The following is a 52,442-nucleotide window of genomic DNA, read 5'->3' as shown; positions in this document are numbered from 1 at the left end:
GGATACTCCCCCAGACCCCCAAAACCCTAAAAGAAAACCCTCGGGGTTCTAGGGGTGAAACCCCTAGCCCGCCCCATTTCTCTATGTGTTCTCTGTGCCTCTGTGGTGAAAAATTCTATTCCTATTCCTAAATCCGAACTTTTTAGGGAGCTTCACCTTCGCAAGTTCTATTATCTGTTACTCAACTTTGAACCATCTCCTTATTTTGATTACTGGCGTCAGCGATGAGGGTAGAGGGTGCAGGGGCATCTAGGAAAGGAATAGGACTTTTAATAGCGGATAGTTATAGCGCAGAGCGTATAGGAAAGAAATAGGGCTTTACCACGGAGACACGGAGAAACACGGAGTTACACAGAGAGCGCCCCTGCGCAGAGCGCGCAGCGGACGCACAGCTGTCGCCATTGTCGTTAACCGTACTCCTTCTCTTTGTTTTTACTATAGCAAGCGCAAAGATACAGCTTTACTCTTACGACAACGCGAGAGGGAGCACTGCCGTGTCCGGGTGAAAGGATAGCGTATAGGAATAGCGTATCTTCATTGTTCAATGTTCAATGAACAACAAGTTTTTTATTCGCTTCTATAAAGGCTTTTATTTCTTCGGTTTTTGGGTGGTCCAATGTTATGCCGTTGACAAGAGCTCGTAATTCTTCAAGCTTTGCTGCTATTTCAGGGTTTATACGTAGCGCCATATTTTCTAGGCTATTGATTTCTGGGGAGAGATCCATCCCGAATAAATTTCTGATGCCCATTTTCCAAAGGTTGTCTCTCATCATATCGGCAGTCATAGCTCCCGAAGCGATGCTCACTGCCCGTGATTCCACTGTTTTTCGATCTTCACATTTTTTATCGAATGCTAATGCTTCTCTTATTATACCGGCGATTTTTTCTTCTGTATCTGTTGTCTTAGTAAAATGTTCCGGCATCTTCGGGAAACTTAATCGTCCAGTCCCAGATTCTGCCAATACTGTTTCTGCATCACGGTCTTTATAATGGATGATGACACGCTGCCCGCTGTCTACCATATGCTGTAATGTCATTCTTTCATATGTTGTGGCATCGTATGTTGCTATCATGCTAGTGCCATCTTCGTACTTTAGCCGTTCTTCGATATATCTTAAGAGGGGCTCTATATCACTATCCTTTAAAAGACTGTTGTATCCTCTATCGTCGGGGTTATATATCTGATCTTGATCGGGCCGTATTGCAATCCTTACGATCTCTCCGGGGTTTTCTTTGAGGAAGCGCTTGAAGTCTTCCAAGGCCTCATCAAGCTTACAAGATATCGTACAAGAATGTCCTAGGTAGTAATCGTCCGGGCTTTTTCAAGGACACGCAGATCAAAAAGTCTTACGCCTTGTACCAATTGCCCATAGATACTTCGTTGTTGTGTTATCGTCGACTGTCGCGCCGTCTTGTTAAGCCACGACATATGTTTCGTCATAAAGTCCATTAATTTATATTTGGGTCCTCGCGATGTATGATATCCCATATATTGATAAGACCCGCTGTCGTGTGTTCCTGGCAGGCAGAAGTCATCGATATGGAGTTCCTTGGCTTCATCACTAAGGTCTTGCATCCATGTTTTGTTGGAGATGTCAATGATTTTTTCGTTGAATTTCTTAAGTTTGTTTACATTAGCGTCGTCGAAGATTTTATTTACGACATCGAGAATTTTCGTCTTTCCGGGTTGAGTAAGCACTGAGACTTCCGCTATCATCTGCGTCTCGCATGACTTTAAAGCATCTGCAACTTTACAGAAATTTATCGTTTCGCGGCTAAAAATCAAACGCATCCTCTCACAAGCCGTTAAATCAACAGTTCGAAAATGGTGTTGTCCATTATTTCCTGGCTTCACAGCGATATATTTTTTGCTATTGTTTGCAACTTCCCATAAAACTGATGCTATTCCACTAGACTGTACTGGTTCCATAATGTCTGTCTCCTATTGTTATTAAAATATTTTTTTCATTGCGTGTCTAACATGCGATATTCGCAACAAAAATGTACAGTAAAACCCGTGGTTGCCGTCCAGAATATTTTCATTGCTTTATACCCTTAAAGTGCTGTATTATTTTGGCATTCAAACACTTATACGGGGATATTACGATGAAAAAAATTATTTCGATATTAGCTTTTATGTTAATTTTAACATCCTTTTCTTATGGGCAATCAGCCGTCGAGCCTGAATATATCGCGACTTACAAAAAATTATTCGAGGTATTAGGTGCTAAAGATGTCTATAAGGAAATAATAGCACAAACAGTCACAACTTTTAAGCAACGATATCCTGATATAGAACGTTCTCTTTGGGACGACTTTGAAAAAGAATTCTTAGAGGCGTCTTTGGACGACTTGATTTCAATGTTCGCCCCTGTATACAGTAAATATCTCACGCAGGAAGATTTGGAGGAGACGATAGCCTTCTACCAAACTCCGTCAGGGAAAAAGCTTGTCGAGAGCACTCCTATGATGGTTAAAGAGTGCATGGGAATAGGAAGAGAATGGGGGATGAATCTTGGCCAAGGAATCGCCCAGGACTGGATAGATGAACAACGTGAGCTTCAGGTTTCTTCGGAGAAAGAATTATGAGGCTAACAACAACACCTCGACCCGCTACACTCCCTCCCATTGAGCTCCAGCCCATGGCTACGGCATCAGCGGCAACAGCCTTGGCAGAAGGAGCAACGAATTCCTCTACAGTAGCTATTGCTGACGTAGCGACATATGCCTTACAGCAACAGGTGCGTCCCTCTCGTCGGCAGCGGTACTATGAATGGCGTCGACGCGTTGAAGACAAAGCTCAGGACCTTTGGTACAAGTCTCGTATCGATTCTTTATGTAACAGCATTTCCGGCTTTATCAACTGTCATGCTCAAGGACAAAAGGATCGAGATATTGAGCGCTTTATGAGGGGTGTCGCCAATCTTCCTGAACGACAGCGCGTCCGTCCATTAGAGTCTTTTGCCGAAGCTATTACTACTATACAAGAGGTTTCTGGCTATGATTTTGAAAGCGGCGAAGCAAAAGGTTCTTTGCAACAAAAAGTTATAGAAAAATTCTTCGCTATTATCAGCACATGGCCCGACGAACAAAGAGCCTTGCCATTACTAAATATAGCACAATCATCCCAGCACCTCGACAATCCCTCTTATCTATTTAATATTTTGGAATTATTCCAACAAAGCGACGGCAATTTGCTATGTGAAACGGACTCTCATGAATGCATCATGGCAATCATTCACGCCATACCTAAAAAGATCTCCGAAAAATCAACGCGACAAAAAGACCATATACTAAAATTCCTAGAAGTCATTAGAGAGACAGATCATGATGACACGTTGCTGACTCTTCTTTGCGATGAAGGTGTTGCAAAAATAGAAGACCCTCCTAACAAACTTGAAGCTATAAATTTGCTGCTCCCCGAGATAGAAAAAATCGCCGACGAGCAGCGCAAAGAGGCGATGTATGGCAAGGTTGTCGATATATTTATCGACATCACAGTTTCTTATCCAGACTTCATCGCGAGCCGTACACCGTGGACAAGAATAAATATATTGACAGCAGTGAGTAGTCTGTTATCTACAGCGCAAAAACTTCCGCCGTCGCTACAAGGCGGCCTTTTCGATGTTATTCCTAATATTATTATGATACTAAAAAACCCGATATCTCTATCCCAGGCCATTCAAGTCTTTATCGAGACAACACACCGCGAAGAACAGGCCATAGAGCTTATGAGGCCCATTCCTGCTGATATAAATAGCGCAGAATCTAATCGGCTCTATGAAATCAGAGACTATGTGAAGACGATAAAGCTATTATCTGAAGGATTTAGAGCGCCGTTATATGAACAGGCACAACAACTTTTTCTCAAAGAAATAGCAAAGATTTCAGGTTATCAAGAATCATGGAAGCGCGTTAGTGAGTTGTCTTCAACGATGGAGTTTCTCGTCGAATTACCAACGGACTATAGGGGGTCGATTCTCAAGGGCATCCCAGACATTATCATCGCAACAGAACCTACTTGGGACATCTCTTCTACTCTAGAACGGCTCGCCGCCCATTTTGATCCCCTCGAAGAAGCTGAAAGGCTTCCTATGCTACAAACATTGTGTAATAATTTCACGAAACTACTAACGCCGCCTCCTCCTCCATCAAGGGAATCACACTATCTTTCTATGGGAACAGACTATCGAAAAAAACAAATTCAAGACTATCAGAAAAAAATAACGTCTATAATCCTAGACTACACCGCAAAAGTTGCTGACGACGCGCAGAAAATAGAATTGTTCAGCACTGTTCTTAACGCTATTCCTACGATACGCGACATCCATACACAGCTTGCGACGATGACGCTTCTCGTTCCGCACATCGCTGATACTGATGCCCTGTGTGAACGTGCTGCCGCAATCATGACCGATACCGCACCTACTATCATGACGATGGAAAGCTTTTACGACATCTATACAGCGATGATAGCGTTTTTTGTTGCTGTTAATACTTTCCCTGAAGCTGTCAGGGGGCCATTATTATTTAAAATGACCACCGATATCTCAGACTTTCAGTCAAAAGACTTAGAGAGCATGTCCAGCTTGCGGGGAGCGTTCTTTTGTGCTATCGACAGCGAAGAAGCCAAAGATATCCATGATGATATCGTACTACATCTCGGTGAAACTTGTTCCTCCATATATCAAAACCCACGACTTTACCTCGATGTCATAGGTTGGTTTCTCTCAGAATGTCCTGAAGAGCTATACCCTAAACAAATACCACTCATGCTGAAACCTTTCCCCGGAAAAATACAGGGCATTGCCGATATCGAAGAGAAAGTCCGGTCTATCACGAGCTTTGTTAACGTGATTTCATTCTTGCCAAAAACTGTTCCGGATCCTCTTCATAAATCTATTTTCGATGTGATCAGTAAAACCAGCACCCCTATTCCTCCTTATGTTATAGAGCTCTTACAATCTCTCACCACGCTACATAATCAGGAACAAAGACAATTAATAAGCAAGTTGCCCAAGAAACTATGAGGTATATTTTTGCAAGCACATAAGAAAAAATATTCCGCCGTTTTTATTGGAGCCGGCGCTGCTGGGATCTTTGCTGCAAACCGTTATGCTGCGCTGTCTTCTGGTGGTAGCATCCTTGTTCTAGAGCGGTCACAGGATCCTCTTTCCAAGCTTAAGATTTCCGGTGGTGGGCGCTGCAACGTCACGAATTCATGCTTCGACATCCGCGAGCTAGCGAAAAACTATCCTAGAGGTCATCGTGAGCTTATCGGCCCTTTTTCTGTCTTCCAGCCTAGTGATATGATAGAATGGCTTAGAAGCCGCGGTGTAGAGCTTAAAACTGAGGAAGGCGGCAGGGTGTTCCCTGTAACAGACAGCTCCCAGACGATTATCGACTGTCTCCTCGATGAAGCTAATGACCTTGGCGTTTCTATTAATTACAACTCTAGCGTTAAAGAGATAAAGCACGAAAAAGATGGCGGCTTTTTTATTCGTTTACAGGACGGTGAAGTTTTATGTGCTGAGGCTATAATGCTCGCTACTGGAAGTGGTGGTGACGGATATCGTTTAGCTGCGTCGTTAGGTCATCGTGTTATTACTCCTATACCTTCGCTGTTCACCTTCAACATCCCTAAATTCTCTCTACGCGACCTTTCTGGCGTCTCCGTCGAAGACGTTGTTATATCTCTGCCTAAGCTCAAGATCAAGCAGCGCGGGCCGCTTTTGATTACACATTGGGGATTTAGTGGTCCTGCGGCATTGAAACTTTCGGCATGGGGAGCTCGCGATTTACATGATATGTCTTATCTTACGACTTGTGTTATCGACTGGATTCCCGAGGTATCAGAAAAAAAGCTAAGGATTCTTCTCGAAGAAAAATCTGTGTGCTGCCCCAAGAAATCTTTGTCAAACTCCCCTATTGTCAACAGCATCCCTAAGAAGCTTTGGGAGACCTTGTTGTCACTATCTGGTGTTGATATCGCGTTACGATGGAATGATGTCTCTAAGAAGGCTAAAGAGCGCATCCTTCAGCGTCTGAAATACGACAGCCATAGAATTTCTGGGAAGACCGTTTTCAAACAAGAATTCGTTACGTGCGGCGGTGTCGATCTTTCCGAGGTTAATTTTAAAAGCATGGAAAGCAAGAAAGTTCCTGGCCTTTTTTTCGGTGGCGAGATTTTAGATATCGACGGGATTACCGGAGGCTTTAATTTCCAGGCGGCATGGACTACTGGTTATATTGCTGGCTCGGCGATGTCTTCTGCCGGCGATAGCCTATAACCCATGATTGCCACCGTCGACATTTCACAAATGCACATACATCTTTACCTTTAATGTCTTTGCTGATAGTTTTGTAGCAATAACTGACCTTACGCAAAGGGCGATCTGCTAGCTAGAAATGCAATAAAAATACTAAGGGGTATTGTGATGAAAAAGATAATGATGATGACTGTTGTTATGTTAGGGTTTTTAAGTTGCGGGCTTTTTGCTGACATCGCAATATCTTCAGTTGACGAGCTTCTTGTTGCTTTCGGTGAGAAGGAAGGCATAGTAAACTATCTCCCTGTTTCCGATGACTATCGTGAGAGGCAGCAGGTCGTCGAGAACACCAGAAACATCGCGTATCAAAATCTCTCTCAATATTTCCCTGACGCTCTTCCTGTTATAAACGCTCCTGACGCTCCGAAGAAGCCATGGTTTTGGAAGAACAAAACCTCCGACGACAACGTCCCTGCTCATGTCCATGCTGGCATTAAAGCGCTACAGATTGGCCGTGCTATCATAGAGCATAATTACCCTGACTTCAACATCACCGCCGAAGGTGGCCGCATGCTCCACAAGGTAAATAATTTAGAACTCCGCTTTGAGACTGACAGGAAGGTATCCCGTGAAGAAGGGCAACAGATTCTTGGTGGCGTTCTTATGACGTGGATGCGTGAAATCGTCAAAAACGAAGAGCTTCTCGGGCATTTCAGTTCTCCGATATCGCTCAACAGTTTTTCTTTGACGTTCGTTTTCGGCGACTATGAGACAAAGGTTTCCGAGGCTGACATCATCAAAGATGAGAATCATAACATTGGCATGCTCTTCAACCTTGGGCAGTATGCTGTGCAGTGTGTACTTCGTTCTGAGCAAGACACCGATGTAGTGCTCACTCCGCAGTGGCTTGACACCATGACGATAAACCCTGAAGCTCTATAGAAAGCGTTATAGCATGTATTATTCTGGTGACCGCATCTACGAGGATCTTGATATCCTTGGTATATCGCCTACTTCTGTAGAGCCAATCATCCATGACGATGCTATAAGTTCTACGGTATTCCGCGTGCACTCTTCTCATGGCAAGTCATATATCATGAAATATTTCTTCAGCGGTGACAGGCTTAGAAGGGAAGCGTTCTATCTTTCTCATCTACGTGGCATCATCCCTGTCCCTGACATTATCGACACTGTTGCTTCCGGCGAAGATTTCGGTGGAGCTCTTCTTATTGAAGATGTTTCTGGAGTTCTTCTGAAGTCGTCTACGCTCTCCGATTCATGTGCTTCTAAGATAGGAGAGACTTTGGCTCTTCTTCATGATGTTTCTGTCGACCGATATGGAGACCTTTCTAATGATGAAGACGTCACTGCTTCACCTCGCGAGGAGATGCAGATATATTTCGAACGTTCTTTCGCAGAATGCTCTTCTATCACCGATGCGTCGTTGTTGGGGCTGTGTAAGAAATTCGTTTTAGAACATATACATATTCTCGATGATGCAGAAGGCCCTTGCATCGTCCATCGTGACTATCGTCCTGGTAATATCATCGTCGACGGCGATGACGTCAAGGCTGTCATCGACTTCGAGAATGCCAGGGGATCTTTCGCCGAAGAAGATTTTGCACAGATGGAAAGGCTTGCGTGGCATCATTATCCAACGACGCGCAATGCTTTTTTGCAGGGATATAAAACGGTACGGCCACTGCCGGCACACCTCGACGATATTACGCCTTTACTTCTCGTCCTCAAAGCTCTGGGGGCTATAGGCTTCACTTATGAGAGAAAGACGTGGGAGGGCAAACACCGCCATATTTACGAAGATAATGTTGACTTTTTGAAAGAGCTTTTCAGGCATCGACTTCTTTAACTCCTTCTATTTTTGTTTTTGCTTTTTCAATTTCTACGGCGTGCTTCATAGCAATTTGAAAGACAAGCCTTTCGCACTCTTCAGTTTTGTCTATCACCTCACGCTCACGCAGTGATAATTCATATTCCGATATGTGTCTTTTTAAATTCTTTGGCGCTGGAAATGTATCATATGGTTTTGGAAACCCATCCTTAGTAAGCGCCGCCGGTTTAAATTCATCGCGATGTTTTTGTATATTTTTTCGAAAAAGTTGTATTGCCAGTCCTGTAATCGCCTTGAAATGCGGATCTGTAGAAATTTTAACAGGGTCTTTAAAGCGATATGAATGCTTATCATAGTGTTCCAATGCATCATCGCATATTTCTGTCGCTACCTCAGCCATAGCATCACACCTGAGCTTACAATAATTTATGGGCTGAGCAGGTGTTGACACTGTATTTCGGCTCCTTAAACTGTATAGTTTAATTCTAACTTAATATAAAATGTTTGTTGTTATTAACATCTTTTCATGCTATTATTTATTCTTTTTACAGCACAATTACATTGGAGTAACATTATGGACATTAGTTCTTTATCACCAGCGCTTTCTAAAACTCGAAGTCGTTGGCTTACAATATTTGTAATAGCATCTTTTTTCGGGATTATCAATCTTATTTTTGACATATACAAAACATTCCCCTCCTACATTTCTAATAGAGGAACGCTTGCAGTTATTATAGCGTCTTATATTATTTTTGCATCATTTACTTTTGCAACATATCACTGTGCCTACAAGAAACATGGAACGCGCTTTCTTACTTTTCTCATTATAACTCCGATTGTCGGGTTATTTGTTTTGCTTATGTTTAATCTTAATGTAAAAACCTCTGTTTTAGCTTTAGTATTCCAAAAAATCATCAATACTAATTCCAAGCTAGAATATCTTTTTGCGGTACTGTCATTAACAACATCTTGGACATTATATATCTTCCATTTCAAGCTTCGTAAAGTCAACAAGAAGATAAAAAAAATATTGTCGCCTAAAGATTCTGACGAAGCAGTAATTGTTGTCGAGTAGAATAATTTCATAATATGAATGTTTTTCATGCTATACAGCTCGACTGGATACGTTCTCTGCAGGTGTTACGCTGTCCTTTTTTTGACATGTTTTTTCGTATGCTTGATGGTGCTGACCGTTTTATGTTCAGTATCGCTATTGTCTCTTTTGCGTGGTATGTTTGCAGCAGGCGCCTTGGGATCACCTTTTTTTATCTTTTGTTTACGAGTTTCCTTGTCAACACAATAGCAAAAATATCATTCGGCTTGCCGAGGCCTTTTCATATTGACTCTTCTCTCGACGTGTTACATTCGCCGATATATTCTAAAAGTCTTGGCTTCCCTAGCGGCGCTGCACAGACAGCTGTCATTCTGGCATCTTTGATCTTTCTTACTAGTAAAAATCTTTATCTTCGGATAGCTAGTATCCTTTTCGGCGTTTTCTTGTGCCTTTCAAAGGTATATTTGGGGCTGCATTTTCCGAGCGACATCGTCGGAGGTCTTGTTATTGGTGGGGTTATTGTCGTCGTCGGGAATACTGTTTCATCATATATCGAAGCACGATGGTTTACGATGCCTTTATGGAGAAGGGTTCTGATTACCTCTCTTTTTCCTGTACTGTTCGCTATGACGTTGTTATTCCCAGCGACAAGCAAGTTTTTCCATTATTTTGGTCTTACAGCAGGTGTTGGTATAGGGATATTACTCAGCACACGATGGGACATCGCCAGCGTGCCGCCAAGGTCTTTGATTGTCAGGTTTCTTCATGCAGGAATTGTTGTAGCTGTGTTTTTGGCGTTATCTGTTTTCTTGTCGGGGTTTCCTTATATAGCTTTCACTTCGGTCTTTTTAGGTTTATGGCTTAGTCTTTTTGGAGGACAGGTTTTCCTACCACGGAGCTTTAGATAGCGGATAGTTATAGCGGATAGCGGATAGAAAAAGAATAAGACTTTACCACAGAGATCACAGAGGAGGAATCGCAGAGTTTTCACAGAGAGCGCCCACTGCGCAGAGCGCGCAGCGGACGCACAGCTATCGCCATTATCGTTGATTGCACTTCTTTTCTTTTTTTCTATAGCAAGCGTGAATATATAATCTTTCTCTTATGATAACGGCGAGGGAGGCACTGCCGTGTCCAGGCATATTCATAGGTCATCGTTCAAATAGTTTACCAGAAATCGCAAGAAGTTATTGCCTTTTTCTCTCATGCCATCGTCGCGATGGGATGAGACGGCGGAGGCAAAGCGAAAGGGGTCGGCGATATATCGCCGACCCCTTTCGCTTTGTCGTGGGTTTGCAAAGGGCGCCTATATTAGCGTATAGGAATAGCGTAGAGCGTATAGAAGACCCAGACGATGAGAGTGTGGCGACATGGCAAACAGGTGTCCAGAGGAAACTTCGTTTCCTTTGGCGGGGTTGTTAGGGGCAGAGCCCCTGACATTTAAAGTCGGCGATGGTGATAGCAGCCATGGCTTCGATGATGACGGGTGTGCGCAGTGCGAAGCATGTATCGTGTCGGCCTTGGTGTGTTATTGTTGTGGGCTTTCCGGTGTTTAGGTTTACGGTATTTTGTTTTTGTGATATTGTTGCTGTTGGGCGGACGGCGACGCGGAAGATTATGTCGTTACCGTTTGTTATTCCGCCGTTAATGCCTCCGGAGTGGTTTGTTGAAGTTTTACCTGCGGTGTTGATGATGGTATCGTTGTATTCGCTTCCTGGCATTGTTGTGGCGCTGAAGCCGGCTCCGAATTCTATGCCTTTAATTCCTGGTATTGCGAAGATAGCGTGTGAGATGAGTGATTCTATGGAGTCGAAGAATGGCTCTCCCAGTCCTGGTGGTATGTTTTTTATTTGACATTGTATTATTGCGCCGATGGAGTCGTTGGTAGCGATGGCGTTATCGACGGCTTTTTCTATATCGGGGGTTATTATGGTGGCTTTTATTGTTATGTCGCCGAGGATTTTCTTTGCTATCGTTCCTGCTGCTACTATTGGCGCTGTGAGGCGCCCTGAGGAGTGTCCTCCTCCGCGGTAGTCGTTATATCCTTGATATTTCTGGAGTGCTGTCAGGTCTGCGTGGCCTGGACGTGGCGTGTCTTTTATTTCTTCGTATGGTGTTGCGTCGGTGTCGTTATTATCGAATGTTATACAGAGTGGCGTTCCTGTTGTTTTGCCGTTGAAGACGCCGCTGAGTATTGTTGGGATATCGTTTTCGTGTCGTGTTGTTGTTCCTCGGGCGCCGCTTTTTCTTCTTGCAAGGTCTGCGAGCATATCTTCTGTTGTTATTGGTATCCCTGGTGGGCATCCATCTATTACTGCGCCGATTTTTGGTCCGTGCGACTCTCCGAAGATTGTGACGGCGAACATTTTTCCGAATCTATTCACTTATGGCCTCCAAGTGCTGAAAGAAGTTCGGGTATGACTTTGCTACGCTCTTCCATCCTTCTATAAAAACATCGCCTTGTGCTCGTAATGCTGCTATTGCTAGGGCCATTGCTATTCTATGGTCGTTGTTGGCGTCGGCGAAACCTCCTGTCAATGCTTTCCCTGTTATTATCATAGAGTTGTCTTCACAGGAGATATATGCTCCTAACCGCGAGAGTTCTGTTGCTAGTGCCTGTACGCGATCGCTTTCTTTGTAGCGCAGGCGTTCTATCCCTGTTATCTCTGTCTGTCCTTGGCAGTAGCATGCCAATGCTACTAGTGGCGGCAGTAGGTCTGGGTGGTTTGTTACGTCGAACTCAAAAGCTTTGAGGTCGCGTTTTTCTACGGCGATGCCGTCATCGCGAAGGTCGACGTATGCTCCTGCGTCTTTTAGTACGGAGAGGATTTCTTTGTCGGCCTGTTCTGATAGTATATCGACACCTGACACGAATGTTTTCCCTCTTATAGCTCCTGCTACGAGCATTGGTGCTGCTGCCGACCAGTCGCCTTCGATATTGTATGTGCAGGGTTTATATTTTTGTTTTCCTTTGATTTTGAAGTTCTCGTATGTATCGTCGTGTGTTATTTTTATTCCGTACTTTTTCAGTAGGGCTATCGTCATAGCGATATATGGTATACTTGTGGGGTTTTTCACCGTTATCGTCGAGTTTTTATCTACGAGGGGCAGTGTCATGAGCAGCCCTGTAACGACTTGTGACGTCATGCTACCATCTACTGTTATATCTCCACCTTTTAGCGGACCTTCCACGTGTATTTTCGTAGAATTTTTATCTATCTCGCATTGTGCTCCTGCCATTTTCAGTGGTTCTACCACCATATCTATTGGTCTATATGACAATGATCCGCTGCCTGTTATCATGAATTTCCTGTCGTGCAGCGCTGCCAATGCTGGTGCTATCCTCATACACAGCCCGGACTCCATGCAGTACAATACGCTTTCCGAGGGCTTCCCTCCGCCTTCTATTATTATCTTATCGCCTTTTTCTTTTGCCTTAGCGCCGAGGGCTTCTATAATTTTTAAAGCGGCTTTTGTGTCGTCGCATTTTGCAGGGTTTTGTATCGTAGAGGTTCCTTTTGCCAGCGATGCTGCTATTAGGGCGCGTATTGTCATACTTTTTGATGGCGGAGCTTTCACACTACCATCGATGTATGAGGGACGTATTAATTTCGTCGAATGCATGAGCTGCTACCTGTTGTGGTGTTTTGTTATCTGTCATTATGACAATATCTGCCGTCGTTGTATAGTATTTATTTCTTGCGACTAAGATATTTCCCGCTGTTTTTTCGTTATATAGTGGACGTGATGTGTCGTTTTTTATTCTTTCCTTTATCGTCTCTTGTGATGCCGACAGGAATATCGTTATGCAATGTTTTTTGAGGAGTTCGCTGTTATTTTCGTCTAGTATGATGCCCCCTCCACATGATATTATATGGGGTTGTTTCTGCGAGCATACTTTTTCAAGCTGGAGCTTTTCCTTTTCGCGGAAGCTTTTTTCGCCTTCTTCGGAGAAGATCTTTGCTATTGTCTTTGCTGTTTCTTTTTCTATTATGTCGTCGACATCGATGGCGATGATTTTCATCATTTTGGCGAGTTCTTGTGCTATCGTCGTTTTGCCAGCGCCCATGAATCCTATTATGGCGACGTGTTTTTTATTGTCTTTTTTTGAGAGGGCTTTTTCCATTGCTTGTCGTGGTGCTTTTCCGTCGAGGAACAGCTCGCATGTCGGTATTGCCTGGTTTATAAGCCATTGTATGCCGTCTATCGTCGTGCATCCTTGCTGACGTGCTATTGTTGCTAACGGCGATGTTTTGTAGTTGGCGTCGAAGACTACGAGGTCTTTATGTAACGCTGACGGTGGTATTGGGTTGTGTTGTGCTGTTATACACGATATTAGGATGTCGGCGTTGCGTAGCTCTTCGGCGATATTTTCTAAAGGCGCCGTCCTGCATCCGAATTTCTGTGCTATTTTTTGTGCTTTATAGGGTGTCCTGTTGATGACGACGGTATCTTCTGCTGTAGTCGTCATGGCATATGCCGCTGCTGCTGCTGCTCCTCCGCCGCCGAGGACTACGGCTTTTTTCGGGGATATTTTGTGGGATTTTAGCGTCTCTGTAACGCCTTTTATGTCGGTGTTATATCCTATGAGTTTTTTATCTTTGACGACGACGGTATTTACTGCACCGACGTATTGTGCTGTGTCGTCGAGCTCGTCGAGGTATGGGATGATGGCTTCTTTGAAAGGCGATGTCACGTTAAAGCCTGCGATGTCGTGCCGTTTTACCAGGGCGATAATATCTATAACGTCGTCTGCTGTTATTCGTGTGTATGTGGCGTTGTGATTGTTTTCTTTGAAGGCGGCGTCGAATATCGTGGGGCTTATGCTATGGAAGACGGGGTTTCCTACTACGGCGAAGCATTTCGTCATATATCTTTGTAGGGTTTTGATGTCGGGCTGTCCTGGTGCTGTCTCTTTGCCTGGTGCTAGGGCTGCGTATGTGAAGAGACTGCCGCGTCGTAGAGCTTCGGCACGTGACGACAAAGCCTGTTCTCCCATAGCTACGGAGATGATTTTTTTGTCGTCTTTCATGAGACTTAGAAGTATTTCGCTGTCGTCGCGAGAAGAAATGTTACACGCTATCTTCGCGATATCGGCGCCGCACTCAAAACACTGTGATACGATATCTTCTAGCGTTTTTTGTGTTGGCGTCTTTTCTTCGTCGTGGAAAGATATTATTACTGTGGTGCCATATTTTTTTGCCGCTGCGATGATATCGTTACGGTATTGCTCTTCGGCGTCGACTTCTATGTCGACGAATTTTGCTCCGTGACGTATCGCTGTGATGAGAAGCTCTTTCCTTGTATCGTCGTCATATTTCTCTGGGCGGCATGTTGCTATCAGTGGTATCGGTGCTGCGAAAATATCAGCGACGTCTTCAACGGTGACATCCATCATGTCGAGACGTATCTCGGCGAAATCTACGTCTGGAGGCACTGACTTTTCTGCTATACTAACGCATATCTTCGGAAGCATATAACTATCACCCCTAATGTGCTATGAAGGCGATGTTACGCGCTATCGGTTTTTTACCACAAAGACACAGAAGGCAGCGTAGAAGAATTTCGGAATAGGATTTTCTACCACAGAGGCACGGAGAACACAGAGAAGAAAAAAAACAATTGCTGTGGGATTCTCCCCCAGACCCCCTTTTTTCAGTGACCAGTGACCAGTGAATAGTGTGATAACTGATAACTAATAACTGAACATTGAATATGCCCCTAGCCCGCCCTATATTCTCTCTGTGTTCTCTATGGCTCTGTGGTGAAAATTTCCTACTCCGACTCATAACAAAGGTTTCCTCGTAAGATAAGTGTGTAGGCGTCGTACATCTTTGGCTATTTTGGAGAACTGTTGTGGTGTAAGAGCTTGTTTGCCATCGCATAGTGCCTCGGCGGGATTGTTATGGACTTCTACGATGATGCCATCGGCTCCTGCCGCTGCTGCTGCCAGTGCCATAGGGAGTATTAGTTCTGGCCTTCCTGTTGCGTGTGAAGGATCGACGATGACGGGAAGATGTGTAAGAGTTTTTACTGCTGCTACAGCGCCGAGGTCTAGGGTGTTGCGAGTATATGTTTCGAAGGTACGTATTCCCCTCTCGCAAAGGATGACGTTGGGGTTGCCTTCGGCGAGGATATATTCTGCGCTACACAGCCATTCTTCTATTGTGGCATTAGCTCCACGTTTTAGTAGTATAGGCTTCCTCGTCTTACCGACTTCTTTTAATAGAGCGAAGTTTTGCATGTTACGCGAGCCGATCTGTATGACGTCGATGTCTTCGGCAATAGCAACGTCTCTGGTGTCTAGGATCTCTACGACAATGGGCAGCCCTGTTGTTTTTCTAGCTTTTTTTAAGATCTGCAGTCCCTCATTTCCCAGCCCCTGAAAATCATACGGCGACGTTCTGGGTTTGAAGATGCCACCGCGGAGCATGTCAGCACCGCCGTCTTTAACGGCTTCTGCTATATCAAGCATCATAGTCTCGCTTTCTACCGCGCAAGGACCCGCTATCACAGCAAAGCCTCCACCAATAACTACATCGCCGATGCGTATCGTCGTCGGAACCTTATCGCCAAGTGCTACATGTTTACAATCTTCTATCGTCATAATTAATTTTGCTCGCTAAACAAACTTAGTTGCTTCGTTTCATCAACGGTTTCTAAAAAATTCTCATCAGAAATCACGCTGCGTCCTAGTTCTTTTTCCGTTTCTTTTCTTGCATTACCAGCCACGCTGCCACCGCGCTTGGCGACTTTTTTATTTTCTGGCATACCTCTTGGTTCTTCTTTATGCGAGATTTCCGTCGTAACTTTCTCGCCGAGCATTGTGAAGATAAGCTCGAAATCCGTCATATTGTCTCTCAGGTTAGCTTTTGACTTGGCAGGGATGTTTTTGTGTTTTTTATACTCGCAAGGAGTCATTCCAAAGGTCGCCTTAGAAATCTCTGCTGTAAGAATTGCAAAATCTTGTTGATGTTCAATGCCACGCTCTTGCCATTCGCCTGTTAAGTTCTGGCGGATGGCCATCCCGCGTAAGCGCTTGTCTATCCAATCTTTAGGATACCCTTTTTTCTCATACAGCTCTTTCATACGCTCTTGGGCAAGCTCGGGATTTTCTATCTCATCAAGCCGTTCCTTACCAACTTTTGCAAACCAGCGTTTGAATGGCTCGGCTTTCGGAGATGGGATGGATTGAATGATACGAAAAACGTCTTTGGTATTTCCTGCAAGTGTTTTTCTTTTTTTTCCTGTTTCAGTTAACATTTCTACCTGGGGACATTTTGTCCCTAGGTAAGCTCCAAGTTCTTCGTCTCTTTTACGAATTTTTTTCAAATAATCTGTTGGATTGACGCTTTCTATTAATACGCCAACAATATCAACCAATGAATAATACCAATCATCATTGTGCCAAGCCCGTCGAATTTTCCGGCTTCTGAAAAGGACTATTTTATTCTTTTGCTCTGGTATATTTTTCATAATTCGCCCCTTGGTAATATTCCTAAAAACAGTAGCTATTATCTATCATTTTCAATTATTTTACCAGTAATATGGAAGAGAGCATTATAATATCTATTAAGGTCATCCCCAAGGCGAGCCGCAATGAGATTGTTGGCTGGCATGGCGAAGAGCTTAAGGTTAAAGTGACATCGGCTCCGGAAAAAGGACTGGCTAACAAGGCCCTTACAGCTTTTATCGCTAAAGCGTTAAAAGTCGCGAAGTCTCGGGTTTCTGTTGTCGGCGGTGAAACGAGCCGTCATAAACGTCTTTGCATCGAAGGCGTCACTGTTGATTATATCGAAAATATTTTGGGATCGCCAAATAAGAATTTACAGAAAAACGCAGGAAGAGTATAAAGTACTTGCGTTCTTGGCATTTACGATGTAGAACATAGTAATAACGATATATTCTTTTTTTGAGAGGGTTTAATATGACGAAGATCCGAAGGTTTTTGGCATTCTTTTTTTTCATTGCCGTCATGGTGCAGTGTTTCCCTGCGACGCTCGTCGCCGAGTATGGTTCTGGTGATATCGTCATACCTTCTAAAGCTGTGCCATTGCCTCGAGAGTTCTCTTCTTACAATGATGACCACATAACGTCGTTATGGGAGAAGGTTTCTTCTCGTGCTCGTGAGGAGCCAGTAAACCTTATCGCGAGCATCATCTTCGCCTGTGCTATCATCCATATGTTCTTTGCTAGGAAGTTGTACCGTCTTGCGTATCGCCTTGACGAAAAGCATCGCAAGAAGCACAAAGTCGATATTGGCGCGAAAAAAATCCTTGGAGATCATGGCAAGCCACGCCCTGTAAATTTCGTTGCGCAGATATTATATTTCTTTGGAGAGGTAGAGGTTATCTTTATGATATGGACGATACCTCTCGCCCTTCTTATCGCATATTTTTACAACTGGGACACTGCCTCCTGCTACATTAACGGAAAATCGTTCCGCGAGCCTCTCTTCGTTGTCGTCATTATGGCTTTGGCGGCGACGCGTCCTATCTTGAACCTTGCCGCCGACACTCTCCATGGCATAGCACGCTTTTTCAACAACACTCCTATGGCGTGGTGGTTTACGATTTTGACTGTAGGCCCTCTTTTAGGTTCTATCATCACCGAGCCTGGCGCCATAACGATATCGTCAATTCTTATCGCCCGCCAATTTTATCGTTACAACCCTACTACGAAGTTCGCATATGCTACTATGGGTCTTCTTTTCGTTAACATCTCCGTAGGCGGTGTTATGACACATTTCGCTGCGCCACCGGTCCTTATGGTAGCGCATCTATGGGGGTGGGATACGCCCTTTATGTTCGCGCATTTCGGCTGGAAAGCTTTGATGGGGATCCTTCTTTCCAATACCATCTATGCTTATTATTTCAAGAAAGAATTCTCCCGCATAAAGCTTACGAAAACGGTGCAGCATCATGGCGACCGATTACGTCATTATATCCCCAAGGAAGATCCTGTACCTCTATGGATTACCGCTGTACATATCTTTGTTATGTTCTGGACGATATATAATGAAAGTTATCCTGTCGTCTTTATAGGGATGTTTTTGCTGTTTATGGGTTTCCACCAGGCGACGAGGCCATACCAGAATGAATTAACTCTTAAGCCTTCTGTTCTTATAGGCTGTTTCCTTGCAGGTCTTATCATCCACGGAGGTCTTCAGGGGTGGTGGATAGATCCTATTCTAGACTGTCTTGGTGAAAGGGCTCTTCTGTTGTCGACGGTGGTGATGACGGCTTTCAACGACAATGCTGCGATAACATATCTGAGCACTTTCAATACACATTTTACTGATACCTTGAAGTATGCCGTCGTCGCCGGCGCTGTAGCTGGTGGTGGCCTTACTGTTATGGCCAATGCCCCGAACCCTGCAGGCCAGCTTCTTCTTAAGAAGTATTTCCATCGTGGTGTCGCACCGCTATACCTTTTCTTCGGCGCCGCCCTTCCTACAGCTATACAGGTTGCGATGTTTATGTTTCTACCTAATTTATAGCGTATATGGATAGCGGATAGGCAGTTATCAGTTATCAGTTATCAGTTATCAGTGAAAATGCTCCGAACCCCGAACTACACAGCGTAGCTGCGTTAACGCATCCATGAATCTTCGCTGTCTACGTCACTTTCGCTGTCTATGCTGCAGCTACTGTGATCCGTCCTTAACGACCAAAAGTCCTTCTGTTCCTGTTCCCGCTCTCGTTCTTTTCCCTGTTGCTGTTTTAGTTTTTTTCGCAGACCAAAAATCGAACCTATTGAACCAAATCCTAACGTCCTTCCTGGAGTTGGCGTTATCGACGCAGAACGACTACGATCTGGTGAAGCTAGCATTGAGATTTTTTCTTGTATCGAAGGCCTTGGGACTTTGTCGATACTTTTCAAGTCTGTTTTTCTTTTGCGCCATAATTCAAGCTCTTCGAAGAATTCATCGTAACCATCTTTTATTTCGAAACCACTTTTATACGGCTCTTCTTTGATCGGTTTTTCTTTTATTCCGCGCTCTACTATTTTTTCGAGTTCTGCTTCAAGCTTTGCTGCAGTCTGTGCTTTTTCTATTTCGCTCTCTGCTCTTCTTTTGCGCTCTGCTTCAAGCCGCTCTACTATTCTTTTGTTCTCTGCTTCGATCTGTGCTTTTTCTTTTTTGTGCTCTGACAAGAACTGTTCTTGAAGACTTTCACAACGTTTTTCTAATTGTCCAATACGATTTTCATCTACGCATTCTTTTAAAGAATCGCGCCTTCTTCTGGAAAAACGTAGCCTTGATCTTTTTAACAAGGATGACGACGTTGCAGAGTATTTTTTTAAGCCGCTTTCTTCGATTACAGCAGGGAAGCCCAAACCGCCAAATCCGACGCCACGACGAAAACATCTTTCCGCATGAGCCGCTTCTTGACGTCTTTTTTGAAGCTGTCTTTCATAAACGTTGACTCTTTCTCTTCTCCATATTCCAAAACAGTCTTTACTTCTACTATCAACATAGAAAGCAGCAAAATCAAATTCATTATGACTTTCCGAAAATGCCGCTAATTTTATGATGCGATGCGAATAGTTTGGTAACGACCCAACTTTTTCTATCTGTGTTTTGCCGCTCAAAGACGATGTTTCCAGCTTCCAAAAAGCAACGGTGTTATGCAGACGTTTATGCGTAACTCTTTTAATCACATCTTCATCGTTAGATTCAAACCCCATAGCGGTGACTATAAAATCTTTGTGCCATACGATGTCACACACCTGAGCATCGGCGCATATGCGGCTTACAGGTTCTTCGCTGTCCTCGCTTACATTAAATATTTGTATTCTGCAGTCCTTTGTTCCTCCTCCTGTAGCCAACAAATTTCCTCCTTGAGGATCCCATGCCAGAGCTTTTACTCCTGCTTCATGGGCATATTCTCTTAACGGCTTGGGATTGTCATCGCCAAGCGTGCTTGCATCATAAACCTTAACAACGTTACCGTTAAAGCCCACTGCAAGATATTTTCTGTCGGGAGACCATAACACTCTACATATTTGTCTTTCATCGGTGTCAACAGTCCAAATTTCCTCTAATTCTTTTCGTTCTTCTGATACTATTGTTTCTTCTGATTCTTTTAAGCGGTTTATGTCAAAACCTATCAACATTCCCCCAGCATCCAATGTAAACTTTTCTTCATCCTGCCAGTCTATAGAATATACTTTTTCTTCTTCTTCATCGGACCATGTTTTCACTACCTTATTTTCATGACGATCCCATATCTTCACAACTCCTTTAGTGTTGCTTACAGCAAGCAAGTTTCCTGAGGGTGACCACGATACCGACGTTATATAAAAGCTGTCGTCACTAAGGTCTTCCTCTAAATAACCTAGGTTTATTTCGGTTTTTTTACCGGTATCCCTATCTAAAACAAAACATTTTTTTTCCGAAGCTAAAGCTATACAATTATTAGTGCTCCAGTCTATGGGATTGGAATAAAAATCAGCGACCCATGGAATTTCATATTTTTCTATCGGTGCGTTCGGAACTGTCCATTCTGCGACAGTTGGGCTTTTTTTAGGCTGCACGACATCGCCACTAAAAACACCTTCTCCAGCGGATATACCAAGGGTGTCTTTATATACTCCAAGAGAATTAGAACCAGGATCGGAAACGCCACGGTACGCCATAAACCCTTGCGCACGGGACATATTTCCACGAGGAATCATATGCCTATCAGAAGGTGGCAAAGGCGTAGCCAAAGAACGTTCAAGCGGAGAAATACCAAACGACATAGTGATATAACCTTTTGATTTTAAAGTAATTATAATAACAAAAAAATCTTTTAATGTAAAGAGAAAAGTGTCGATTCGTTTGGCGATACCATGCCTTTTCCGGAGTCTATGACGCGTGCCGTTGCTTTTCCCATGCTGTCACGTATCGTGATATACGAGGGAAAATATGCTGGATATGTGTCGTTATCTTTGGGGAGGTATATTTCGAAGTCTTTGTTTGAAAGTTCCGTACCATCGGAAGGCCATATAGAATGCCAAACTTCGAAGTCTACGCCTTTAACTACGGTGCCATCGACGATCATCCGTGGTTTCCATAAGGCACGGTCGTCATGCCCTCCTTCTGTAGGAGGCGGGCCTATACGACGAAGGTTCTCTTCAGGAACTGGCGTGTAATCTAAGGTAAGAAGCGTTGAGAGGAAGGCGTCTGCGCCGGAGACGTCTAGCCATCCATGTCGCAAGAAAGAATAGCAGCGTGTAATAGAGCCTGTTTTACGGTCTATGGCATAGATAACCCATGACATAGCATGTGGGGCGTCGTTTTGTATCCACTCACGCCACTCTGACTTGGGAGAGCGGCTTGCGGGGACGGTCACCTCTTCGATATAGATGTTTTCTGCGTCATACGAATGTATATGGAATAGAAAGCGCGTCTTGCTGTGGGCAACAACGACGTATTCCCCAATATCGGCGCTGTTGAGGTTGTCTAATAACGACAAATTATTGGCGGGATAACATGTGCCGCATATAAACAAAGAAAATGCTATAGTATAAAAAAATGTCTTCATTGGTATAGATGATAGTCTATAAAAACTATAGTTATCAACATGTTTGTAACAGAGAAAGGAATTTGGTAGCTTCGTTTTTTTTATATCGCGGAAATCTATGGGTCTTCCCTAAAGCTTTGATATACAGAGGATTATAAGCCAGAGACGTAAATGCTCTGTTTTTTGTTATATATACAGTTTTTTTGAGGTCGTGCTTTATGCGTTTGTTATGGACAATGTGCTGACAGTTTTCCCACAACAAACACCTCTTTACCGCCAATATCTTACATATTCGTGGCAACAAAAGGCGTAACTATTGTGTGAATGTTTATTTTTTTATTGGTAGATAAAAAAGTATTCTTTGGTTACAATCTTGGCAAAACCAAGGTATTTTACTATGAGAAAGAAGTATAGTATTGGTCGTTCGCGGCGCATTTTACGTATGGGTTATGAGTTATACCGCAAGAAGCGCAAGAAGCTTTCTCTTGAAGACCGCAGTGCTTTAGAGTCTCATATTAAGAACCTTGAATCTGCCCTTACTGACCGTGACCGTATACTTTGTGACGAGCATTCTCGTAAGGTGGAGTCCTTTTGTCATCGTCCTATATTACGTAAGAGTTTATTTTCTCATATTTTTGAATTTTGTTTTGCTCTTCTTTTTGCGTTAGTGATAGCGACGGTCATCCGTCAGATGTGGTTCGAGCCTTACGAGATTCCTACTGCTTCGATGCGTCCTACTTTCAAGGAGCGCGACCGTCTTATTGTCACGAAGACGAATTTCGGTCTTAACATTCCGATGAAGCCCGATCAATTTTATTTTGATCATTCTCTTGTTCAGCGTGGTGGTACAGTGACTTTTACTGTTGAGGGCATGAACAACATTGCCGACCAAGACACGAAGTATTTTGGTATATTTCCTAGTAAGAAGCGTTATGTCAAGCGTCTTATTGGCAAGCCTGGCGATTCTTTTTATTTTTACGGTGGTCTTCTTTATGGTGTCGATGCTGAAGGCGAAGATATTATCGATTTCCGCGAAGACCCTTTACTTTCTGATATCGAGCACATACCTTTCACTGTTTTCGATGGATTCACTAATGCCAATATTTTTACTGCTAGCGAGCGTTCTTCCTCTCGCAGCGCTATTTTTTCTTTTTTCGGCGAGCCGAGGGCTCGTCTTCGCACTTTCGGTAATGGTGCTGTCTCTGGTGAGCTTTTCGTCGATGGTTCTTGGGTTGAGGAGGATCATCCTTTAGACGCTGACCGTTCCGACCGTATTACCAAGTACAGTGATTTCTTTGGCATCAGGAACTTTGCGATGTGTCGTCTTCTTACCCTCAAGGACGTTAAGCTTTACACGAATTTCTCTCCTGAAGACCTTGACGACGGCATTTTATACCTTGAGATCAGCCATACGCCTTCGTTGACATATCCTAAGCCGCAGGCGTGGCCTGCTGGCAATGGTGCTGTGATTACGAAGCTTGAATCTCATAGAAGCATTATCGCTTTGGATCGCCGACATCTTGATGTCATCATGGAGAACATGTATACGAGTCGTTTTGTAATAAAGAACGAGCGTGGCGATTTATATAATGCCGAGGGTCAGCATTTCTCTGATTCTTCGCCTTCTTTTCCTGGGATCCTTCCTGGCACTTATGAGTTCTACTCTGGTTCCTGTTATAAAGTTTCGAGAAGCGGCGTCACAACTATCCTTCCTGAAGACCATATTCTTTATAATGATTCTCCTGACAACATCAAGAAGCTCTTCAACCTTGGTATGGACATGCATAACAGGTTCATGCCTTTTGACCGCAACCGTGCTTTATTTCCTTTGCGGTATGGTTATTTCCGCGATGGCGACTTATATCTCCTTGGGAAGCGTTTCCTCGCCAAAGACGACCCTGCTCTTCTATCTTTCCATGAACGCGAGCGTCGCCGTGCTGCCGATGCTACGCAGTATGCTCCTTATGTTGCTTTCAAAGACCATGGCCCTCCTATCGATGAAGACGGCAATATCGATATTGACTTCATCAGGACATTCGGCATCACCGTTCCTGATAAGGAGTATCTTGTTTTGGGTGACAACCACGCCCACAGTGCCGACAGCAGGTTTTTTGGGTTCCTTCCGGAGTCGAACATCCGCGGAGCGCCGTGGAAGATATTATGGTCTTATGGCGATCGGTGGGGCTCTCCTAACCAGCCTTCGTATCCTTTCATGACACTACCACGCCTTATGGTGTGGGGTTTTGCCGCTTTTATTGCCGTTATTTCTTTGCTTATACGGCGTTATAGAAAGAAGCGTTTTTATAGCGTATAGATTGCAATAGCGGATAGTGATAGCGTAGAGCGGATAGGAATATACTACCACGGAGCCACGGAGTTCACGGAGAACAAAAGTTTAAAAGAAAAAAAGAACTGGCTGGGGGAATCCCCCAGACCCCCATTTTTGATCGGTGAACTGTGCGGCGTAGCCACATTTCAATATTCATAGTGTAGCCTAGAAATATTTCATTGTCATTTTCAGTGATGTCGCCTATATGTATAGTATAACTATAAATATAGGCGGTATGAATATGGATTCTACAGGTTCTGGATCTTCAGGAAGAATAAGCCCTAGTCTTCAGGGTTCTGGCATAGACTTGAAATATGGGAAAAATATCAGCGCTATCGACAGTCTCGTTGGCAAGATTTCGGAGGTCTTAACCAGCCATTCTGAAGAGAGTCCTATTTCACTGGGAAAACATGACTTCGTACAAAAGCATGAAGCAATGGTTACATGTATGAAGGCTCTTAAAGAGCGTGTTTATTCCGAAGGGTCCTCCCTCGAAGACATTAGCGATGCTGCCAAAGAGGCACGCTCTGCCGCCGAAGAGCTACGGATAAATCTCGGAAGCCTCGACGACGGGACAGTCAAACAAAGCATCGAAGAAGACTTAAAAAATCTTGAAGAACAATGTTTAAACTTAACTTTAAAGACGTCCCTTATTCGCTTTGAAGAAGAACTCAAAAAATATGCCCAAAGCACATCTCGCAAACCACCGGCATCCTCTTCCGTCGTTAGTGCCAACTTAGAACAATATTCTACAGAGCGTTTCCATAATATTCTCATGCAGGGGCATACGAGCAACCCCATGCGATGCCTTGAACGCAACCTCGGCCATATCCTTGGAGATTTCTTCATTAAAGAAGATTACCGTTTCGAAGGGAATACTTCCTCGCAGACACTTTCCATGATGGAAGCTTTATTATCGACTTTCAAATCGGGGACAGACAAAGAAAAAGCAAGCATAAGAGCTATGAGCCACTCAGAACAAGTCGTTGAGGACATTAAACACTGCCAAAAGATATCTGATCTCGTCGATAGAGGGCGCTCCAAGACAAAAACCGAGGACCTTTATCCTCTTATTGACCAAGCCTTGAGTGCCGTTTCCAAAAATATCAGTCTCTACAAAAGATCTCTTATACCGGGAGGTTTTCCCAAACATGCCATGTTGTATGAAGCAATAGAAGATGACGGCGGAAAATATTCTTTGAAAGTGTATAACACCGGCGCTGGATTACAATATCATACGCACAAGATTTTTGCCGGCAAAAAAAAATACGAGACCTGTCTTAAATATGATTATGACAACAAAGAGGCTTGTCTCAGAGACATCAAAACACTGCTTACTATTGTGATGACTTCCGAAGCATTGCAGTCGAAAAAATACTCTGCAGCTGATATCTATGATGGTGTTCTTCGCGCTAGGCACTTCACGGTGCCTTCGCAGGGCAACGACGATATGATGATGATACCACAGCGCGCCGGCACTTGTTCTTGGTATTGCCTTGTTGCAATGATGCGCCCTCAATTCAAGGAGAAAAAAAGCTACCAACAGTGGAAGTGTCTCATGCGTTTGCGCGTTTTGCGTGAAGCGTACAATCTTCTTAATAATCGCTCCGATGCCAGCATGGAGGCCGTGAAATTCGTTCGCAAGGGCGCCGAAAAGTTGTCGAATTATGTCTACAAGCTGTGGAATTCCGACGACGCACATTCCGTACTATCTTATGACGACGCTGTTGAAGCCTTACAGACGATAAAAACCATAATGGCATGGGCCTCCGAAAAAGAGCGTGTTGAGCTTGTCGGAAGCGACCCCTCTGTTTTTAAAGGGCCGGTTACTGAAGAGAAGGGCTTGTGGCAAAAGAACATCGAAAATATTAAGGCCTACTTTTCTCGATATGTAAAATTTCGTGCTGAAAATCCGCCAATTATCGACACATTACCACCGGATCTATCCATTAATGTCACATCAGCATCCGCTGAAGAAACCCTTCGAGAAGCCGTTGGTTACTGCTCTTTTTTGAAAAAAAACGGGAACGCTCAAGAAGCGGCTATTTTCGCTCGACAGCGGCTGATAACGCTACCTCCGCCAGCACATGGCGATAAAGATTCCTTATGGAAACAGGTCGAAAATCCCATGGCGTGTATGCGTCAAATTGAAAAGCTCTCGCAATGGTGCATAAGTCCTTCTATGCAGATGAAAGACCAGCCGCTTGCTTCTTATATGGCATATGCTATCGCTGACAAGCTTGCCGTGACGCATGAGGAAAGGACTGGAACTCCAGAACAATATAGAATAAGTCAGCATACATTATATTGCGAACCTCTCAATGAACTCTACACCGACAAGCTTTGCTCGTATTCTTCACAAGAAACAACATCGTTATCGGGCCTTTTAAAATATTTCGCCGAAAGAAACGACGGTTTAATAGGCGGGAAACAGGCGATGTTTCGTCCTAGGATAGGCTACGGCATAGCTTTTCTCAGAACCGAAGAAGCTTCGTATATGTCGACATTCCTAAGAGGAGAAAAAAATATCACCAATGATGCCAAATTACAGCTCGGGGTCGCTCAACTTTTTCAAAAGATGCGAGAGGGCGATGACTTTAAGATTTCTGTGAGATTTCAGGATGGAAACTATGATAGTTTTCAAACAGATCAAGTTTGTTTTTATAAAGAACTTCCTGAGGAGTTTCGCATCTTACGAGAAATTGCCTTAAGAAGTTCTGTCTCTGCATCTGTAAAAGACGCCGCTTCCGCTGATGCAATATGTTATAAAGCAAGCGCACAATATAAGCCCTCTGTTTCAAAAGAAATTATCGAAGAGCGTGGCCGTGTCCCTGCTTACGAATTTTTAGACCTCGACGAAACATATGTTACGGTTGAATACTTCTATGACGACCGCCTTTTATTAGACAAGACTAACCCCTCTTTTGAGAGCCCTTTAATACAAAAATACAGGGAATGCGGCGATCAGCTTCCTCAAAAACAATCGTCTATAAAAACAGCTCTTCTTTCCAGACGCGAAGAAGGAGAGATATTACAACAGGAAATTACGCCACTAGAAAGGGCTCTTAGCTTTGTTCGTTCTCAAGAAGTTTTACAAATATCTAATCTTATAGAATATTTTGAGAGCTCTCCGAATAAATTCGAAGATGAAGATTTCCGTTTGTTTTTCGAGCTAATACTTTTCGAAAAAGGCTTTCTGACAACTCGCCTTAAAGAAGAGCCTGACATAGCTCGTCAGCTTCTCAATTTTATGCTGAAAGCCAAAGATCGCTATAGTGCTATGGATAACACTAAAGAACTTCTTTTCTGCATACACATCATACAGAGGCTCAATGAATATGTCATAGATGCCTTTCCCGAAGACACTGCCAAAGGCGAAGATATCCGTCATTTATATGATCATACTATATTTCATTCTGAAGATAGCATCGTCAATTTTTTACGAAAACGTCGCGATGACATCCAAGACCCTAAAGAGAAAAATGCTATATGGCAACAGCTTATCATGATGTATTCCCGCTGTGATATTCTCGATGAACAAATGATGTCCGACACTCTCGTTGGTGTAGCACACATAAAAGACTACGGTGTTGCCGAGAAATATCGTGATAGCCACATCGAACATGAGATGAAAACAGCTCTTCTTCATATAACATCTCGCATCGAGGACGATAAACTCAGCGATAATATGGTGTTAAATATCTTCCGGCAGTGTCTTCCTTCTCAGCTCCCACAGTCAGATGAAAAAGATAGGTTTACTATTGAAAAAAAGCTCCCTTTTATTATTGTAGAAGACAAAACGACAGGGACATCGTATCATTACAACGCTCTTAACGGCATAATTTATGTCGACGGTGTTGCCATCCTCAATAACCACTCTCGTTTTGTTGGCGATCCCATGTACAAAAAACTCTTCGGCGATAAAAAATTACACGGTGTTTCGGAACAACAAGCCGACTTCTTTACTTACTGTAATTATGATTCTTCGTTATATGGTCCTCTCGAAATATATGCCCGCGAAAAAGGAATTGTGTGTATAAGACGAAGTATCGGAAGTGAAAAATATTCGTTATTAACAGCAATACAAGTAGGGAGCCTTCCACTACCAATCCCTTTACGTTCGCAACAGTATCTTCATTGGGTCAACGAAAGCACCGGCAATATCATCATCTGTGACAAAGCGATGAAAACCGTTTATACCATAGACGATGATGCCTTAAAACATGCTGAAGACCCTAGTCTTTCTCTTACAAACCTCTTCACCGACAGTGAAAAGCTTTCGCAGAAACGTTTCAGCTCAATTTGCTCTTTTTTCGACCCCGAAGAAGCTGACAAAATATATCCGCGATATCGCTTCGAAACATCTCAGTGCACCCTTGTCTGGAAAAAGGACGACTCTCCAAATATTATAGAGTTCCCTCGTTATGTCGACAAAAAATCTTCTCGTCTTTCATTCTCGTTAAAAGATGAGCGTTGGCATGCTTCTTTCGACGAAAGCTATTTTCTCGCCGATTCTGACAACGACGAACGGCTTAAAACCCTTCTTCGAAAAAATACTTTGCTTGCCAAGGGTCTCGATCGTTATCTCATCGTTACCGACGGCAAAGGATCATACAAAGCCATAATGCCGCGTCAAAAAGGAAGCGACGCCAATCTTGATGCCGACGCGACCTATGACTATATTATTGCCGATATCGATGATAACGGCAACTTTAAGGTTTCTTCAAAAATCGACGCTCTTTTCATGGCATATCAGCATCTGTACCATCGGGACTATCTCTCTGTATTGCGTTATTTACGGCAGGCGGAAAAAAATACTGTTTATTCTCCCGAAGAGCTTGGAGTATGTCTGTGGATATTATCTTCCCTGGAAGAAAATAAAGACCACGACCCTGAAGCGGCGTCATTACGAATATATGCAAGCCATACTATCTTCCAAAATGTCCGAAAGCTCTCGAAAAAGGAAAAAGCGTCATCAAAATATAAAGACTTTGTAACATATTGGAATAAAACTTTTACCACCTTATCTAGCAAAAAAATTCCCATAAAAACCCCTGACCAGCCATACGGAAACTTTTGGGGCGACCTCCGCCAGAATTTACAGGCATATTATATTTCGGCGCGCAATGTCGACATGGCCCTCGACTTCCGTGATCTTCTCGACCAAGAGACGCGTCTATCATTTTTTAGTATCATGATAAAACCTACCGAAGAGCAAAAGATCGCTTCAGATTCCGACAAGAAACTGTCCTTCGCTTGTATAGCGCGAAACGAAAAAACAAAAAAAGAATATCCTCTCTTGGATGAAGTAGGCGACGAAACTATTATACGCGAAATACTTAGCGCTTATGATGCCGTACATACTATCGATGGCTTCCAAGATGTCCCCAGAAAAGGCAAGTCGCCTCTTTTTATCGAAGATTCTCTACCAAGCCCTGAATATCCCCCTTTTCTTTATGATGTTCTTGAAACGTGGGACCTCTATTACTCTTCCTATGAAGGCAGTGTTGAAAAAATGTTTGAAGAACATCCCCCTCATTTTTGGCTACGTCCCGGCAAAGAGTTCCTTGAAATGTTTAAGGTTCTGTATCAGACGATAAAAAACGGCGAAACGCAACATTTTCCTTCCATCCGTCATATTATAAACCTCATGACAAATGAAACCGACCAAGAAACTGCTCCTGGTAGCGACGAGTATAAAAACAGGCAGCTCTGCAAAATACTATATAATACCATGCTTCTTGTCGAAAAAAAACAAGCATCTCGATTACCGAAATGGCGTGAACTAGAAGACTTTATTGGCACTAGTCACATTAGCGAAGATTCCAAAGACTATTTTTGGGAAACTCTCGAACAAGAGACCGACGGTCTTCTAGGGTTTCCTCCTCGTGTTATACCAAAAGGCCTTACAGAGTCAACATCTAAAGGCAGCACATCGTATTTTAGTCTCTTAAAAACAGGGATTCAAAATATTCATAGTTTTACCCCCTCACCGCGAGAAATACGACCGCCATCGCAAAAAAGCGGGCATACTATCGTCGCTCATCAAGAAGAAGAGATCGAAACTCTTCTAACAGAAAATTATACAGCATTGTTAGCACGAACTATTTTTCATAAAAAGCCTGTTGCCGTACAGCATATTGATGAAATAGGACATTATTCTGACGACCAGCGTTCGCGTTTGGGTGAAACAGTCCCTACTGCAGCTTTTGCTGAAAGCCGTTTCTCTTTATTGAATGTCGACTTCAAGTATGGCTTATCTGAAAACGCTGCCGTTAATGCACAATATACTACTATTGAAGGGGTCGCTTATCATGATATAAAAAGAAGCCTTGTAGATCGAAGCCTGCACTTCGACAGCATAGCCTCCGAAAAAGAACAAGCTATTTATGCTCTTGCCAATAAAGAGCTTCCCAAACAAGAAGGGCAAACAAAAAAGGACCTAAAAATTTCGGGCAAGAAGCAAGAGCCTATAAGTATAGAACAATGCATGGCTGCATATTTGCACGATGATGACGGTGCTTTTATCAGCAGAAACATCGCTCTTGATACCGCCGATGTCGTTGCACTTCGTAAGATGATAACGACATATCTTCTTGCCAAGACACAGCAACAGCAGATACAGCGTTCGACAAAACTTCTCGATGCTATCATTGCCTGTGGCGAAGAATCATCGCCGAAGAGAAGTCTTCTCATCAACAGGCTTGCTATGACGATGAATGCTACACGCGCATATGATTACCACAGCCACCATGATTTTCTCGTCATGGAATATCAAAGCGACATCTTAATATGGCCTTCGCAAGCTGAAAAGCTTAAAGAGATCTTCGCCAAAAGTGATAATGGTGTTAAAGAGAAAGTCTTTCAAATCCTGATGGGTGGCGGCAAGTCAAAGGTTATGGGGATATTGGCGTCATTGGAACATGCCGATGGCGAGCATCTTTCCATGTATATGGTGCCGAAGTCCTTGTACGAGACGACTATAGAAGACATGAAAGCTATATCGGAGAGATCCTTCGGACAAAAAACTCATGGCATACAATTCAACCGTGAGCCGGAAGCGTGCACCGTCGAAAATTTCAAGGCAATACATGACACTTTAATAAAAGCCATTGAACGGCGGGAATATATCATAACGACGGGAGAGACGATACAGTGTCTCGAGTTAGAGCTTTATACAGAGCTCCATAATTACAGTCGTCTTGATTATGATGCGCGCTTTGATAGATATGATCAGACTATTCAACAGGCTATTAAGCATAAGAAAGTCTATTTAGAGCAGAAAATAAGGTGGTTGACGGAGATATTAAATATCATCAAGACTCGTTCCATAGCAACGATAGATGAGATAGACAGTGTGCTAGACTGCCGTCATGAAGTTAATTTCACTATAGGAAAAAAAGACGGTAGTTTCGATTCAGAGAAGATAGATCTCTTCGGAGAACTATTCTCTCTTCTAACAACATCCACTGTTGAAATAGATTTCAAAGGTGAAAAGCACAGCATTAAAGATCTTGTTGGACTTGTTCGCAACGAGCAATCACATCTTACAAAAGAGTCATACGATCAAATAAAACACATTCTCGCGGAACATCTCATAGAATATTTTATAAAATCTCTTTCTCCCAAAAGAGACGCTGACGTTTTTAGCGATAATCTTCAGCAAGCCTTGGTACTCAATAGAGACGAATTGGTGAGATATCTATCAGGAGACAGTCTTGCCACGCCTGAATTCCTTCAAGACTTATCTAGGGGATTCTTGAAAAGCGTTTTTTTAGCAGAAAGGAGCGAGTCCACGAGCGCTCTTGCTTTTGCCGAACTTATTGCACTGTCGCGGCATCTTCTCAATGAGAATCTTTATTCCGTGTTAAGCAATAAGGTTGACGAGCATTTCGGGCTGTCGAAAAGCTCCCCCGACAATTTATATGCCATACCATATGTCGCCAAGGATGTTCCTCATGAAGGCTCGCAATTTTCCGACAATTGGGAGACTGCAAGCAAGACCTTTATAACATATATCAACAAAGGCCTCGAGCGTCATCACGTCGCTTCATTTGTTGAAATGGCCTATAATGAATACAGCATATTAGCTTCTAGTGAAGAAGAGCTAGACCAAAAGAATGCGCTAGAACTCTGTAAATGCTTCGAAGAGGCTTTCGGCCATGATTTAAAATGCTTATCATGGGAGCGTCTTACTCCGGAATATAGGCAACAACTAGAAGAAGACCTGTGTGGTACGATACACGAAGCCCTTTCTCGTGGAGAAATCATTCCTCTTTTCCTCGATTTCATAAAAAAGGCTTTGAGCTCTTATGAATACCACAGTGAACAGCTCAACAGTTCTGCGATGGACCTTCGTGCTATATTACCCAAAATATATGGCTATTCTGGCACCGCCAACGTCAAAGAATCTGACCGCGACAAAAACCTCGGGCGTGTTACTGCCATGCTTTCCGAAGAAGACAATAGGATGATAACGCTCTGCGATGCTGTCGACACAAAAGATATCCTCGAGAAGACCTTCTCTGCATCGAAACATCCTGAAGAGATACATGCTTTTATCGACATAGGCGCTCAATTTAAGGGACAGACCAATGCCGAGATTGCCCGTGACATGCTCTCTTTTGTCCATGGGGAAAACCCTGACATACAGGGTGTGATATATTTCAACGCTGCCAACAAGCTGACTGTAATAAAACTCGGCGAAGAAGAGCACCCTATTGAGATAGGCGAGAGTGATGCAACAACAATAATGAAGAAGTCTGGGCTCCGTCCTGAGCAGCTTTTCACCTATTACGACCAGGTTCATATCACTGGCACAGACATCAAGCAGGCTCTACCTTCTCGCGCCATTGTCTCTTTCAGCGAAACTACAGTATTACGCGATCTTCTTCAAGGCATTATGAGGATGAGAGAATTCACTGCAGGCATACAACATGTAGACTTTGTCATGACGAAAAAAATCGCAGATACAATGCGGCGCATATTAGGCCTTCCGGAAAGCCAGTCTATATCAGTCGATGATATTGTTACATATGCCGAATTAAAAGCAATAACACGTCGCACTGAAGATTCTTTCCGCGAAAAAGCTCAAGAGATGGATAGCATCATAAAGCACCATATTTTTGCCAAGCTTATCGACACTAAGCTCTCTTTCAAAGACCGTCTTGGCATTTTCGATAAATTCGATTACGAAATTTTCATTCACAGAACTGGTCGATGCCAATATGACATGCATCATTCTCATAGTATTATGACCGACACTGCTACTGTTCTCAAAGCGATGAAAGATAAGAAGCTCAAATCTGTTCGAGAAAAAATAGAATTTATACAAAGAAGTGATGATAGTGCTTTATCGCCTCTCTTCACCGACACCATAGAAAATATAGAGAGAGACCTTGACGCTGCCCTTGCTAGAAAGCCTCACGACAAAGCAACCCCTGCAGAAGTAAAAAATCCTGCTAGCCTACAAAGCGAAGGCCAGTCTGTAGAAGTAGAACAACAGGTCTCAGTAGAAAAAGAGACGGAGAAGGAAATAGAACAAGAGAGCTGTTCTCCTGCCGAGGAACGAGGCATTAAGACAGAATCTCCGTGGGACATCAACCTTTCCACCGTCTCTAAATTGTCGGATATCGTTTCTCATGAAACCATGCGTTCAGTCCGTTCTCTTGACAAAACGCTTCCGAAGCGCTTCTCATCAGACATCTATGCCACAGATAATTTCCTTTCTGTTTTTGATGGCGACACCCCTTCGTTATATGAGCGTCCGAGTTACCACCTTCTTGCTCTCAAAACACAAGACAGCAACAAATGGTCCTTCATATATGTCTCTCAGAAGGAAAGCGTTGCTATTGCAGAGCAGCTTATTATACAAGCACAGGAAGACAAGGATCCTAAAATACAAAGCTGGCTTCTTATGCCTGACGGCTCGATAATACAGAGCGGAAAACACTCTCTTTCTGAAGCGGTTGCTGACGAATCTTCTGCCGAAGCTTTCAATATAGGAATGGCACAGACGCTTTTTGCCAGAACACATTTTGCTTTGCGCAACAAAAAATATGCCCATGAATTTTTTAATTGGATGAGGAGTGGCACATCACACAGGAAATCCTCGTTTAAAAAGGTCATTAAGAATATAAACACATATCGCGAACAGCACCTTGGGCTGGTTCCTGCAGAACACAGTCTGATATTAGGCAAAAGTGATGTCATCAGAACGATAGCTTCAGAACAGGCCTCGCCGAAGACTTTCGAGGGCGACTTCACAGAACAAACCGATGAAAAGCCAACAGAGCTCCGAATACATGATCTGACGAACAAACAGTTATTTCTTCTAAAAGACCCTGCTCTAATCAACGCATTACCCTTGAAAAAGCTTCGTTACATCAATCCTAAGAACTACGATAAGATTGAGGGGGTCCATAAGAAAGCGTGGTATTCTATTAATCGCGTCGCTAAAGGTGTTCTTGGAGCTCCTGCAAAAGTAGCCAGACTTGGGGCGTCTGGGGTGATTGGGGCGGCGTCTGGGGTGGTTGGAGCGGCGTCTGCTCTTAAGACCAAAGTCGTTAAGGTATTGAAATAAAGAGTTTAGCCTGTGATTGCGAGATATGGATATGGATGATTTTGCCTAAGTAACTAAAATCTATCATGGTATATAGACATCTGCGATGACGGGCATATGGTCTGAGGGGAAGTGTCCGCCGACTTTTGCTGGCTCTACTGCGTGTGCGATGACTTCGACTTTGTTGTTGATGTATATATGGTCGAGGATAACGCCTGGAGTCCCTATTCCGCGGAAAGGTATCACTGTCTTATCTTTTTCTTCGCTGGTGAACGTTGATATCGGCCCTACGTGTCCGAATTTCGCGACTTTCATCGCGTCTTTCATTGTCTTACGTGTTATTATCCTATCGATGAGGTCGCCATCGTAGAAAGGAAGGCTTTCGATATCGGGTCTGAATGGGAAGGAGTTGAAGTCTCCAGTAAGTATTATTGGTTCTTCGTGTGGGAAACTTTCTATGAAGTCTGAGATGAAGTGTGCGGAGTATTCTCTGGAGTCTGTGCTATAGAAGGCGAGGTGAGTGTTTATTATTACGAGGATTTTTTTTGTCTTAATATCGCGGAACTTACATACCGTGAGGAACTGCATCTGGTCGTAAGGGTCTCTGCTTGGGATGTCTGGGGTCTTTGAGATGAAGATGACCTTACCTTCGAGGAGGTCGTAGCGGCTTTTTTTGTAGAAGACACCATTTACCATACCTTCGTTGAGGCCATCGTGGGAGTCTCTGCCGTAGAAGGCGTAGGTATCGCCGATAAGGGCCATCAGGTCATCGGCCTGTCCTTGGAAGATCTCTTGGCTTCCGATGATGTCGGGGTTTATGACGTCGACAATTTTTGCTACGCGGTGGTAGCGTTTTTTCCAATGGTGTGCTTTATCGAGGGTATCTTCGCATATATTGAAGAGCATATTATAGGTGATGACACGGAGCTTCTCATCTTTATGGATTATCATCCTATTGATTTCGTCGAGCTGTGTTCTGGTGAGTTTCCCTATAGGGACGTTGCCTTTCTGTACGCGCTCGAACTGCGGCATTATCGATCCTTCTACGGAGACGCGCTTTTTCCGTATTGCGAAAGCTGCCAATGACAATGCTATTGCGATAACGACTATTACGTAGATCATGGGTTATATGCCTACATTTGTTATTACTCTTATATATAGCCTCTTCAAGAAATTTGTTGCTAGTAAATAAAAAAGGTCAGGGTCATCTCTATCCTACACGCCAAACGCTATAACTATACGCTATTTATGGCGATAGTAGTATTTTCGCCGTTGATATCCCATGGTGTTCCGGTACATTCTTTGAAGTCGACGTGTGTTGCGAGGACTTCGTTTGTGATATACTCTTTATGTACATCGAAGGCCTTTTTTACGGTATCTGTCGTATGTATTGTTATTTGTATCCTATCGCTGACGTGAAGTTTCGCGTCTCTTCTCATTGTGTTGATCTTATTAACGACTTCTCGTGCTATACCTTCGACGATGAGAGCTTCATCGAGTTCTGTCTCTAGTACGATGGTGATATCTCCGGCGTTTGCCGCTACCATCCCTTCGCGAACGTTACGTTCTACAGAGACTTCTTCGGCGGTGAGGGTATATTCTTCTCCGTCGAGGTTTATTGTTACGTTTCCGCCGTCGAGGATAGTCTGGCATTGTTCTTTGTTGAGGGATGCTATCTCTTTCTGTGCTTGTTTCATAAGTTTCCCTAGCTTACGTCCCAATACGGCGAAGTTCGGTTTTACTATGAGGTTAACGAACTTCTCTTCTTCGCTGCTGAATATCACGTCTTTTACGTTTAGCTCATCGGCGATGAGGTGTTTCTGGTGTTTTAGGAATGCCAAGACTTCGACGTCGTTAGAGACGACGTTTACTGCAGCGAGCGGCTGTCGAACTTTAAGTTTATGTTGTTTCCTTAGGCTATGGCCGAGTTTCACTGTCTGCAGGACGAGTTCCATCTCTTTTTCGAGTTTTGTATCGCGGCTGTCGTTATGTTGTTCTGGGTAGTCGCATAGGTGTACTGATGTTGGCATAGCGTCGGTGCGAAGATTTCTGAAGATATCTTCTGTTATGAATGGGATGAAAGGCGCTGCGACTTTCGTCAGCTCAAGGAGGACGGTGTATAGCGTAGAGAATGCTTCGTCACGGTCTGGTGTTCGTTTTTCTTCCCAGAAGCGTCTTCTGCTGCGACGTATGTACCAGTTTGTTATCTTATCGACGAAGCCTACCAGCGGTTCTACTGCGTTGTTTAGGTCGTAATCTCCCATCCCATCTTCGACGTCTTTTACGAGCTTATGCAGCGACGACAGTATCCATCTATCGATCTCTGTGTTTGGCTTTTTGTAGTCTTTTTCTGGGTCCCATGAATATATTTTGGCGTATGTCACGAAGAAGCTGTATGCATTCCACAGTGGTATCATCACCTGTCTCATGACGAGTTCTACGCCTTGTTCTGAGAAGCGCAGGTCGTCGCCACGGACGGCGGGGCTATGGAGCATATACAGTCGTATTGCGTCGGCGCCATATTTATTGATGACGATGCTTGGCTCCGGGTAGTTTTTCAGTCGTTTTGACATCTTATTGCCATCTTCAGCGAGGAGGATGCCGTTGACGATAACGTTTTTGAAGGCGGGCTTATCGAATAGTGCTGCTGACAGGACTGTTAGCGTATAGAACCATCCGCGTGTTTGGTCTAGGCCTTCGGCGATGAAGTCTGCGGGGAACGTTTTCTCTACGAGTTCTTTATTTTCGAAGGGGTAGTGATTTTGTGCGTATGGCATTGCTCCCGATTCGAACCAACAGTCGAAGACTTCTGATATGCGGCTATATTCTTTGCCGTCTTTCGTGAAAGTTATATCGTCGATGTAGTGTCTGTGCAGATCTGTTATCTTCTGCCCTGACAGTTTCTCTAGCTCTTCTATGCTTCCTATGACAATGATATCTTCTTCGTCATCGCTACGCCATATTGGTATCGGCGTTCCCCAATATCTATTACGGCTCACTGCCCAGTCTCTTGCACCTTCGAGCCATTTGCCGAAGCGTCCCTTTTTAAGGTGTCCTGGCGTCCAGTGTGTCTGTTCGTTTGCTGTGAGGAGCTTATCTTTTATCTTTTCTACGCCGATATACCACGATCTCATAGCACGATATACCAGTGGCGTATCTGATCTCCAACAGAATGGGTAACGGTGTCGTATTGTTTTGTGTGTGACGACGCGATTTTCTGCTTTCAGACGTTTTATTATATCTTTGTCGGCATCTTTTACAAACATCCCGGTGTATTCTGGGATTTTGTCTGTGAACTTTCCGTTGTTGTCGACGGGGCATACCAGAGCGATATCTTCGCGCATGCATGCGTAGAAGTCTACCTCACCGAAAGCTGGTGCGGTATGGACGATGCCGGTGCCGTCTTCTGTACTTACGAAGTCATCGGTGATAACACGGAAGGCGCCTTCTTCGCCTCTTTCTTTGAAGTAATCGAATAGCGGGATATATTTTTTTCCTTTGAGGTCTTCGCCGTAGAAGGTTTCTATTATGGTATAGTCTTCTTCGTTTTTATAGTATGCGCTGAGGCGCTCTTTCGCGAGGATGTAGTATGCGTCTTTGTCTTTGTCGTGGACTTTTACATATTCGATTTCAGCGCTGACGGTAGCGGCGAGGTTGCTTATAAGCGTCCATGGCGTCGTCGTCCATGCCAGCAGTGATGTTTTGGGGTCGTCGACGAGAGGCAGTGTTATTGTCAGTGAAGGGTCATCGACTTCTTTGTAGTTCTCCCCTGCTTCGAAGTTCGACAGTGGCGTCCCTAGTTTCGCCGAGAACGGCATAACCTTAAAGCCTTCGTATACAAGGCCTTGGTCGTACAGGTTTTTGAACACCCACCATAGTGTCTCCATGAAGGTTATATCCATGGTATGGTATGTGTGGTTGAAGTCTACCCATCGTCCCATGCGTTCTACGGTGTTCTGCCATTCTTTGGTATAGCGAAGGACGATGCTGCGGCATTCCTCGTTGAACTTGGCGATGCCGAAGTCTTCTATAGCGTCGGCGCCAGCAAGGTCGTAGGCTTTCTCTATCTCATTCTCTACGGGCAGTCCGTGGCAGTCCCATCCGAACCTTCGTGGCACGTGATATCCCTTCATCGTCTTATATCGTGGGACGACGTCTTTTATTGTCCCTGCGAGGAGGTGTCCGTAGTGTGGAAGCCCTGTGGCGAAGGGAGGTCCGTCGTAGAATGAGAAGGTGTTCTTCTCGTCGCGCTGTGCTATCGACTCCTCGAATATCTTGTTATCTTCCCAGAATTTCTGCGTCTTCTCTTCGCGTGCAGCAAAGGGCTCTTTTGAAACATCTTCAAACATAGTATTTTTTTGTACCTAATTATTTTTCTTTTCTTGTGTAGTATGCCCTAAGAATCTCGAAAAATCAATGTTATTTCACTATCATCCCGCTCTTCTCAATCTCTTCGGTGGTGGCGATGCCCATCTCCGTAACATGTGCTGCATTAACGAAAAATCCCGCTCTTTCGGGCATTTCCACCGACATCTCGTCGGGATTTCTTCCTACCATTAGGACTTCTAGGGCGACTTGTGCTGTCTTTGCGCCTAGTTCTTTATAGTCGACACTCGTTGCTGCCAAGGCGCCATCTTCTATCGTACCCATATCGCAGGCTATTACTGGCACGCCATATTCCAGTGCTTTAGCAGCGAACGTATGCATTATAGAGGTGAGAAGGTTATCTGCGGGGATGAGTATAGCGTCGACGTATGACGACACCTCTTCGACCTTCATCGTGATGTCTCCTTTATTGGAGACTTCGACTTCGAAGACATTTAATCCTTTTCTTTCGAGTTCCTGGCGCATCTCGTCTACCATGATACAGGAGTTTGTCTCTTTTGGGTTGTACATCAATGCAACATTATGCACTCCGGGGATAAGCTCACGGACCATGGCGATATGTTTTACGATATCGGTTTTATCGCTCATCCCACAAACGTTACTGCCGTCGTAGAGGATGCCAAGGTCTTCGGGCTTTGATATTGCTGCGACGAAGACAGGGCGCTTTTTCTCTATACATGCTATGCTCTGCAATGCTGGCGTCGCTATGGCATATATGGCGTCGAGGGTTTTGTCTTCGTGGAAACGTTCTGCTATAGCACGCGTTTCTTCTTCGGAGCCTTCGGCGTTCTCTATAACGAATGTTATGGTGTCGCCGACCTGCCGATGAATCTCTTCGATGAAACCTTCGCGGGCTTTATCAAGAGAATTTGTTGTTGTCGTCTGTATTATTCCGATAATCTTTTGCTGCGAATTGCCTTTGCTGTCTTTATAAAAAAGTACTGCGCTTACAACCAATGCTATTATCATTATCATCGCTATCGCTATGCTGTTTCTCTTCATCGTTCTTCCCTCGTATCCCTACTTTTTGCTATAGATAATAAAAAAACCCCGGTCACTCCTTTCGGAGGCCGGGGTTTTACTTTTTCGCTTTTTATCAGCTTATCATACCACCCCGGCGACCTTTTTTAATCGTATAATGACAATATTGCCAAGGTCGAAATCATTGGCGGCAAGAAGCGCTAAAGGCTGTGGTGCCTTCACCTGTAACATCTCATAATATGCTGTCGCTGCGCTTTTTGACATCGTTTTTTCTTTATTTGTAAAAATGTTAGTATATCATATCGATTTTTGTTCTGCAATATCTTATTTCTGATTGCAGCCTATTAACTGATGTCACGCACTAAGCCCTCTTACCCAACGCTATGGCGCTAAAGAAAAGATTCTGGGTCAATCAGGTTGCACTTTCATCACAGATGTGGTAATGTCAAAATAATTTATTATGAATATTGTAAGGATATATCTATGAAGCCAACAAAAAATGCTATGCCAAATAATATTGAAGAAGACTATATCAACGACGTCCCTCTTGAGGAGCTACAGAACAAGGAGTCTATTGATGATATCAGCGACCGCGATCAGATATCTTCTTCATACGAAACTCTTATGGAGGCTATTGTTGAAGAGAGCGAGAAGTTCCAGGAGTATTATCTATGGCTTGAGAAGAACATGCCAGCGTCGTTCTTTAAGAACGTCGATAAAGAAAACATTATGCTTATCGCCCATAGTCTTATGGGCTTTAATTTACAGAACTATTTCTCCGAGATAAACCTCCCTCATGCTGCTATAGTGATATGCTGTGACGATCCTGACTCAGACCTCAAGATTTTAAAAGACTATCGTCAGTATGGCATAAAGAACTACAGGACGTTTGTCTCTTTGAACCCCCTTGACATCGCCGGCGTCGATAAACACCTTCGCATTGGCATCTTACATTTCACTGAAGCTCGTTCTGAGGGACGCGAACAGTATCCTTTAGAGCTCAAAGAAGAGCTTAAGCGGCGCGTCAAGGAGCGCAACCCTTCTGTCGATGATGCCGAGTTAGACGCTCTCATCAAAGGTATAAACTCCCGTTTCCTTAAATCTCTGAGGCCTTCGCGTCTGGTCCTTGCTCTCGACATGTTTTTCCGTGCGAAGACCAGCGACATGTGTCAATGTGAGGTACGGTACAATGAAGACTGGAAAGAGAAAGACCTCCCTTCTATGCAGATAATGTTCGCCTGGAAAAACACGCCGAAGTACAACTTCTTATATCGTCTTGCTCATATTATCAACAGGCACAATCTTGTCATACAGCGTACCAATGCCACATACGTCTCTTCTAATGGTGACGACACCATCCTCGTCATGGGTATCGCTCTTCATGGCCGCGACAACAAAGCTGCGTGGGATGTTGCGGACATCACCGACTTCCTTCGTGAGTTTGTTACTGCGAAATTTTTCCCTGACGACGATAGTATTGACAGCGTCTTCGTCGCTTCTGGGCTAATTTCTGGTAATATGGGCAATGCTCTACGTATTATGCATACCTTCGTCCACCAGGCTCTTGTCCATGTCGATGCAAATCTATATACCTATGCCAATGTCGAAGAAGCCTTATGCCGCCATACTGAGCTTACCACTCTACTCCTTGAGTGTTTCGCGTTGAAGTTCGACCCCGCTACTGTCAATGCCACAGCATTCGTCAAAAAAAGGGAAGAGGTTCTTTCTCTTATCGAAGACCTCGATTCTGGGCAGGCCATCAACGACGTACGACGTAAGAATGTCCTTAAGATGGCGATGAGTTTCATCAGCAACACTCTTAAGACAAACTTCTATCTCAGCAACAAATCGGCGATAAGTTTCCGTGTCGACCCTCATTATCTCGACGACATCCCTTTCGACAGGGCGTCGAAGTTCCCTGAGCTTCCTTATGGTATTTTCTTCGTCAAGGGCATGCATTTCTTTGGCTTCCAGATACGTTTCAAGGATCTTTCTCGTGGAGGTCTTAGGACTGTTTTACCGCAGAGACAAGAGCAGATGCTTGTCGAGCGCGACAATATTTTCACAGAGTGCTACAACCTTGCCTATACTCAGCACAAGAAAAACAAAGACATCCCTGAGGGAGGTTCTAAAGGTATAATTTTCTTGAAACCTTTCAAGCAGCTAGACCTCGAGGAGAAGATCCTCAAGGGAGAGCTCCGTGCTGCTCATATTTCTAACGAAGAGGTCGAGAAGTCTTTATCGGCGTTCCACAGCAAGCAGAAGCTCGAATATTTATACCATGCGCAGCGTTCTTTTATCGAAAGTTTTCTTTCTATAATAAACTGTGACGACAATGAAGCTCTTCGCGCCGACAATATCATCGACTACTGGAAGAGACCAGAATATATATACTTAGGTCCTGACGAGAACATGCACAACAACGTCATAGAGTGGATAGCTGCGACTAGCAAGGCTGTGGAATACAAGCCTGGCGGTTCTTTTATCAGCAGCAAGCCTAGCGTTGGCATCAACCATAAGGAATATGGTGTAACATCTCTTGGCGTCAACACGTATATGCACGAAGTCTTGAAATATATGGACATCGACCCTGAGGTTGAGACTTTCACGGTAAAGATCTCTGGAGGCCCTGACGGCGACGTTGCCGGCAACCAGATATACAATCTATACAAATATTACCGTGACACTGCTAAGCTCATCGCCCTAACCGACGGTTCTGGTACGATAAAAGACGAGGGAGGCCTTGACCTAGAGGTCCTTGTCGGCCTTTTCAAAGAGGGCAAGCCTATAAACTGCTATCCTCCCGAGAAGCTTTCTGATGGAGGCTTTCTTCTCGACAAAAACACTACCCGTGACGAGTCGTCTTTCGTCAAGCAGACGCTATGCTGGAAGAAGAAAGGCGGTAATGTCGTCGAAGACTGGCTTTCTGGCAGTGCCATGAACAGTCTTTACCGTAACAATGTACATTCTATTTATGCTGACGTCTTCATCCCTGCGGGTGGGAGGCCAAGGACATTAGATGCTACGAACTACAAAGCTTTCCTCGACAAAGACGGCAAGCCTACTGCTAGGGCTATCATCGAGGGTGCGAACTTATATCTCACTCCTGAGGCACGCCGTGAGCTTGAGAAGCTTGGCACTATAATAATAAAAGACAGTTCTGCCAACAAAGGTGGTGTGATATGTTCTTCGTTCGAGGTACTTTGTGGTCTTGCTTTAGGAGAAGAGCTTTTCATGAAAAATAAAAAAGCTCTCGTCGCCGAGATCCTCGAGATCCTCAAAGGCGTCGCTTGTGACGAGGCGCTTCTTATGCTCGACATCTACAAAAAGAGTGACATGTTCCTTACCGATATCTCTGATAAGATCTCGGCGAATATCAACATGTACACATACCAGATCCTTGACTATCTCGAGAAGATCCCTCTCTCTAAAGACCCTAAGGACCCCTTTGTGAAGTGCTTCCTTAACTACTGCCCGAAGACACTGCAGAAGAAATTCCAGAAGCAGCTTCTTGATGAGATCCCCGACGCACATAAAAAGGCGATAATAGCATGCCGCATAGGGTCGCGTATCGTCTACGAATGGGGTCTCGACTGGGCTCCTAGCATCGTCGACGTCCTTCCTATAGTATGCCGTAACGAAGACATTATTTAATAGCGTATAGGAAGAGCGTATAGCGGATAGTTTGAGTTCGGAAAAGATTGACAATATTGATTAATTTAGTATAATATAATCTTCATGCATCAATAATATCATCGAGGATGAAGCATGAACTATTTTCTTAAATTACTGAAGCCTGCCCCCCATAAAACCGAGATTGCCGACGAAGATGTTCTTAACAAAACATTCCGTTATTGGCGTATCCGCATTTTATATACGATGTTCTTTGGTTATGCCGTCTTTTACTTCACTCGCATGACTTTTACTTTTGCTATGCCTGAGTTAAAGCCTCTTGGTTTTGACGAGGTTGGTTTGGGTTGGATTCTCACTATCGGACAGATAAGCTATGGTATGAGCAGATTTTTTAGTGGCATTCTTGCTGACAGGTCGAATCCCCGATATCTTATGGCTATAGGTCTTATGATTACCGGTGTGATAAACATTTTATTTGGGTTATCAACATCTTTGGTTCTCTTCATGGTATTCTGGGGCATCAACGGCTGGTTTCAGGGGTGGGGTTCTGCTCCGTGTCATCGTCTTATAACCCACTGGTATTCTCCCAATGAGCGTGGACGTTGGTGGGGCGTATGGAATACTGCTCATAACATAGGTGCTGCTCTTATACCATTCTTAGCGGTTTTCCTTATAAGCCGTAGTGGTTGGAGACTTTCGATGTATGTCCCCGGGATTATCGCCATCGTTGTTTCTTTGTTCATCATAAATCGCCTTCGTGACACGCCACAATCTTTGGGGTTGCCTCCTGTTGAGAAATGGCGTAACGACACTTCTGCTCCTCCGATACGTGGTGTTGAAAGGGAGCTTTCTACTAAAGAGATCTTATTCCAGTATGTTCTTACTAATAGGTATATATGGCTGTTAGCGGTGTCGTATTTCATGGTATATATCGTCAGGTGGGCGGTGATATCATGGTCGTATCTTTTCCTCGTCAACTCACAAGGATACAGCCATTGGCTTGCGGCGTTCTGTTTCTTTGGGTTTGAATTCGGAGGTTTCTTCGGTGGTATGCTGGCGGGGTGGTTATCTGATGTCGTCTTCAAAGGTCGTCGCGGCCCTGTCAATGCGATCTTTATGATAGCAATCGTCCCTGCGGTGTTATTTTTCTGGTATGTTTCTAGTTATGCAAGCATGGCGATACTGACAACGGCGGCGATGGGTCTATTAGGGTTTTTCATCTACGGCCCGCAGATGCTTCTTTCTGTCGCTGCGACGGAATTGTCGCATAAAAAATCTGCTGCTACTGCTGCGGGTTTTATGGGTGTCATTGCCTATGTCGGCAGTGCCATGACGGGAGGTCCTCTTGGACATATTATCAGGGACTTCGGATGGAACTATTATTTCATAATAATTACTGTTGCTAGCGTAGCAGGATCGTTGTGTGTTTTACCTCTGTGGTCGGTAACGAAGGCGCCGGAGAGAAAGAAAAAATCCGATTCTATTCCGAGCCCTGTGTAGCAAAGTATTCTTCCATCTTTAGCTCGTCCCATGCTGCTTTATATGCAGCCACTATTTCGTCAGGGATTTGTATGCCGCCTGCAGGTATTATTTTTCCTGCATTCTTATGATATTGTTCTACAGCAGCTCGTGAATATCCATATTCCAAAATCCGTCGTGCTGCTGTTTCTTTTCCTTTTGTTTTGTATAGGCAGCGCGCCAAGCCGATGATAGCATGGTCGTCATGACGATCTCCCATGGCTTCTATAGCCTCTTTAAATAGCGGTGCTGCTACATCATATTTCTTCATTTTTAAATAAAGTGCTGCTAGCTCTGCTTTATATTCTCCTGCTTCCCGTGGATTATTCTGCACTAGAGATTCTAATATTTTTGCCGCCTCTTTAAACTTTCCTTGTCTCTTATATTCTTTTGCCGTGGCATAAATGCCTTCTTGTTTTTCGAGACGTCTTTTCGGCTGAGATTCTATATTGATAGTTCCTAAAAGCCCCTGTTTCGCATCTTCCCATTTGCCTTTTTCTACTATGAAATCACACTCTATTAAATCTATTTGTTGTTCTCCGATAGCTTCTGGCGGTAGCGCTAACGGTTCTAGAGAACTTCCTTCTTCTACTATATTTGGCGCTGAAGGGCTTGGATAATTTCCTTCTACTACTATATTATAATAAGTGTTTTGCTGTTGTGGCCTATCGTATCTTCTACTGCCGCCACCACCAAAGAGAAGATATCCATCGATGAGACCGCTAGAATATCCTCCTCCTGTATTCCGCCGTGGAGGGGGCGATTTTCTTAGCCTAGGTACTTTTTTTCTCTCTTGTACTTCTCGTTTTATTTCTCCTGCCGTTATCACCAAGGCGGCGGCAATTACTGCTGCCACCACTATTTTCAGAGAAATCTTCCACCCTTTCTTTGTAGGCTCGAGTATCTCTTCTTTCCTTTCTTTAGGCTTGCCTGCTTGGACATAGTTGATGCGTGCTGCTATCAGTCCTGTAAGACCACCTACAGGCAAAGCTCCCAGCCCCACAGCGCCTAATACCGTCCAACCTACTGGTGTCAATATCGATGCTGTCACCAAGCCCACGCCGACGGCCAGTGCCGTGATTCCTGCTACAGAAGAAGCGATAGTACCTGTGATGGGTGCTGCGATCTGCGTCCATCGTGCTTTTTTAATAATGCTTGCCTTTCTTTCTTCTTGTGCTTGTTGATGATGCTCATGTCGTTGCACGTGTTCGGCAGAGAGCTGCTTTCTGATGACATTCAACACCGGAACCTGTTGTAACGGTTGTGAATATACAGAACCGGAGCCGCTCACAGAATTTGACGGTGTACCATCTTGTCGATAAACATTATCACTGGGTATTTGTCCGCTCATTTTTTGCCTCCTAAAGAGAATTTTTAAATGTTGTTGCTTCTTTGATGAACGCTGTTGCGTTGCCACGCTCTTGTGCTTCTTCTATTGCGAGCGTTAGCACCGTCATAGCTTCGTGGGTGTTACCCATTTTCGCCATACAGCGCGCACAACATATCAGTGGTGAAAGGTCTTCGTCATATTCTATTGCCATCATATATGCCATTACTGCCGAGGGATATTCTTCTAACGCTTCTTCGCTGAGACCAAGGGCGTACCAAAATCCTTGGATTGTATTATGAAGAGTTGTTAGCAATAAAAAGACATCTGCGGCTTTAGAGAAATTTTTCTCATCATAATGTCTCGATGCGCATTCGTAGAATGCCATCATCTCGTCATCATTAAAGCCTATATCATATTGCTGCTGTCCATTGTCGGTTATTTTTGTGAAGATATCTTCGTGGATTTTATGCCGTGATAGCAATGTTTCTGTTATTGGGTCTTCTTTCAGGATTTCCATCGCTGAGGCTATACGGTCGCGATACGTGTCAAAGTTGGCAATTGCTTTATCGAGAAAGGCACTCTTTTTATCGGCCTCTAAAGAGTTCTCTTCGTCGATAACGTCTACGAACTTATCGAGAAAATCCTGTACTTCTGCTTTTGCTTCTTGTTCTATCGTCTTAAGTTGTACATTCTCCATATCTCACATTACCTCCATGAATTTACGTTTGTTGTCTTCATTAAAGGGCAATCAGTTGTTATATACAACAAATTTTAACACACACAAAAAAAAAGCGTGGACTCGTATTGAATCCACGCAAAAAAACGGCAAAAAAAAGGCGCGGACTCATATTGAATCCGCGCAAAAAAAAAGCTTAGCGACGACCTACTCTCCCACGCTCTTGTGCGCAGTACCATCGGCGATGAAAGACTTAACTTCCGAGTTCGGGATGGGATCGGGTGTACCTCTTTCTCTATCGTCACCAAGCAAAAGAAGAAAGTGCTTATAGATAAGCGGCAGTATATTTAATACCACCTTTCAGTAACAAACGTTTTACCATTCACTGATAATAAACGGCTCTTGAGAAAAGCATATCGTATGCTTTCTCTTAACATATACAAGAGATGACGTTATGTCATTTCTTATAACAAAATAAAGATTAAGTCAATCGACCGATTAGTACTGGTCAGCTGAACACATTGCTGTGCTTACACCTCCAGCCTATCTACCATGTAATCTTCATGGGGTCTCATGGGATACCTTATCTTAAGGGAGGCTTGGCGTTTAGATGCTTTCAACGCTTATCCTTTCCAAACATAGCTACTCGGCAATGCCCTTGGCAGAACAACCGATACACCATTGGTTTGTCCACTTCGGTCCTCTCGTACTAGAAGCAGCTCCTTTCAAGTATCCTACGCCTGCAGCAGATAGGGACCAAACTGTCTCACGACGTTTTGAACCCAGCTCGCGTACCGCTTTAATTGGCGAACAGCCAAACCCTTGGGACCTTCTTCAGCCCCAGGATGCGATGAGCCGACATCGAGGTGCCAAACCGCCACGTCGATATGAACTCTTGGTGGCGATAAGCCTGTTATCCCCGGAGTACCTTTTATCCGTTGAGCGACGGCGATTCCACTTTCCACCGCCGGATCACTAAGTCCGACTTTCGTCTCTGCTCGACTTGTTGGTCTCGCAGTCAACTTACCTTATACCTTTGCGCTCTACTCGTGATTGCCAACCACGATGAGGTAAGCTTTGAACTCCTCCGTTACTTTTTAGGAGGATACCGCCCCAGTAAAACTGCCCGTCTGACAATGTCCGACCCCCGGATTCACGGGGTATCGTTAGATTTCCGAACTGACAAAACCGGTATTTCAAGGGTGATTCCACAACGCCTGACGACGCCACTTCATTATCTCCCGGTTATCCTACATATGACAGTTCAAAAGCCAATATCAGAGTACAGTAAAGGTTCACGGGGTCTTTCCGTCCCGCTGCAGGTAAACGGCATCTTCACCGCTACTACAATTTCACCGGGTCTCTTGTTGAGACAGCGCCCAGATCGTTATGCCATTCGTGCAGGTCGGAACTTACCCGACAAGGAATTTCGCTACCTTAGGACCGTTATAGTTACGGCCGCCATTCACCAGGGCTTAAATTCGAAGCTTCGCACCCGAGGGTGCTAACATCTCCTTTTGACCTTTTGGCATTGGGCAGGCATCACACCATATACTGCGTCTTATCGACTTTGCATAGTGCTGTGTTTTTGATAAACAGTCGCCTGGGCCATTTCTCTGCGGCCACCTAACGCTCATGCTGCTAGAGCAATCACACTAGATGGCTTCCCTTCTCCCTAAGTTACAGGAACAATTTGCCGAGTTCCTTAACAAGAGTTCTCCCGCGCGCCTGAGAATATTCTTCCCACCTACCTGTGTCGGTTTACGGTACGGTCATCATCGACAGTTAGAGATTATTTCTTGGAAGCATTGCGCTATACCATCGGTTCACCGTGAGGCTCCCCTTGAGATCCACCTGGCCTTACGTCGACGGATTTACCTATCGACCAGCCTCATGGACCTACGGACACTTCCTATCGTCCGCGTATTTAACGTACTTCGTCATCCCATCACTATAGTCTTAGATGGCACAGGAATATTTAACCTGTTTCCCATCGTCTACGCCTATTCGGCCTCGACTTAGGAGCCGGCTAACCCAGGGAAGACGAGCTTTACCCTGGAAACCTTAGGTTTTCGGCGAGGAGGATTCTCACCTCCTTTATCGTTACTCATGCCACGCATAATCACTAGTATGCTCTCCACTACTCCTCACGGTATAGCTTCAACGTGCATACTACGCTCTCCTACCACGCAGAATAACTTAATATTCTGCATCCATGATTTCGGTTCTATGCTTAGTCCCGTATATTATCGGCGCAAAGTCTCTCGATTGGTGAGCTGTTACGCACTCTTTAAATGATGGCTGCCTCTAAGCCAACATCCCAACTGTCTTTGAAACTTCACTTCCTTACTCACTTAGCATAGAATTTGGGACCTTAATCGATGGTCTGGGCTGTTCCCCTCTCGACAATGAAGCTTATCCCCCACTGTCTATCTCCCGAAGTATAACATCCTGGTATTCGGAGTTTGGTTCCCTTTGGTAGGCCGGTAGGCCCCCGCGTGGATCCAGTGCTCTACCCCCAGGATTAAACCTTCGAGGCTAACCCTAAAGTTATTTCGGAGAGAACAAGATATTTCCGAGTTTGATTGGCCTTTCACCCCTATCCACAGCTCATCCAAACATTTTTCAACATGTACTGGTTCGGTCCTCCACAAGGTTTTACCCGTGCTTCAACCTGGCCATGGATAGATCACTCGGTTTCGTGTCTACATCATATGACTTATCGCGCTATTCACACTTGCTTTCGCTTCGGCTCCGGAACGTCGTCCCTTAACCTTGCCATATAACGTAACTCGCTGGCTCATCATACAAAAGGCACGCCATCAGCCATTATCTTCCGAAGAAGATCATAGGCCTCTGACCGCTTGTAAGCTCTTGGTTTCAGATTCTATTTCACTCCCCTAACAGGGGTTCTTTTCACCTTTCCTTCACAGTACTAGTTCACTATCGGTCATCGAAGAGTATTTAGCCTTAGAGGGTGGTCCCCCTAGATTCAGTCCGGGTTTCACGTGTCCAGACCTACTCAGGTGCCGACCCTGCCATTTCACTTTTTCGCCTACGGGACTATCACCCTATATTGTCACTCTTTCCAGAGTTGTTCGGCTAAAGATCCATGTTCCTTTGGTCGGTCCTACAACCCCGCGGCCAAAGACCACGGTTTGGGCTCTTCCCAGTTCGCTCGCCGCTACTACGGGAATCTCGGTTGATTTCTCTTCCTCTGCTTACTAAGATGTCTCAATTCAGCAGGTATAGCTTCCGTATCCTATGTATTCAGATACGGATGACGGGTTATTACTCCCGCCGGGTTGCCCCATTCGGATTCCTTCGGGTCGTAGCTATTTTCCAGCTCGCCGAAGCTTTTCGCAGGTAAACGCGTCCTTCTTCGCCTTTCGATGCCAAGGCATCCACCAAAAGCTCTTAATAACTTAACCAAAAAAATTAAATAATTTTTGTAGTTAAGATGAGCATTACGATATTTTTTGTTGAGTTCTGTTTCCAGAACTCATTTTGCTTTCTCAAGCGCCGTTTATTGCCAGTGAATCGAAGACATATGTCTTCAATTCATCTAATAAAATTGTAAGTAGCACAATCATGAAGATTGTGCCGTTTATTACTTTACTTATCTATAAGCTCTTTCAAGATATCATTGTCATGTTCTAAGACATGACTATGCGCCAAATATTTTGGCAGCGTAAAAGAGACGATATACTTATTGTGTTTTCAAGACGTGAGCCCGTTCAATCTAGATAGATACTCTTAAAAGTATCATCTTGTCCTTAAAAAGGAGGTGATCCAGCCCCACCTTCCGATAGGGCTACCTTGTTACGACTTCATCCTAGTCATCAGCCTCACCTTCGGCGCCTCTCTCCTTGCGGTTGAGTCAGCGACTTCGGGAAAGACCAACTTCCATGATGTGACGGGCGGTGTGTACAAGACCCGGGAACGTATTCACGACGTTATTGCTGACACGTCATTACTAGCAATTCCAACTTCATGCAGTCGAGTTGCAGACTGCAATCCGAACTAAGATCGGCTTTGGGGATTTGCTCCACCTCGCGGCTTCGCTGCCTTTTGTACCGACCATTGTAGCACGTGTGTAGCCCCAGACATAAGGGCCATGCTGACTTGACCTCATCCTCACCTTCCTCCTAGTTAACCTAGGCAGTCTCGTTAGAGTTCCCACCATTACGTGCTGGCAACTAACGATAAGGGTTGCGCTCGTTGCTGGACTTAACCAAACATCTCACGACACGAGCTGACGACAGCCATGCAGCACCTGTCTCTGTGCTCCCGAAGGCACTGTCTAATCTCTTAGACGTTCACAGGATGTCAAACCCAGGTAAGGTTCTTCGCGTTGCGTCGAATTAAACCACATGCTCCACCGCTTGTGCGGGCCCCCGTCAATTCCTTTGAGTTTTAGTCTTGCGACCGTACTCCCCAGGCGGTTCACTTAATGCGTTAGCTTGGGCACATCAGATTTTAATATCCGACACACCTAGTGAACATCGTTTACTGCGTGGACTACCAGGGTATCTAATCCTGTTCGCTACCCACGCCTTCGCGCCTCAGCGTCAGTATCGGTCCAGAAAGCTGCCTTCGCCATCGGTGTTCCTCCTGATATCTACGAATTTCACCTCTACACCAGGAATTCCGCTTTCCTCTCCCGTACTCAAGTCTTGCTGTTTCAAATGCACGTCCAGGGTTGAGCCCTGGGCTTTCACATCTGACCGACAAGACCGCCTACGCGCCCTTTACGCCCAATAATTCCGAATAACGCTTGCACCCCCCGTATTACCGCGGCTGCTGGCACGGAGTTAGCCGGTGCTTCCTCTACAGGTACCGTCAATACAAGTTCCTATTGGAAACTCATAATTTCTTCCCTGTCGACAGAGCTTTACGACCCAAAGGCCTTCTTCACTCACGCGGCGTTGCTGCGTCAGGGTTTCCCCCATTGCGCAAAATCCCTCACTGCTGCCTCCCGTAGGAGTCTGGACCGTGTACCAGTTCCAGTGTGGCTGATCATCCTCTCAGACCAGCTAACCATCGTCGTCTTGGTAGGCCTTTACCCTGCCAACTAACTAATGGTCCGCAAACTCATCTCCAATCAATTGCTTTCAGGAAGAGGCAATCTTTCATAAATTAACTTGTGTCAATAAACTTTATCCGGTATTAGCCATCCTTTCGAATAGTTATCCCAGGCTTGAAGGTAGATTATCTACGTGTTACTCACCCGTGCGCCACTCTACTCAGGATTGCAAGCAATCCCTTTCTCGTTCGACTTGCATGTGTTAAGCACGCCGCCAGCGTTCATTCTGAGCCAGGATCAAACTCTCCAGTTATAATCCTT

Annotated in this window: 29 protein-coding genes and 3 rRNA genes; 13 read left to right on the top strand and 19 right to left on the bottom strand. The window is 44.3% G+C overall.

Features of this window, described 5'->3' with window-relative positions; translation table 11 throughout:
* Positions 1-548: 548 nt before the first annotated feature.
* Both HN980_01965 and HN980_01960 read right to left on the bottom strand, forming a co-directional pair.
* Entirely contained in the window at positions 549-1,259 is a 711-nt protein-coding gene (locus HN980_01965) for a hypothetical protein (GenBank protein MBT6928248.1), read from the bottom strand.
* 38 nt (positions 1,260-1,297) lie between these two features.
* Positions 1,298-1,930: a hypothetical protein gene (locus HN980_01960; GenBank protein ID MBT6928247.1), complete on the bottom strand. Its 633-nt coding sequence runs from the start codon at positions 1,928-1,930 to the stop codon at positions 1,298-1,300.
* Positions 1,931-2,106: 176 nt separating this feature from the next.
* Here HN980_01960 and HN980_01955 point away from each other — a divergent pair, with 176 nt between their 5' ends.
* From HN980_01955 to HN980_01935, 5 genes are all read left to right on the top strand, one after another.
* The gene (locus HN980_01955; protein MBT6928246.1) at positions 2,107-2,589 is read left to right on the top strand and encodes a DUF2059 domain-containing protein; all 483 of its coding nucleotides are present in this window, start codon (positions 2,107-2,109) and stop codon (positions 2,587-2,589) included.
* Positions 2,590-2,642: 53 nt separating this feature from the next.
* Complete coding sequence (locus HN980_01950) at positions 2,643-5,030, top strand: hypothetical protein (protein ID MBT6928245.1); 2,388 nt, start codon at positions 2,643-2,645, stop codon at positions 5,028-5,030.
* Positions 5,031-5,039: 9 nt separating this feature from the next.
* Positions 5,040-6,290: an NAD(P)/FAD-dependent oxidoreductase gene (locus tag HN980_01945; protein MBT6928244.1), complete on the top strand. Its 1,251-nt coding sequence runs from the start codon at positions 5,040-5,042 to the stop codon at positions 6,288-6,290.
* Positions 6,291-6,434: 144 nt separating this feature from the next.
* Entirely contained in the window at positions 6,435-7,211 is a 777-nt protein-coding gene (locus HN980_01940; protein MBT6928243.1) for a hypothetical protein, read from the top strand.
* A gap of 13 nt (positions 7,212-7,224) precedes the next feature.
* On the top strand, positions 7,225-8,136 hold the full coding sequence (locus HN980_01935) for a phosphotransferase (GenBank protein ID MBT6928242.1): 912 nt from the start codon (positions 7,225-7,227) through the stop codon (positions 8,134-8,136).
* On the opposite strand, the gene HN980_01930 is transcribed toward HN980_01935, so the two are convergent.
* On the bottom strand, positions 8,117-8,518 hold the full coding sequence (locus tag HN980_01930; GenBank protein ID MBT6928241.1) for a hypothetical protein: 402 nt from the start codon (positions 8,516-8,518) through the stop codon (positions 8,117-8,119). The genes HN980_01935 and HN980_01930 overlap by 20 nt on opposite strands.
* 459 nt (positions 8,519-8,977) lie before the next feature.
* Between HN980_01930 and HN980_01925 the strand changes: the two genes are divergently transcribed.
* Positions 8,978-9,193, top strand: coding sequence for a hypothetical protein (locus HN980_01925; protein MBT6928240.1), 216 nt, complete (start codon positions 8,978-8,980; stop codon positions 9,191-9,193).
* Positions 9,194-9,207: 14 nt separating this feature from the next.
* Positions 9,208-10,080, top strand: a complete 873-nt coding sequence (locus HN980_01920) for a phosphatase PAP2 family protein (protein ID MBT6928239.1) — start codon at positions 9,208-9,210, stop codon at positions 10,078-10,080.
* Between the two features lie 510 nt (positions 10,081-10,590).
* Here HN980_01920 and HN980_01915 read toward each other — a convergent pair.
* From HN980_01915 to HN980_01895, 5 genes are all read right to left on the bottom strand, one after another.
* Complete coding sequence (locus HN980_01915) at positions 10,591-11,556, bottom strand: chorismate synthase (GenBank protein ID MBT6928238.1); 966 nt, start codon at positions 11,554-11,556, stop codon at positions 10,591-10,593.
* Positions 11,549-12,796, bottom strand: coding sequence for a 3-phosphoshikimate 1-carboxyvinyltransferase (gene aroA, locus HN980_01910; protein ID MBT6928237.1), 1,248 nt, complete (start codon positions 12,794-12,796; stop codon positions 11,549-11,551). Before aroA ends, HN980_01915 begins: the two co-directional genes overlap by 8 nt.
* The gene (locus HN980_01905; protein MBT6928236.1) at positions 12,753-14,648 is read right to left on the bottom strand and encodes a type I 3-dehydroquinate dehydratase; all 1,896 of its coding nucleotides are present in this window, start codon (positions 14,646-14,648) and stop codon (positions 12,753-12,755) included. Before HN980_01905 ends, aroA begins: the two co-directional genes overlap by 44 nt.
* A gap of 309 nt (positions 14,649-14,957) precedes the next feature.
* Entirely contained in the window at positions 14,958-15,779 is an 822-nt protein-coding gene (aroF, locus tag HN980_01900; protein MBT6928235.1) for a 3-deoxy-7-phosphoheptulonate synthase, read from the bottom strand.
* A gap of 2 nt (positions 15,780-15,781) precedes the next feature.
* Entirely contained in the window at positions 15,782-16,648 is an 867-nt protein-coding gene (locus HN980_01895) for a phage antirepressor protein (protein MBT6928234.1), read from the bottom strand.
* Positions 16,649-16,719: 71 nt separating this feature from the next.
* Here HN980_01895 and HN980_01890 point away from each other — a divergent pair, with 71 nt between their 5' ends.
* Positions 16,720-17,025, top strand: coding sequence for a YggU family protein (locus HN980_01890; GenBank protein MBT6928233.1), 306 nt, complete (start codon positions 16,720-16,722; stop codon positions 17,023-17,025).
* A gap of 74 nt (positions 17,026-17,099) precedes the next feature.
* Positions 17,100-18,671, top strand: a complete 1,572-nt coding sequence (locus HN980_01885) for a hypothetical protein (GenBank protein MBT6928232.1) — start codon at positions 17,100-17,102, stop codon at positions 18,669-18,671.
* Between the two features lie 92 nt (positions 18,672-18,763).
* Here HN980_01885 and HN980_01880 read toward each other — a convergent pair whose 3' ends face one another.
* The gene (locus HN980_01880; GenBank protein MBT6928231.1) at positions 18,764-20,917 is read right to left on the bottom strand and encodes a hypothetical protein; all 2,154 of its coding nucleotides are present in this window, start codon (positions 20,915-20,917) and stop codon (positions 18,764-18,766) included.
* A gap of 50 nt (positions 20,918-20,967) precedes the next feature.
* The gene (locus HN980_01875; protein ID MBT6928230.1) at positions 20,968-21,702 is read right to left on the bottom strand and encodes a hypothetical protein; all 735 of its coding nucleotides are present in this window, start codon (positions 21,700-21,702) and stop codon (positions 20,968-20,970) included.
* A 376-nt stretch (positions 21,703-22,078) separates the two neighbouring features.
* Here HN980_01875 and lepB point away from each other — a divergent pair, with 376 nt between their 5' ends.
* A complete protein-coding gene (gene lepB / locus HN980_01870; GenBank protein ID MBT6928229.1) occupies positions 22,079-23,995 on the top strand; it encodes a signal peptidase I in 1,917 nt (638 codons plus the stop codon).
* A 256-nt stretch (positions 23,996-24,251) separates the two neighbouring features.
* Positions 24,252-34,592 carry a DUF3638 domain-containing protein gene (locus HN980_01865; GenBank protein ID MBT6928228.1) on the top strand — a complete coding sequence of 3,447 codons (10,341 nt, stop codon included), beginning with the start codon at positions 24,252-24,254 and terminating at the stop codon, positions 34,590-34,592.
* A gap of 63 nt (positions 34,593-34,655) precedes the next feature.
* On the opposite strand, the gene HN980_01860 is transcribed toward HN980_01865, so the two are convergent.
* The 4 genes from HN980_01860 to HN980_01845 all read right to left on the bottom strand — a co-directional run bounded on the left by HN980_01860 (position 34,656) and on the right by HN980_01845 (position 40,202).
* Positions 34,656-35,693 carry a hypothetical protein gene (locus tag HN980_01860; GenBank protein ID MBT6928227.1) on the bottom strand — a complete coding sequence of 346 codons (1,038 nt, stop codon included), beginning with the start codon at positions 35,691-35,693 and terminating at the stop codon, positions 34,656-34,658.
* A 113-nt stretch (positions 35,694-35,806) separates the two neighbouring features.
* Positions 35,807-38,920 (bottom strand): isoleucine--tRNA ligase, encoded by a 3,114-nt coding sequence (locus tag HN980_01855; GenBank protein MBT6928226.1) that lies wholly within the window; start codon positions 38,918-38,920, stop codon positions 35,807-35,809.
* Positions 38,921-38,990: 70 nt separating this feature from the next.
* Positions 38,991-39,959, bottom strand: a complete 969-nt coding sequence (locus HN980_01850; protein MBT6928225.1) for an ABC transporter substrate-binding protein — start codon at positions 39,957-39,959, stop codon at positions 38,991-38,993.
* A gap of 102 nt (positions 39,960-40,061) precedes the next feature.
* A complete protein-coding gene (locus HN980_01845) occupies positions 40,062-40,202 on the bottom strand; it encodes a hypothetical protein (GenBank protein MBT6928224.1) in 141 nt (46 codons plus the stop codon).
* A gap of 360 nt (positions 40,203-40,562) precedes the next feature.
* On the opposite strand from HN980_01845, the gene HN980_01840 reads away from it, so the two are divergent.
* On the top strand, positions 40,563-43,592 hold the full coding sequence (locus tag HN980_01840; GenBank protein ID MBT6928223.1) for a glutamate dehydrogenase: 3,030 nt from the start codon (positions 40,563-40,565) through the stop codon (positions 43,590-43,592).
* A gap of 114 nt (positions 43,593-43,706) precedes the next feature.
* On the top strand, positions 43,707-45,071 hold the full coding sequence (locus tag HN980_01835; protein ID MBT6928222.1) for an MFS transporter: 1,365 nt from the start codon (positions 43,707-43,709) through the stop codon (positions 45,069-45,071).
* Here the strand turns inward: HN980_01835 and HN980_01830 are convergent.
* The 5 genes from HN980_01830 to HN980_01810 form a co-directional block, all read right to left on the bottom strand.
* The gene (locus HN980_01830; protein MBT6928221.1) at positions 45,052-46,440 is read right to left on the bottom strand and encodes a tetratricopeptide repeat protein; all 1,389 of its coding nucleotides are present in this window, start codon (positions 46,438-46,440) and stop codon (positions 45,052-45,054) included. The genes HN980_01835 and HN980_01830 overlap by 20 nt on opposite strands.
* A 10-nt stretch (positions 46,441-46,450) precedes the next feature.
* Positions 46,451-47,116 (bottom strand): hypothetical protein, encoded by a 666-nt coding sequence (locus HN980_01825; GenBank protein ID MBT6928220.1) that lies wholly within the window; start codon positions 47,114-47,116, stop codon positions 46,451-46,453.
* A gap of 173 nt (positions 47,117-47,289) precedes the next feature.
* A 5S ribosomal RNA gene (gene rrf, locus HN980_01820) occupies positions 47,290-47,404 on the bottom strand.
* 164 nt (positions 47,405-47,568) lie between these two features.
* Positions 47,569-50,527, bottom strand: a 23S ribosomal RNA gene (locus tag HN980_01815).
* Between the two features lie 348 nt (positions 50,528-50,875).
* Positions 50,876-52,434, bottom strand: a 16S ribosomal RNA gene (locus HN980_01810).
* The 16S, 23S and 5S rRNA genes sit together here, the layout of an rRNA operon.
* Between the last annotated feature and the right edge of the window lie 8 nt (positions 52,435-52,442).

Source organism: Waddliaceae bacterium (assembly GCA_018694295.1).
Classification (GTDB): Bacteria; Chlamydiota; Chlamydiia; order Chlamydiales; family JABHNK01; genus JABHNK01.
The sequence above is the reverse complement of the archived record's forward strand: the minus strand, read 5'-3'. Positions and strand labels throughout refer to the sequence as shown.

Bases quoted from the DNA above. Each gene is read 5' to 3' on its own strand.
- HN980_01960 (MBT6928247.1), bottom strand. From the start codon at position 1,930: ATGGAACCAGTACAGTCTAGTGGAATAGCATCAGTTTTATGGGAAGTT.
- HN980_01955 (MBT6928246.1), top strand. From the start codon at position 2,107: ATGAAAAAAATTATTTCGATATTAGCTTTTATGTTAATTTTAACATCC.
- HN980_01950 (MBT6928245.1), top strand. From the start codon at position 2,643: ATGGCTACGGCATCAGCGGCAACAGCCTTGGCAGAAGGAGCAACGAAT.
- HN980_01935 (MBT6928242.1), top strand. From the start codon at position 7,225: ATGTATTATTCTGGTGACCGCATCTACGAGGATCTTGATATCCTTGGT.
- HN980_01930 (MBT6928241.1), bottom strand. From the start codon at position 8,518: ATGGCTGAGGTAGCGACAGAAATATGCGATGATGCATTGGAACACTAT.
- HN980_01925 (MBT6928240.1), top strand. From the start codon at position 8,978: ATGTTTAATCTTAATGTAAAAACCTCTGTTTTAGCTTTAGTATTCCAA.
- HN980_01920 (MBT6928239.1), top strand. From the start codon at position 9,208: ATGAATGTTTTTCATGCTATACAGCTCGACTGGATACGTTCTCTGCAG.
- aroA (MBT6928237.1), bottom strand. From the start codon at position 12,796: ATGCATTCGACGAAATTAATACGTCCCTCATACATCGATGGTAGTGTG.
- HN980_01905 (MBT6928236.1), bottom strand. From the start codon at position 14,648: ATGCTTCCGAAGATATGCGTTAGTATAGCAGAAAAGTCAGTGCCTCCA.
- aroF (MBT6928235.1), bottom strand. From the start codon at position 15,779: ATGACGATAGAAGATTGTAAACATGTAGCACTTGGCGATAAGGTTCCG.
- HN980_01895 (MBT6928234.1), bottom strand. From the start codon at position 16,648: ATGAAAAATATACCAGAGCAAAAGAATAAAATAGTCCTTTTCAGAAGC.
- HN980_01890 (MBT6928233.1), top strand. From the start codon at position 16,720: ATGGAAGAGAGCATTATAATATCTATTAAGGTCATCCCCAAGGCGAGC.
- HN980_01885 (MBT6928232.1), top strand. From the start codon at position 17,100: ATGACGAAGATCCGAAGGTTTTTGGCATTCTTTTTTTTCATTGCCGTC.
- HN980_01880 (MBT6928231.1), bottom strand. From the start codon at position 20,917: ATGTCGTTTGGTATTTCTCCGCTTGAACGTTCTTTGGCTACGCCTTTG.
- HN980_01875 (MBT6928230.1), bottom strand. From the start codon at position 21,702: ATGAAGACATTTTTTTATACTATAGCATTTTCTTTGTTTATATGCGGC.
- lepB (MBT6928229.1), top strand. From the start codon at position 22,079: ATGAGAAAGAAGTATAGTATTGGTCGTTCGCGGCGCATTTTACGTATG.
- HN980_01865 (MBT6928228.1), top strand. From the start codon at position 24,252: ATGGATTCTACAGGTTCTGGATCTTCAGGAAGAATAAGCCCTAGTCTT.
- HN980_01860 (MBT6928227.1), bottom strand. From the start codon at position 35,693: ATGATCTACGTAATAGTCGTTATCGCAATAGCATTGTCATTGGCAGCT.
- HN980_01855 (MBT6928226.1), bottom strand. From the start codon at position 38,920: ATGTTTGAAGATGTTTCAAAAGAGCCCTTTGCTGCACGCGAAGAGAAG.
- HN980_01850 (MBT6928225.1), bottom strand. From the start codon at position 39,959: ATGAAGAGAAACAGCATAGCGATAGCGATGATAATGATAATAGCATTG.
- HN980_01845 (MBT6928224.1), bottom strand. From the start codon at position 40,202: ATGTCAAAAAGCGCAGCGACAGCATATTATGAGATGTTACAGGTGAAG.
- HN980_01840 (MBT6928223.1), top strand. From the start codon at position 40,563: ATGGAGGCTATTGTTGAAGAGAGCGAGAAGTTCCAGGAGTATTATCTA.
- HN980_01835 (MBT6928222.1), top strand. From the start codon at position 43,707: ATGAACTATTTTCTTAAATTACTGAAGCCTGCCCCCCATAAAACCGAG.
- HN980_01830 (MBT6928221.1), bottom strand. From the start codon at position 46,440: ATGAGCGGACAAATACCCAGTGATAATGTTTATCGACAAGATGGTACA.
- HN980_01825 (MBT6928220.1), bottom strand. From the start codon at position 47,116: ATGGAGAATGTACAACTTAAGACGATAGAACAAGAAGCAAAAGCAGAA.